General features: G+C 57.5%; 44 protein-coding genes (1 of these 44 only partly in view). 13 read left to right on the forward strand and 31 right to left on the reverse strand.

Features of this window, described 5'->3' with window-relative positions:
• The 4 genes from soxR to ACOTXL_RS20280 form a co-directional block, all read left to right on the forward strand.
• Positions 1-451 carry the 3' portion of a redox-sensitive transcriptional activator SoxR gene (soxR, locus tag ACOTXL_RS20265; RefSeq protein ID WP_003860275.1) on the forward strand. 8 nt of this gene lie to the left of the window's left edge, so the window shows 451 of its 459 coding nt (coding positions 9-459); its start codon lies off the left edge, out of view; it ends in the stop codon at positions 449-451.
• Positions 452-761: 310 nt separating this feature from the next.
• Entirely contained in the window at positions 762-1433 is a 672-nt protein-coding gene (locus ACOTXL_RS20270) for a glutathione S-transferase family protein (RefSeq protein ID WP_023324014.1), read from the forward strand.
• A 294-nt stretch (positions 1434-1727) separates the two neighbouring features.
• The gene (gene ghxP / locus ACOTXL_RS20275) at positions 1728-3077 is read left to right on the forward strand and encodes a guanine/hypoxanthine transporter GhxP (RefSeq protein ID WP_023315228.1); all 1350 of its coding nucleotides are present in this window, start codon (positions 1728-1730) and stop codon (positions 3075-3077) included.
• A gap of 152 nt (positions 3078-3229) precedes the next feature.
• Complete coding sequence (locus ACOTXL_RS20280) at positions 3230-4876, forward strand: Na+/H+ antiporter (RefSeq protein WP_045350755.1); 1647 nt, start codon at positions 3230-3232, stop codon at positions 4874-4876.
• A gap of 59 nt (positions 4877-4935) precedes the next feature.
• On the opposite strand, the gene ACOTXL_RS20285 is transcribed toward ACOTXL_RS20280, so the two are convergent.
• The gene (locus ACOTXL_RS20285; protein ID WP_023324015.1) at positions 4936-5817 is read right to left on the reverse strand and encodes a LysR family transcriptional regulator; all 882 of its coding nucleotides are present in this window, start codon (positions 5815-5817) and stop codon (positions 4936-4938) included.
• A gap of 102 nt (positions 5818-5919) precedes the next feature.
• Here ACOTXL_RS20285 and ACOTXL_RS20290 point away from each other — a divergent pair, with 102 nt between their 5' ends.
• Together ACOTXL_RS20290 and ACOTXL_RS20295 are read left to right on the forward strand one after the other, a co-directional pair.
• Entirely contained in the window at positions 5920-6330 is a 411-nt protein-coding gene (locus ACOTXL_RS20290) for a CidA/LrgA family protein (protein WP_022650231.1), read from the forward strand.
• A complete protein-coding gene (locus ACOTXL_RS20295; protein ID WP_022650232.1) occupies positions 6323-7012 on the forward strand; it encodes an LrgB family protein in 690 nt (229 codons plus the stop codon). Before ACOTXL_RS20290 ends, ACOTXL_RS20295 begins: the two co-directional genes overlap by 8 nt.
• Positions 7013-7044: 32 nt before the next feature.
• Here ACOTXL_RS20295 and actP read toward each other — a convergent pair whose 3' ends face one another.
• The 3 genes from actP to acs form a co-directional block, all read right to left on the reverse strand.
• On the reverse strand, positions 7045-8694 hold the full coding sequence (gene actP / locus ACOTXL_RS20300; protein ID WP_023324016.1) for a cation/acetate symporter ActP: 1650 nt from the start codon (positions 8692-8694) through the stop codon (positions 7045-7047).
• Complete coding sequence (locus tag ACOTXL_RS20305; protein ID WP_032608251.1) at positions 8691-9005, reverse strand: DUF485 domain-containing protein; 315 nt, start codon at positions 9003-9005, stop codon at positions 8691-8693. The genes actP and ACOTXL_RS20305 overlap by 4 nt, the downstream gene beginning before the upstream one ends.
• A gap of 89 nt (positions 9006-9094) precedes the next feature.
• The gene (gene acs / locus ACOTXL_RS20310) at positions 9095-11053 is read right to left on the reverse strand and encodes an acetate--CoA ligase (RefSeq protein ID WP_022650235.1); all 1959 of its coding nucleotides are present in this window, start codon (positions 11051-11053) and stop codon (positions 9095-9097) included.
• Between the two features lie 423 nt (positions 11054-11476).
• On the opposite strand from acs, the gene gltP reads away from it, so the two are divergent.
• A complete protein-coding gene (gene gltP / locus ACOTXL_RS20315; protein ID WP_003860256.1) occupies positions 11477-12790 on the forward strand; it encodes a glutamate/aspartate:proton symporter GltP in 1314 nt (437 codons plus the stop codon).
• Between the two features lie 83 nt (positions 12791-12873).
• On the opposite strand, the gene ACOTXL_RS20320 is transcribed toward gltP, so the two are convergent.
• The 3 genes from ACOTXL_RS20320 to fdhF all read right to left on the reverse strand — a co-directional run bounded on the left by ACOTXL_RS20320 (position 12874) and on the right by fdhF (position 16291).
• Complete coding sequence (locus ACOTXL_RS20320) at positions 12874-13548, reverse strand: tetratricopeptide repeat protein (protein ID WP_003860254.1); 675 nt, start codon at positions 13546-13548, stop codon at positions 12874-12876.
• Between the two features lie 121 nt (positions 13549-13669).
• Positions 13670-13822 (reverse strand): Hok/Gef family protein, encoded by a 153-nt coding sequence (locus ACOTXL_RS20325; protein ID WP_003860252.1) that lies wholly within the window; start codon positions 13820-13822, stop codon positions 13670-13672.
• 321 nt (positions 13823-14143) lie between these two features.
• The gene (gene fdhF / locus ACOTXL_RS20330) at positions 14144-16291 is read right to left on the reverse strand and encodes a formate dehydrogenase subunit alpha (protein ID WP_080338189.1); all 2148 of its coding nucleotides are present in this window, start codon (positions 16289-16291) and stop codon (positions 14144-14146) included.
• 256 nt (positions 16292-16547) lie between these two features.
• On the opposite strand from fdhF, the gene ACOTXL_RS20335 reads away from it, so the two are divergent.
• A complete protein-coding gene (locus ACOTXL_RS20335) occupies positions 16548-17279 on the forward strand; it encodes a response regulator (RefSeq protein WP_003860246.1) in 732 nt (243 codons plus the stop codon).
• On the opposite strand, the gene ACOTXL_RS20340 is transcribed toward ACOTXL_RS20335, so the two are convergent.
• Genes ACOTXL_RS20340 through ACOTXL_RS20365 form a run of 6 tightly spaced genes read right to left on the reverse strand, consistent with a single transcriptional unit; the run spans position 17261 to position 23369 of the window.
• A complete protein-coding gene (locus tag ACOTXL_RS20340) occupies positions 17261-18280 on the reverse strand; it encodes a carbohydrate kinase family protein (RefSeq protein WP_003860244.1) in 1020 nt (339 codons plus the stop codon). The genes ACOTXL_RS20335 and ACOTXL_RS20340 overlap by 19 nt on opposite strands.
• On the reverse strand, positions 18280-19140 hold the full coding sequence (locus ACOTXL_RS20345) for a ketose 1,6-bisphosphate aldolase (protein WP_003860242.1): 861 nt from the start codon (positions 19138-19140) through the stop codon (positions 18280-18282). The genes ACOTXL_RS20340 and ACOTXL_RS20345 overlap by 1 nt, the downstream gene beginning before the upstream one ends.
• Positions 19141-19150: 10 nt before the next feature.
• Positions 19151-19837: a D-lyxose/D-mannose family sugar isomerase gene (locus ACOTXL_RS20350; protein ID WP_023324019.1), complete on the reverse strand. Its 687-nt coding sequence runs from the start codon at positions 19835-19837 to the stop codon at positions 19151-19153.
• Between the two features lie 49 nt (positions 19838-19886).
• The gene (locus ACOTXL_RS20355) at positions 19887-20828 is read right to left on the reverse strand and encodes an ABC transporter substrate-binding protein (protein ID WP_003860240.1); all 942 of its coding nucleotides are present in this window, start codon (positions 20826-20828) and stop codon (positions 19887-19889) included.
• Between the two features lie 28 nt (positions 20829-20856).
• Positions 20857-21852 carry an ABC transporter permease subunit gene (locus ACOTXL_RS20360; RefSeq protein WP_003860239.1) on the reverse strand — a complete coding sequence of 332 codons (996 nt, stop codon included), beginning with the start codon at positions 21850-21852 and terminating at the stop codon, positions 20857-20859.
• A 2-nt stretch (positions 21853-21854) separates the two neighbouring features.
• A complete protein-coding gene (locus ACOTXL_RS20365; RefSeq protein WP_003860238.1) occupies positions 21855-23369 on the reverse strand; it encodes a sugar ABC transporter ATP-binding protein in 1515 nt (504 codons plus the stop codon).
• A gap of 182 nt (positions 23370-23551) precedes the next feature.
• On the opposite strand from ACOTXL_RS20365, the gene ACOTXL_RS20370 reads away from it, so the two are divergent.
• Together ACOTXL_RS20370 and yjdP are read left to right on the forward strand one after the other, a co-directional pair.
• A complete protein-coding gene (locus ACOTXL_RS20370; RefSeq protein ID WP_045350754.1) occupies positions 23552-25831 on the forward strand; it encodes a hybrid sensor histidine kinase/response regulator in 2280 nt (759 codons plus the stop codon).
• Positions 25832-25900: 69 nt separating this feature from the next.
• Positions 25901-26224 carry a DDRRRQL repeat protein YjdP gene (gene yjdP, locus ACOTXL_RS20375; RefSeq protein ID WP_003860236.1) on the forward strand — a complete coding sequence of 108 codons (324 nt, stop codon included), beginning with the start codon at positions 25901-25903 and terminating at the stop codon, positions 26222-26224.
• A gap of 52 nt (positions 26225-26276) precedes the next feature.
• Here yjdP and phnP read toward each other — a convergent pair whose 3' ends face one another.
• The 16 genes from phnP to ACOTXL_RS20455 form a co-directional block, all read right to left on the reverse strand.
• Entirely contained in the window at positions 26277-27035 is a 759-nt protein-coding gene (gene phnP, locus ACOTXL_RS20380; RefSeq protein ID WP_045350753.1) for a phosphonate metabolism protein PhnP, read from the reverse strand.
• A gap of 9 nt (positions 27036-27044) precedes the next feature.
• Positions 27045-27479 carry an aminoalkylphosphonate N-acetyltransferase gene (gene phnO / locus ACOTXL_RS20385; RefSeq protein ID WP_015570217.1) on the reverse strand — a complete coding sequence of 145 codons (435 nt, stop codon included), beginning with the start codon at positions 27477-27479 and terminating at the stop codon, positions 27045-27047.
• The gene (gene phnN / locus ACOTXL_RS20390) at positions 27472-28023 is read right to left on the reverse strand and encodes a ribose 1,5-bisphosphokinase (protein WP_086531977.1); all 552 of its coding nucleotides are present in this window, start codon (positions 28021-28023) and stop codon (positions 27472-27474) included. Before phnN ends, phnO begins: the two co-directional genes overlap by 8 nt.
• The gene (gene phnM / locus ACOTXL_RS20395) at positions 28020-29156 is read right to left on the reverse strand and encodes an alpha-D-ribose 1-methylphosphonate 5-triphosphate diphosphatase (RefSeq protein WP_045350752.1); all 1137 of its coding nucleotides are present in this window, start codon (positions 29154-29156) and stop codon (positions 28020-28022) included. The genes phnN and phnM overlap by 4 nt, the downstream gene beginning before the upstream one ends.
• Entirely contained in the window at positions 29153-29833 is a 681-nt protein-coding gene (gene phnL / locus ACOTXL_RS20400) for a phosphonate C-P lyase system protein PhnL (protein ID WP_003860227.1), read from the reverse strand. Before phnL ends, phnM begins: the two co-directional genes overlap by 4 nt.
• Before the next feature lie 9 nt (positions 29834-29842).
• Positions 29843-30598 carry a phosphonate C-P lyase system protein PhnK gene (phnK, locus tag ACOTXL_RS20405; RefSeq protein ID WP_003860225.1) on the reverse strand — a complete coding sequence of 252 codons (756 nt, stop codon included), beginning with the start codon at positions 30596-30598 and terminating at the stop codon, positions 29843-29845.
• Positions 30595-31440 carry an alpha-D-ribose 1-methylphosphonate 5-phosphate C-P-lyase PhnJ gene (phnJ, locus tag ACOTXL_RS20410; protein WP_006810438.1) on the reverse strand — a complete coding sequence of 282 codons (846 nt, stop codon included), beginning with the start codon at positions 31438-31440 and terminating at the stop codon, positions 30595-30597. The genes phnK and phnJ overlap by 4 nt, the downstream gene beginning before the upstream one ends.
• A complete protein-coding gene (locus tag ACOTXL_RS20415) occupies positions 31433-32497 on the reverse strand; it encodes a carbon-phosphorus lyase complex subunit PhnI (protein WP_045617655.1) in 1065 nt (354 codons plus the stop codon). The genes phnJ and ACOTXL_RS20415 overlap by 8 nt, the downstream gene beginning before the upstream one ends.
• The gene (gene phnH / locus ACOTXL_RS20420; protein WP_045350750.1) at positions 32497-33081 is read right to left on the reverse strand and encodes a phosphonate C-P lyase system protein PhnH; all 585 of its coding nucleotides are present in this window, start codon (positions 33079-33081) and stop codon (positions 32497-32499) included. The genes ACOTXL_RS20415 and phnH overlap by 1 nt, the downstream gene beginning before the upstream one ends.
• Positions 33078-33530: a phosphonate C-P lyase system protein PhnG gene (gene phnG / locus ACOTXL_RS20425; RefSeq protein ID WP_003860217.1), complete on the reverse strand. Its 453-nt coding sequence runs from the start codon at positions 33528-33530 to the stop codon at positions 33078-33080. The genes phnH and phnG overlap by 4 nt, the downstream gene beginning before the upstream one ends.
• A complete protein-coding gene (gene phnF, locus ACOTXL_RS20430; RefSeq protein WP_003860215.1) occupies positions 33531-34256 on the reverse strand; it encodes a phosphonate metabolism transcriptional regulator PhnF in 726 nt (241 codons plus the stop codon). It abuts the gene before it with no gap.
• Between the two features lie 20 nt (positions 34257-34276).
• The gene (gene phnE / locus ACOTXL_RS20435; RefSeq protein ID WP_023302942.1) at positions 34277-35056 is read right to left on the reverse strand and encodes a phosphonate ABC transporter, permease protein PhnE; all 780 of its coding nucleotides are present in this window, start codon (positions 35054-35056) and stop codon (positions 34277-34279) included.
• Positions 35057-35109: 53 nt separating this feature from the next.
• The gene (gene phnD, locus ACOTXL_RS20440; RefSeq protein WP_045350749.1) at positions 35110-36126 is read right to left on the reverse strand and encodes a phosphonate ABC transporter substrate-binding protein; all 1017 of its coding nucleotides are present in this window, start codon (positions 36124-36126) and stop codon (positions 35110-35112) included.
• Between the two features lie 22 nt (positions 36127-36148).
• Positions 36149-36937, reverse strand: a complete 789-nt coding sequence (gene phnC / locus ACOTXL_RS20445) for a phosphonate ABC transporter ATP-binding protein (protein WP_032608263.1) — start codon at positions 36935-36937, stop codon at positions 36149-36151.
• A gap of 173 nt (positions 36938-37110) precedes the next feature.
• Positions 37111-37542 (reverse strand): VOC family metalloprotein YjdN, encoded by a 432-nt coding sequence (gene yjdN, locus ACOTXL_RS20450; RefSeq protein ID WP_045350748.1) that lies wholly within the window; start codon positions 37540-37542, stop codon positions 37111-37113.
• Between the two features lie 80 nt (positions 37543-37622).
• Entirely contained in the window at positions 37623-37958 is a 336-nt protein-coding gene (locus ACOTXL_RS20455) for a zinc ribbon domain-containing protein YjdM (protein WP_003860206.1), read from the reverse strand.
• A 591-nt stretch (positions 37959-38549) separates the two neighbouring features.
• Here ACOTXL_RS20455 and crfC point away from each other — a divergent pair.
• On the forward strand, positions 38550-40904 hold the full coding sequence (gene crfC, locus ACOTXL_RS20460) for a clamp-binding protein CrfC (RefSeq protein WP_023324027.1): 2355 nt from the start codon (positions 38550-38552) through the stop codon (positions 40902-40904).
• Entirely contained in the window at positions 40901-41779 is an 879-nt protein-coding gene (locus tag ACOTXL_RS20465) for a diguanylate cyclase regulator RdcB family protein (protein ID WP_045350745.1), read from the forward strand. The genes crfC and ACOTXL_RS20465 overlap by 4 nt, the downstream gene beginning before the upstream one ends.
• Before the next feature lie 37 nt (positions 41780-41816).
• Here ACOTXL_RS20465 and kdgT read toward each other — a convergent pair whose 3' ends face one another.
• Positions 41817-42809, reverse strand: coding sequence for a 2-keto-3-deoxygluconate transporter (gene kdgT / locus ACOTXL_RS20470; protein ID WP_003860201.1), 993 nt, complete (start codon positions 42807-42809; stop codon positions 41817-41819).
• A 646-nt stretch (positions 42810-43455) separates the two neighbouring features.
• On the opposite strand from kdgT, the gene proP reads away from it, so the two are divergent.
• Positions 43456-44958, forward strand: coding sequence for a glycine betaine/L-proline transporter ProP (gene proP, locus ACOTXL_RS20475; protein ID WP_003860199.1), 1503 nt, complete (start codon positions 43456-43458; stop codon positions 44956-44958).
• Between the two features lie 33 nt (positions 44959-44991).
• On the opposite strand, the gene ACOTXL_RS20480 is transcribed toward proP, so the two are convergent.
• The gene (locus ACOTXL_RS20480) at positions 44992-45945 is read right to left on the reverse strand and encodes a nickel/cobalt transporter (RefSeq protein WP_045350744.1); all 954 of its coding nucleotides are present in this window, start codon (positions 45943-45945) and stop codon (positions 44992-44994) included.
• Between the last annotated feature and the right edge of the window lie 275 nt (positions 45946-46220).

A 46220-nucleotide genomic window follows, 5' to 3' on the forward strand; every position in this document is an offset into this window, starting at 1 on the left:
GAGATTACCGCGCATCAAAGCACTGTTAACCCCCGGTGAAGTGGCTAAGCGAAGCGGTGTGGCGGTGTCGGCGCTCCACTTCTATGAAAGCAAAGGGTTAATAAAAAGTATCCGTAACGCCGGAAACCAGCGGCGCTATACGCGCGATGTGCTCCGCTACGTGGCGATTATCAAAATTGCGCAACGTATCGGCATTCCTCTGGCCACCATTGGTGACGCGTTCGGCGTATTGCCGGAAGGGCACTCACTGAGCGCGAAAGAGTGGAAGCAGCTGTCGTCCCAGTGGCGAGAAGAACTGGATCGTCGTATTCACACGCTGGTGGCCCTGCGCGATGAACTGGATGGCTGCATTGGTTGCGGGTGTTTATCACGTAGCGATTGCCCGCTGCGTAACCCGGGCGACAGGCTGGGCGAGCAGGGAACAGGGGCACGGTTGCTGGAGGAGGATTGAGAGGTGTTTGCCGGGTAAGGCGCAGCCGCCACCCGGCAACAAACATAAAGAACTAAAGCGCCACTAAGGGCGCTTTAGTTTTTTCCGGTCTTTGTCTTTCTCTCTATCCCGCTGGCTCACGGGAGGGTTTCCCCCGACATCAGTACCCCTCGTGTCGAGCTTGTGAAGGAGGTTCCGGTTTGTACTGACACTTTAATTTTATGCCCGGCCGCCGTTTTTGCCACCGGAGACGGTGAGATTTTAGCCGAATTTTTTTCGTGAAGTTGTTCAGTTTTCTATAGTTAAAAAGTATGAATCATCGGAGAACATCATGCTAACGGTCCACCACCTTAATCAGTCTCGTTCACATCGTGTCCTCTGGGCGCTGGAAGAGCTGGATCTGACGTACGACATCGTGCGCTACCAGCGCGAAAAAACCATGCTCGCGCCAGACTCGCTCAAAAAAGTGCATCCGCTGGGAAAATCCCCGGTACTCGAAGATAACGGACTGGTTCTGGCCGAATCAGGTGCAATTCTGGAATATCTTCAGGAAACGTACGATTCGGCGTCACGATTCAAACCGTTAGATCCCGCCCATAAAGTGCAGTATCGCTTCTGGCTGCATTACGCCGAAGGGTCTTTGATGCCGCTACTGTTAATGAAGCTGGTGTTTAACAGCCTCGGCAAACCACCCGTCCCGTTTGGCCTGCGCACGCTGGGTAAGGCGCTGGGGCAGGGGGTGCAAAAAGCGTATCTCAACCGCCAGCTGGAAACGCATGCGCGCTTTATTAACGATCATCTTGCCGAAAACAGCTGGTTTGCCGGCGACACGCTGACCATGGCTGATATCCAGATGAGTTTTCCCCTCTTCGCCCTGCTGGCGAGAGGCGGCATCGACAATCTCGACCACATAGCGGCGTGGAAACAGAGAGTGGAGGCACGTCCGGGCTGGCAGACAACGCTTGCGAAAGGCGGCCCGCTGACGATCCCCGGCGAGGGATGAAATTTAACGAAATTGCGCATGGACGATAACGTTTGCGCATCCTCTGCTTAATTCTTCATCGTCATGAGGCAATTTTAGCGAAAAACGAGAAAGTTCAGTTGAAAAGGGCGGGTATTAGGCTAGATAATCGTTTGCCTTAATTTGACCACCCGTTTGTAAGCGCGGAGCTAAACGTTTGCTTTTTCTGTGACGCCCTTTCGTCGCAAACGCAACACAAGGATTTGACGTTTAGCTGGCAGTGGCGTCTCCACCTCGCTTACGGACTTCCTAAAAAACTCTCAGGGGATGTTTTCTATGTCTACGCCATCTGCGCGTACCGGCGGTTCACTTGACGCCATGTTTAAAATTTCTGCTCGCGGCAGCACCGTGCGCCAGGAAGTTGTTGCCGGTCTGACCACGTTTCTGGCGATGGTGTACTCCGTCATCGTGGTGCCGGGCATGCTCGGCAAAGCGGGCTTCCCGCCAGCGGCGGTCTTCGTTGCCACCTGCCTGGTTGCGGGTGTGGGTTCGATTGTGATGGGCCTGTGGGCGAACCTGCCTCTGGCGATCGGGTGCGCCATCTCCCTGACCGCGTTTACCGCCTTCAGCCTGGTGCTGGGCCAGCAGATCAGCGTCCCGGTAGCGCTCGGCGCCGTGTTCCTGATGGGCGTGCTGTTCACCGTAATTTCAGCAACCGGCATTCGTAGCTGGATTTTGCGCAACCTGCCGCAGGGCGTGGCGCACGGCACCGGCATCGGTATTGGTCTGTTCCTGCTGCTGATCGCTGCCAACGGCGTCGGCCTGGTCATCAAGAACCCGCTGGACGGCCTGCCGGTTGCGCTGGGTAACTTCGCGAGCTTCCCGGTGATCATGTCGCTGGTGGGTCTGGCGGTGATCATTGGCCTGGAAAAACTGAAAGTGCCGGGCGGCATTCTGCTGACCATTATCGGCGTGTCCATCGTCGGCCTGATCTTCGACCCGACCGTTCATTTCTCCGGGATTTTCGCCATGCCGTCGCTGAGCGATGACAAAGGCAACTCCCTGATTGGCAGCCTGGATATTGTGGGCGCGCTGAACCCAGTGATCCTGCCAAGCGTGCTGGCGCTGGTAATGACCGCGGTGTTTGACGCCACCGGCACCATCCGCGCGGTGGCCGGTCAGGCGAACCTGCTGGATAAAGACGGACAGATTATTGACGGCGGCAAAGCGCTGACCACCGACTCCCTGAGCAGCGTTTTCTCTGGCCTGGTGGGTGCGGCGCCTGCGGCGGTGTACATTGAGTCCGCAGCGGGTACGGCGGCAGGCGGCAAAACCGGCCTGACGGCCATCACCGTTGGCGTGCTGTTCCTGCTGATCCTGTTCCTCTCTCCGCTCTCTTATCTGGTGCCAGCTTACGCGACCGCACCTGCGCTGATGTACGTTGGCCTGCTGATGCTGAGCAACGTGGCGAAAATCGACTTCGCGGATTTTGTTGATGCCATGTCCGGCCTGATCACTGCGGTATTCATCGTGCTGACCTGTAACATCGTGACCGGCATTATGATCGGCTTCGCCTCGCTGGTGATTGGGCGTCTGGTCTCCGGTGAGTGGCGCAAGCTGAACATTGGGACCGTGGTCATCGCCGTTGCGCTGGTGGCGTTCTACGCGGGCGGCTGGGCCATCTGAATTGACTTTTTATGCGAAAACGGGTGGCTAAGGCCGCCCGTTTTTATTTTCAGGACTCATCCTGTTGCCTTTTACGTTACTCTGGAGAGGATAGAATAAGAGGCACGACGCCTCAGGTTTGGCTTATAAGAAACACAGCAAACAGGGAACGCATGGAAATTTTCTTCACAATACTCATCATGACCCTTGTGGTCTCATTATCCGGGGTGGTTACACGCGTACTGCCCTTCCAGGTCCCCCTGCCCTTAATGCAAATAGCTATCGGCGCGCTGCTGGCGTGGCCGACGTTCGGTCTGCACGTGGAGTTCGATCCGGAACTGTTTCTCGTGCTGTTTATCCCGCCGCTGCTGTTTGCCGATGGCTGGAAAACGCCGACGCGCGAATTTCTGGAGCACGGGCGAGAGATCTTCGGCCTGGCGCTGGCGCTGGTGGTCGTCACCGTGGTCGGGATTGGTTTCCTGATCTACTGGGCCGTACCAGGGATCCCGCTCATCCCCGCCTTTGCGCTGGCTGCCGTGCTGTCGCCTACCGACGCCGTGGCGCTGTCCGGCATTGTGGGTGAAGGGCGCATTCCAAAGAAAATCATGGGCATTTTGCAGGGCGAGGCGCTGATGAACGACGCCTCTGGCCTGGTCGCCCTGAAGTTTGCCGTGGCGGTTGCCATGGGCACCATGGTCTTTACCGTAGGCGGCGCGACCCTGGAATTCTTCAAGGTGGCGATTGGCGGTATCCTCGCGGGCTTCGTAGTGAGCTGGCTGTACGGACGCTCGCTGCGCTTCCTTAGCCGCTGGGGTGGTGATGAACCGGCGACGCAGATCGTCCTGCTGTTCCTGCTGCCGTTCGCCTCTTACCTGATTGCCGAACATATCGGCGTGTCGGGCATTCTGGCGGCGGTAGCTGCGGGGATGACCATCACCCGCTCCGGCGTGATGCGCCGCGCACCGCTGGCGATGCGCCTGCGTGCAAACAGTACCTGGGCGATGCTCGAGTTTGTCTTTAACGGCATGGTGTTCCTGCTGTTGGGCCTGCAACTGCCGGACATTATGGAATCCTCGCTGATTGCGGCCGAAGCGGATCCAAACGTTGAAGTCTGGATGCTGTTTACCGATATCGTGCTCATCTACCTTGCACTGATGCTGGTGCGTTTCGGCTGGCTGTGGACGATGAAGAAATTCAGCGTTCGCTTCCTGACCAAAAAGCCGATGGAGTTTGGCTCGTGGACTACGCGCGAGCTGCTGATTGCCTCATTCGCGGGCGTTCGCGGGGCGATCACCCTTGCTGGTGTCCTCTCCATTCCTCTGCTGCTGCCGACGGGTGACGTCTTCCCGGCGCGCTACGAGCTGGTGTTCCTGGCGGCGGGCGTGATCCTCTTCTCCCTGTTTGTCGGCGTGATTATGCTGCCGATTCTGCTGCAACATATTGACGCAGGGGACTCCTCGCAACAGCACAAAGAAGAGCGGATTGCCCGTGCGGCGACGGCGGAAGTGGCGATTGTCGCCATCGAGAAGATGGAGGAGCGTCTGGCCGCCGATGCCGAAGAGAACATTGATAACCAGCTGCTGAAGGAAGTCAGTTCACGCGTGATTGGTAATTTGCGTCGCCGTGCTGACGGACGTAACGACGTGGAAAGTTCGTTGCAGGAAGAGAACCTCGAACGCCGTTTCCGCCTGGCGGCGCTGCGCTCCGAGCGTGCCGAGCTGTATCACCTGCGCGCGACGCGGCAGATCAGTAACGAGACGCTGCAAAAGCTGCTGCACGATCTGGACCTGCTGGAAGCGTTGTTGATAGAGAATCAGTAGCGCGCTTTGCCCCCTCACCCTAGCCCTCGCCCTATGGGGAGAGGGGTTGGGGTGAGGGGTCAGGGCACCCAAAACCCCTCACAGCATTGCAACCACGCCTGCGCGCTGTGCGACAGATAGACCCCTTCACGCCAGATCATCCCCAGCTGCCAGTGCAGGTCGCTCTCCAGCGGGATCCAGCGCAGCGTGTTTTTATCCAGCCGCTCGCAGATCGGCTGCGGCAGAATGGCAATCCCCACGCCCGCCTGTACCATCGCCGCCAGAAAATCCCACTGGCCGCTGCGCACCGCAATGCGCGGCTTTACGTTGTGCTGGTTAAACAGTGCCATCAGCTGGCGGCTTAAGGCAAAATCTTCGTTGTAAATCAGCAGCGGGTGTTCGCCGAGCAGCTCGGGTTTTACTGCGTCTATCTTCAGCCAGTCGCCGGAGCGCGGCACCAGCACGCACAGCGGGTGGCTGAACAGCGGCAGCGTCGCCAGGCCGCTTTCCTCCTCTACGGGAAGGGCCGTCATGGCCACGTCCAGTTCACCGTTCATCACCGCCTGCTGCACGGTCAGGCCGCCAAATTCAGAAATTTTTAGCTCAACGCCGGGGTAGCGCTGGCGAAACAAGCTTATCGGCCCGGCCATCATCATGCCGACCATCGGCGGAATACCGAGCCGCAGCAGCCCTTTTGTCAGGTGGTTGATGTCCCCAAGCTCGGCCTCCAGCTGGCGGAACTCTGCCAGAATGGCCAGCCCGCGCTCGAACACTACGCGACCGGTATCGGTCAGCAGTAGCTTGCGCCCGTCGCGGATCAGCAGCGTACAGTTCAGCTCATCTTCGAGGTTTTTCAGCATCTTGCTGATGGTCGGCTGGGTTACGAATAACTTCTCCGCTGCGCGAGTAAAACTTTGCTGGCGAACCACCTCGACAAAATAGCGCAGCGTTCTTATGTCCATGATTATTCCTCGAAACTATACCTTCGATGATTTTAATTCATTTCAGTCGATACCGTACGCTCACTATACTGGCGCCTCGTCTCATTTCTGAGGAAAACCCCCATGGCCGTGGCGTTAAGCCGTGTTACGCCTGCCGTTGTGCAACGACTTCAGGTACCGGTTCAGGTACTGCTCTACGCGGGACTGTTTGTTTTCGCGGAATATCTTGTCGACTGGCTGCATCTGCCTTTACCCGCCAACCTGGTGGGGATGGTGCTGATGCTGACGCTGATCCTCTGTCGCGCGTTGCCCCTTAACTGGGTGCGCGCCGGGGCGCGCTGGCTGCTGGCGGAGATGCTATTGTTCTTTGTGCCGGCCGTGGTGGCGGTGGTGAATTATGCACAACTGCTGATGGTCGACGGCTGGCGCATCTTTGCGGTTATCGCCCTGAGCACGCTGATGGTGCTGGGCGCCACCGCCTGGGTGGTGGATAAGGTGTATCGCTTTGAAATCAGCAGGCAGAAGCATGACTAACTTTCAGATAAGCCTGCTGTGCCTGATTGCGACAGTTGTCATCTACTTTGCCAACAAGCGCCTGTATCGCCGCTTTCGCGCGCTGCCGCTGATGCCGTTGGTCTTTACGCCGATCCTGCTGGTGCTGATGCTGGTCTTCGGCCATATCTCCTGGCAGAACTACATTGGCGAATCCCACTGGCTGCTGTGGCTGCTCGGCCCGGCGACCATCGCCTTCGCCGTACCCGTTTATGACAACCTCGCTATTATCAGACGCCACTGGATGTCGCTCAGCGCGGGCGTCGTCACCGCGACGGTGGTGGCGGTGTGCAGCTCGGTCTGGCTGGCGCGCCTGTTTACCCTGTCGGATGAAATCCAGCGCAGCCTGGCGGTGCGTTCGGTGACCACGCCGTTTGCGCTGGCAGCCGCCAAACCGCTCGGTGGCCAGCCGGATCTGGTGGCGCTGTTTGTGGTGGTGACGGGCGTCTTTGGGATGGCGGTGGGCGATATGCTGTTTCTGCGGCTTTCTATTCGGGAAGGAATGGCCAAAGGCGCGGGATTTGGCGCGGCGTCGCACGGCGCGGGCACGGCACGTTCCTATGAGCTGGGACAGCAGGAGGGCGTTGTCGCGAGCCTGGTGATGATGCTTTCGGGCGTCACGATGGTGCTGATCGCACCGCTGGTGGCGTGGGTGATGTTTTAAGCTCCCCGGCCAGAATGGCCGGGGAGAAAGGTTTAGTGCGCGCGGCCCTGCTCAACGCCAAGACCGGTTTGTGAACGAATAAACTGGGCGCGGAATTTCTCGCGCTCCAGGTTACCTTCCGGCGAATTGTCGGTAGCCGAGAAGACCCAGATACCGACAAACGCCACGGCAATGGAGAACAGCGCCGGGTATTCATACGGGAAGATAGCGCTTTCGTGACCGAGGATCTGCACCCAAATCGTTGGGCCCAGAATCATCAGGATCACCGCCGTCAGCAGCCCCAGCCAGCCGCCAATCATCGCCCCACGGGTGGTCAGTTTTGACCAGTACATTGAGAGCAGAATGATCGGGAAGTTACAGCTTGCCGCAATCGAGAAGGCCAGCCCGACCATAAAGGCGATGTTCTGCTTCTCGAACAAAATCCCCAGCAGGATGGCGACGACGCCCAGCACCAGCACGGTGATTTTGGAGACTTTTAGCTCATCGCGCTCGCTCGCGCCTTTACGGAAAACGTTGGCGTAGAGGTCATGCGAGACCGCCGACGCGCCGGCCAGCGTCAGCCCTGCAACCACCGCGAGGATGGTGGCGAAGGCCACGGCAGAGATAAAGCCAAGGAACAGGTTGCCGCCCACCGCGTCGGCCAGATGCACCGCCGCCATGTTGTTACCGCCGATAAGCGCGCCCGCCGCGTCTTTAAACGCCGGGTTCGCCCCCACAAGCATGATCGCGCCAAAGCCGATAATAAAGGTCAGGATATAGAAGTAACCCATAAACCCGGTGGCGTAGAACACGCTCTTACGCGCTTCACGCGCATCTGACACCGTGAAGAAGCGCATCAGGATATGCGGCAGACCTGCGGTACCGAACATCAGGCCGAGACCGAGCGAGAGCGCGGATATCGGATCTTTCACCAGCCCACCCGGGCTCATGATCGCTTCCCCTTTCGGATGCACTGACATGGCTTCGGTAAACAGATTATTGAAGCTGAACCCAACGTGCTTCATCACCATAAAGGCCATAAAGCTGGCGCCGAACAGCAGCAGTACCGCTTTGATGATCTGTACCCAGGTGGTGGCCAGCATGCCGCCGAACAGGACATACATCACCATCAGCACGCCCACCAGCACCACCGCGATGTGGTAGTTCAGGCCGAACAGCAGCTCGATCAGCTTACCCGCACCCACCATCTGCGCAATCAGGTACAGCGCCACCACCACCAGCGAACCGCAGGCGGAGAGGGTACGAATCGGCCCCTGCTTTAGGCGATAGGAGGCGACGTCAGCAAAGGTATAGCGCCCCAGGTTACGCAGGCGCTCGGCAATCAGGAACAGAATGATCGGCCAGCCGACAAGGAAGCCGAGGGAGTAGATCAGGCCGTCATACCCTGAGGTATACACCAGCGCGGAGATCCCAAGGAACGAGGCGGCAGACATAAAGTCTCCCGCAATCGCCAGACCGTTCTGGAAGCCGGTGATGTTGCCGCCCGCGGTGTAGTAATCGTTACGGGAGCGCACGCGTTTCGACGCCCAGTAGGTGATATACAGCGTCAGCACCACGAAAATCAGGAACATGATAATCGCCTGCCAGTTGGTTGGCTGGCGCTGGACCTCGCCGGTAATGGCATCTGCTGCATGGGCAGCAAAGGGAAGTGTGGCGGCGAGCGCCGTCAGAATTCTCTTCATGATGCTTTTACCTCGCGCAGAACTTCTCTGTTAAGACGATCGAATTCACCGTTCGCACGCCAGACGTACACACCCGTGAGCACAAACGAAATGATGATAACGCCAATCCCAATCGGAATACCGCGCGTGACGCTGGTACCCTCATGCAGCGGGGTGCCCAGCCAGTGCGGCGCAAAGGCGATCAGCAGAATAAAGCCGACGTAGATAATTAGCATGATGATGGAAAGCAAGAAGGCAAACCGTTGCCGTTTTTCGACCAGCTCCCTGTAGTGCGCACTATTCTCTATCTGCTGACAAATATCGTTATTCATCACAGAAATCTCCAGAAGTAAGGTTGGTTTGTTTTATCCCCTCTCCCCTATGGGGAGAGGGTTAGGGTGAGGGGAGAGGGAGAAAAAAATTATGAAGGCATTGCGATGGCCTGCTTCTCTTCGAGCAGTTTGTCCACCACGCCAGGATCCGCGAGCGTTGAGGTATCACCGAGGTTGCTGGTGTCGCCTGCCGCGATTTTGCGCAGGATACGGCGCATAATCTTGCCGGAACGGGTTTTCGGCAGCGAGTCGGTCCAGTGCAGCACGTCCGGCGTGGCAAGCGGGCCGATCTCTTTACGCACCCAGTTGCGCACCTCGGTATACAGCTCTGGCGACGGCTCTTCGCCGTGGTTCAGGGTGACGTAGGCGTAGATCGCCTGGCCTTTGATGTTGTGCGGAATGCCGACAACCGCCGCTTCGGCAATCTTCGGATGCGACACCAGCGCAGACTCAATCTCCGCCGTGCCCAGACGGTGGCCAGAGACGTTCAGCACGTCGTCCACGCGTCCGGTGATCCAGTAATAACCGTCTTCATCCCGGCGCGCGCCGTCGCCGCTGAAGTACATGTTTTTGAAGGTCGAGAAGTAGGTCTGCTCGAAGCGCTCGTGGTCGCCGAACAGGGTACGCGCCTGGCCAGGCCAGGAATCGACGATCACCAGATTGCCCTCGGTGGCGCCTTCCTGCGGATTGCCTTCGTTATCCACCAGCGCAGGCTGTACGCCGAAGAACGGACGGGTGGCCGAACCGGCTTTCAGCTGCGTGGCGCCCGGCATCGGGGTGATCATAAAGCCGCCGGTTTCGGTCTGCCACCAGGTGTCCATCACCGGGCACTTCTCGTTGCCGATCTTCTTCCAGTACCACTCCCAGGCTTCCGGGTTGATCGGCTCGCCCACGGAGCCGAGGATGCGCAGGGAAGAGCGGTCCGTGCCTTCGATGGCTTTATCGCCTTCCGCCATTAATGCGCGGATCGCCGTTGGCGCGGTGTAGAGAATGTTGACCTGATGCTTATCAACCACCTGGCACATACGCGCCGGCGTTGGCCAGTTCGGTACGCCTTCAAACATCAGCGTCGTTGCGCCGCAGGCCAGCGGGCCGTACAGCAGGTAGCTGTGGCCGGTGACCCAGCCCACGTCGGCGGTACACCAGTAGATGTCGCCCGGATGGTAGTCGAAAACGTATTTAAAGGTGGTGGCCGCGTAAACCAGATAGCCGCCGGTGGTATGCAGCACGCCTTTCGGCTTACCGGTGGAGCCGGAGGTATAAAGAATAAACAGCGGATCTTCCGCGTTCATCTCTTCCGGCTGATGCTGGTCGCTCGCTTTTTCAATCAGATCGCTCCACCACAGGTCACGCCCCTCGTGCCAGTCGATTTTGCCGCCCGTGCGTTTGAAGACAATGACGTTACTGATGGATTTCACGTTCGGGTTTTTCAGCGCTTCATCAACGTTTTTCTTCAGCGGAATACCGCGCCCGGCGCGCACGCCCTCGTCAGCGGTGATCACCAGCTTCGAATTCGAGTCGACAATACGCCCGGCAACCGCCTCCGGCGAGAAGCCGCCGAAGATAACGGAGTGGATCGCGCCGATGCGCGCGCAGGCCAGCATAGCCACCGCCGCTTCCGGCACCATTGGCATATAGATCGCCACTACATCGCCTTTTTTAATGCCCTGGGCCAGCAGCACGTTGGCAAAGCGGCACACGTCGCGATGCAGTTCTTTATACGAGATGTGTTTACTCTGAGAGGCATCGTCGCCTTCCCAGATGATGGCCGTTTCGTTGCCGCGTTCGGCAAGATGGCGGTCCAGGCAGTTCGCCGCCAGGTTCAGCGTGCCGTCTTCATACCATTTAATGGAGACGTTGCCCGGCGCGAAAGAGGTGTTCTTTACCTTCTGATAAGGTTTGATCCAGTCGAGGATGTGACCCTGCTCACCCCAGAACGCGTCAGGGCTGGAAACGGACTGCTGGTATTTCTCCTGGTACTGCTCCGGACTTATCAGGCAACGGTCCGCAATGTTTGCGGGAATGTCGTGTTTGTGTATTTGGCTCATGGCTTTTTTTCTCCTTGTAAGATGTTAATAATATGTCGCAAAAACGTTAATAGTAGGGGCTTTACAAGCTTTGTTTAGTATTTGGGCGACAGATCACGCAATGTCTGAAGAGTATGAAAATTGAGCGAATGAAACTTTGAAGGGAAATAATTCATCTAAAGAATTATTCACTTTTTTGAAGCGAAAATATTTTGTATAACAAACGGTTATTTATGCGAATTGCTATAAATTACCGTCAATGACACTTTTTGCAGTGAAATGCCTTGTTCTTTAAGGCTTGCGCAGCATGCCGTGCAAATGATACTCATACGGCGCGTTAAAAAATCCCATAAACCAACGCAACACAATTCATACCCTTTCAGTATGTCTCCATAATCATGCAGTTTTGATGGTGCGGAGATTTCATTGAGGAAGTCAGTTTCTATGAAAAATTTGAAAGTCAGCCTGGCCTGGCAGATCCTGCTGGCCCTTGTGCTGGGCATCTTGCTGGGCAGTTACCTCCATTATCATAGCGACAGTCGCGAGTGGCTGATTGCGAACCTTCTCTCCCCTGCGGGCGATATCTTTATTCATCTGATCAAGATGATTGTTGTGCCGATTGTGATCTCGACGCTGGTGGTCGGTATCGCGGGTGTTGGTGATGCGAAACAGTTAGGCCGCATCGGCGTTAAAACCATTCTCTATTTCGAAGTGATCACCACGGTTGCCATCGTTCTTGGCATCACCCTGGCGAACGTGTTCCAGCCTGGTGCCGGGATCGATATGTCGCAGCTGGCGACGGTGGATATTTCGAAATACCAAAGCACAACCGCCGATGTGCAGAGCCATTCGCATGGGTTGATGGGGACTATTCTCTCGCTGGTACCGACCAACATTATCGCGTCCATGGCGAAGGGCGAGATGCTGCCGATCATCTTCTTCTCGGTACTCTTTGGCCTGGGGCTTTCTTCCCTGCCCGCGACGCACCGTGAACCGCTGGTGACCGTGTTCCGCTCTATCTCCGAAACCATGTTCAAAGTCACCCACATGGTGATGCGTTATGCGCCGGTCGGGGTGTTCGCGCTGATTGCGGTGACCGTAGCGAACTTCGGCTTTGCCTCCCTGTGGCCGCTGGCGAAGCTGGTGATTCTGGTGCACTTCGCGATTCTGTTCTTCGCGCTGGTGGTGCTGGGCATTGTGGCGCGCCTGTGCGGGCTCAGCATCTGGATCCTGATCCGCATCCTGAAGGATGAGCTGATTCTGGCGTACTCCACGGCAAGCTCCGAGAGCGTACTGCCGCGTATCATTGAGAAGATGGAGGCCTACGGTGCGCCGGCGTCCATTACCAGCTTCGTTGTACCGACCGGTTACTCCTTCAATCTGGATGGTTCAACGCTGTATCAGAGTATTGCAGCGATCTTTATCGCGCAGCTGTACGGCATTGACCTGTCGCTGTGGCAGGAAATCGTGCTGGTTCTGACGCTGATGGTGACTTCAAAAGGGATCGCAGGCGTGCCGGGCGTCTCCTTCGTGGTGCTGCTGGCGACGCTGGGCAGCGTCGGTATTCCGCTGGAAGGCCTGGCGTTTATTGCCGGTGTGGACCGTATCCTCGACATGGCGCGTACCGCGCTGAACGTGGTGGGTAATGCCCTGGCGGTACTGGTAATCGCTAAGTGGGAACACAAGTTCGACCGTAAAAAAGCGCTGGCGTATGAACGCGAGGTACTGGGTCGTTTTGATAAAACGGCTGACCAGTGATGTAAAAAGCCGGGTGGCGGCTTCGTCTTACCGGGCCTACATAAGCCGTAGGCCCGGTAAGCGCAGCGCCACCGGGCAACAATTTACTCCCCGCTCAATGCATCAAACTCTTCACACCCGGTATCAAACCCTTCGGTACAGCTCAGGTTTAACCAGTAAAGCGCTTTCTGCTTATTCGGTGTGATAAAGCCTTTCTCACCCTGCCTGAACAGCATTCCTGCCCAGTACTCCGCATAGCCCGTCCGGGACAGAGCCGAACTCCGCTTGAACCACGATGCGGCCTGCACGTCATCCTGAGGAACTTCAACGCCGTTGGCATAGATCAGCCCCAGCAGCTGTTGCGCGTCTACCGCCGAGTCGCTATCGATGTCTTCGGTCGCCGATTGCAGCAGTGCGATGGCCTGCGGGTAGTCGGTTTTGCCCGCCTGCGTGTTCACCAGCACACGCGCCAGCATGATCGCGCCGCGTTTGCTGCCCGCAATGTTTGCCTGTTGGGCCAGGGCTTTAGCCTGCGCATAGTCACCCTGCGAAAAGTGGATTTGCGACAGCAGCGCCATGGCGTCGACATCACCGCCTTTTGCCGCTTTTTCCGCCCACAGCGCCGCCTGCGCGCTGTCGCCGGAACTGAACCAGGTATCGGCGAGATAATACTGCGCGCGCGCATCGCCCGCTTCAGCCTGCTTTTTATACTGGCTGCCTATCTCATCGGCATGGGCAAACGCGGTTAAAAATAACAACATCAGAAAAAGGATTTTCATGGATTCTTATCATCTGGGTACACGCCGCGCAGTATAATCGCGGCGACAGAAGAAAAAAACGGGTGCGTTAAGACCTCAGCATCCCACAAGCCGGGCGGAACACGCGTTCCGCCCGAAGAGGTTAGCCTGCGTTACAGGCTAATTTCGCCGCCACCTCCTGATGTTCACTCTTTATTGAAAACTCGCAGAGCCTGCCGCGAGTAATAAAGGTAAAGATCACTATCGTCAGGCAAACAATAAAGACGATGCCTAACGCAGTTTTTAATGGCGTCATGCCTTTTACTCCTTGTCAAAAAAAGAATAAGAGGCTACTCTCAACTTGTTGGAGTTGAGGGAGTAGCCTCGGGTAAATGAAAATTTCCCGGGGCTTTCTACTTTCTGTCCCTCAACAATGCTCAAGACAGAAAGTCTTAAGCACCCGCCGCACATCTTATCCCTCTGAATTAAAATGCAAAGATGTAATTCTATTCTGCGTAAATTACATTATTTCTGCGAGCCGCTTTCCAGAATAATAATTTCTATTTCTTATGAATTAATCGGAAATAAAAAGGGAGTGAATATATCACTCCCTTTATTCAACGATAAATTAACGGCTTCAACCCATTGCGCTTTCGCGCAGTCGGGCTTTCAGCTTGTTATATTCGTCGATCACATACTGTTCCGCAGCGTGTTGATCCGCAATGGGCTCCACGTTTACGGCGCAGTATTTATACTCCGGCGTTTTGGTTATCGGGCTTAAGTTCTCGGTCACCAGCTCGTTGCAGGCGCCAATCCACCACTGGTAGGTCATATAGACTGCCCCTTTGTTCGGACGGTCGCTGACCTGCGCGCGGGTAATGATGCGGCCTTTACGCGAATTCACCCACACCAGCGCTTCATCTTCAATACCGAGCCGTTCGGCATCGGCGGTGTTGATCTGCGCGTAACCCGGTTCATCCGCCAGCGCCGCCAGCGCGGCGCAGTTGCCGGTCATGGAACGGCAGGAGTAGTGGCCCACTTCACGCACGGTGGAGAGCACCATCGGATACTCGTCGGTGAGCTTATCGATCGGCGCGACCCAGTCGCAGGTGAAGAACTGCGCCAGCCCGTTCGGGGTGTCGAACTTCTCTTTAAAGAGGTATGACGTCCCCTGATCGGATTCTGACTCATCCCGGCACGGCCACTGGATGTAGCCCAGCTCACCCATTTTTTCATAGGTTGCCCCATAAAAGTCCGGGCACAGATGCCGCAACTCGTCCCAGATCTCCTGGGTGTTGTTGTAGTGCATCGGGTAGCCCATGCGGGTGGCGATTTCGCTGATGATCTGCCAGTCCGTTTTCAGATCCCATTTCGGCTCGACGGCCTTGAAGAAGCGCTGGAAGCCGCGGTCTGCCGCCGTATAGACACCTTCATGCTCGCCCCAGGAGGTCGACGGCAAAATCACATCCGCCGCTGCCGCGGTTTTGGTCATAAAGATATCCTGAACAATCACCAGCTCCAGATCCTCAAAGCCTTTGCGCACTGCGGACAGTTCGGCGTCGGTCTGGAGCGGATCTTCACCCATGATGTAGGCCGCACGCACTTCACCGTGCGCCGCGCGGTGCGGCAGCTCGCTGATGCGATACCCGGTGTGTGCCGGCAGGCTCTCCACGCCCCAGGCCTTCGCAAACTTCTCGCGGTTTTCCGGGAATTTGACGTACTGGTAGCCCGGATAGGTGTCCGGCAGCGCGCCCATATCACACGCACCCTGCACGTTATTCTGACCACGCACCGGGTTCACGCCCACATGCGCTTTACCCAGATTGCCGGTCAGCATGGCGAGGCTGGTGAGCGAGCGCACGGTTTCCACGCCCTGGTAGAACTGGGTCACGCCCATGCCCCAGAGAATGGCGGCGGTTTTTGCCCCGGCATACATTCTGGCCGCCTGACGAATCTCCTGCGCGCTGACGCCGGTTATCGCTTCGACGGATTCAGGCGTATAGCCCTCGACTATTTTCTTATACTCTTCAAAGCCTTCTGTACGGGTCGCGACAAACGCCTGGTCGTACAGGTTCTCCTCAATAATGACGTGCCCCATTGCGTTCAACAGCGCGATGTTTGAACCGTTTTTCAATGCAATGTGCATATCCGCAATGCGCGCGGTTTCAATTTTGCGCGGATCGCAGACGATGATTTTCGCCCCATTCTGTTTAGCGCGAATAACGTGGTTCGCGACGATAGGGTGAGAATCCGCCGGGTTATAACCAAAGATGAAGACGAGATCGGTATTATCTATCTCGTTGATGGCATTACTCATTGCGCCGTTACCGACCGACTGGTGCAGACCTGCAACCGATGGGCCGTGTCAGACGCGAGCGCAGCAGTCGACGTTATTGGTACCAATAACGGCGCGCGCGAATTTTTGCATCACATAGTTGGTTTCATTCCCGGTTCCGCGTGAGGAGCCGGTGGTCTGAATCGCATCCGGGCCATACTTGGCCTTGATGGCGCTGAGGCCCGTGGCGACGTAATCCAGCGCTTCATTCCAGGAGACGGCTTCCAGCTTGCCGCCGCGCTCGCGGCGGATCATAGGGGTTTTCAGGCGCGGGGTGAGGATTTGGGTATCGTTAATAAAATCCCAGCCGTAATATCCTTTCAGGCACAGCGTGCCCTGATTGGTTTTACCCTGCGCCGCTTCCGCCCGGACGATTTTGCCGTTATTGACCACCAGGTGGATCTTGCAACCTGAGGCACAATAAGGGCAAACCGTGACGACTTTTTTCATCACTTTGCTCCAGTTAAACAGTTCTTACCTGCCCAATATGCAGCTTCTATGCCATGTTTTTATTATGGGTATTTCCTGACTTTACGACCCTTTGCGTGGCAAAACCCTGACGAAAAACAGCCAATCGTCAAAATTGACGTGTCGAAAGGGCAGGGGATGTGACATGGATTGAATTTCCGTCACGTAAAAAACAATTCGGCTGGAGCCGGCGGCAGAATGGTTCAGACTTAACATAATTCCCTGACGGAAGCATGCGATGAAACCGGCGATTCTGGTGGTTGACGATGATGTCGCAGTCTGCGAACTGCTACAGGATGTGCTCAGCGAGCACGTCTTTACCGTACTGACGTGTCACTCTGGGCAGGACGCGGTGAACCGTGTCCAGCAGGACTCCGGCATTGCGCTGGTTCTGCTGGACATGATGCTGCCGGATATCAACGGATTACAGGTTTTACTGCAACTGCAAAAGCAGCGACCATCGCTACCGGTGGTAATGCTGACGGGGCTGGGAAGTGAATCAGATGTGGTCGTCGGGCTGGAAATGGGCGCTGATGATTACATCGGAAAACCGTTCAATCCGCGCGTGGTGGTCGCCCGCGTTAAGGCGGTGCTGCGGCGTACCGGCGCGCTGGACGCGGAGCCTGCCGCGCCGCGCGTTGAAGGTATTGCCTTTAACGGCTGGACGCTGGACACCACCCGCTGCGAGCTGAGCGATCCGCAGCGTAATACCGTGCCGTTAACACAAGGCGAATATGGCCTGCTGCTGGCATTAACGCAAAACGCCCGCCGGGTACTGAGTCGTGAACAGCTGCTGAAGCTGACCCACAGCGAAAGCGCCGAGGTCTTTGACCGCACTATCGACGTGTTGATCATGCGGCTACGGCGAAAAATTGAGGTCAATCCGCACCAGCCTCTGCTGATCAAAACCATTCGCGGTCTGGGCTATGTTTTTGCCACGGACGTTTCCCATCATGAGAAAGCCGCCTGACCGTTCTCCTGAATAAACGCCTGAAGCTCGGCCAGCGTTTTCGCGCCGTCAATTGCATTAGCCGCCAGCAGGCTGGCCCGCGCGCAGGCGTGCGCCAGATAAATACTCTCCGTCAGCGGCAGGGATTCATGGCAGCCGTATAAAAAGCCCGCGCAAAACGCGTCGCCCGCGCCGACGCTGCCGATAATCTCGTCCTGCGTCAGCTTCCACGACGGAACCCATTGCCCTTTTTCACCCGGCGCTTCACCCCATGCCCCTTCCGGACAGTGGATCACCACCCGCTGTCGCACGCCTGCCGCCAGCAGTTGTGTGGCAGCGTCGGCGATATGGGCCATGTTCAGCGCATCATGGCCGTCACGGATCTCAAGCCCGCTAAACTCACCGGCTTCCAGCTCGTTAATCACCAGATAATCAAGATGGCGCAGGGCAGGGAGCACCAGCGGCTGATAGCGCGGATCGCCCTTGCGGGACACCAGATCGAGCGAGGTTTCATACCCCTGATCGCGCATCTGTGCCAGTAACCGCGCGCTGCGGGTGCCAAATTCCTCGTCCGGCATGTCCAGGCTGTCGAGCAGCAGCAGGTAGCCGAGATGGAAGATCTTCAGCGATCCGTCTAAACGATCGAAGGCGGGAAGATCCAACAGGCGGTTGGCGCCCGGCGAGTGGAAAAAAGTGCGCTGTCCGCTGGGGTCGGTCATCACCTGCGACATCGACGTTGGGGCGAACGTTGTACGCTGCACGCGCTGGCGATTGACGTGATACTGGTCGAGCATCGCCAGAATATAGTCTCCGTCGCTGTCTTCCCCAATCAGCCCCACCGCCTGTAACGGCAGGCCGACGTGCATTTTCGCCAGCGTCAGCAGAACGTTGAGCGGCGCACCGCCGGTTGAGCGCTCACTGTGGGTGATTTCCGCCAGCCAGCCGCGCTCCGGCCACTGTACGATCTGGTGGACGTGATCCACCAGCATGTTGCCTGCGGCGATAATCCCTTTGCGTTCCATTATGCCTGCCCCGCGCTGCCGAAGATGCGCATCTGTTCCGCAACCGTATCGGTAATGGCCTCTTCAATGCCCAGCAGCAGCTCTGCAAATTCATCGTACAGCGGCTGGCGGTTTGCCATGCGCTGCTCAACGGCGGCGAGCGCGGCCTGCGACATGCCGGTATAAAAGTTGATTTTATGAATGCCCAGCTCGATGGCGCGGCGGAAATCAGTATCGCTTATGCCAGAGCCGCCGTGTAAAACCAGCGGCAGGCCCGTCTGCTGTCGAATGGCGTCCAGACGCGGGAAATCAAGCTTCGGCTCGCCCTTGTATTTGCCGTGCGCGTTGCCAATGGCGACCGCCAGCGCGTCGATACCGGTTAAATCGACAAACTCGCGCGCCAGCTGCGGATCGGTGAAGAAGGCTTCATCCGCATGCCCGTAAAGCGCACCCCCTTCATCACCCCCGACCGCGCCCAGCTCCGCCTCTACCGAGACGCCCACCGCATGGCACATCTTCACCACTTCCCGCGTCTGGCGGATATTTTCCTCATAGCTCAGCGTCGAGCCGTCGAACATCACCGAGCTGAACCCTAAGCGCAGGGCGCGCACGACGGCCTCAAAATGCAGCCCGTGGTCGAGGTTAAGCACCACGGGAATATCGTGACGGGCGGCTTCGAACTTCACTGCTTCGACAAGCGACTCCAGAGACACGTACTTAAAATGCACTTCGGCGATGTTGATGATGAACGGCGAGCGTTCCTGTTTCGCGGCGGCAAACAGCGCGCGCAGGAAGTGGGAGTCGAGCACGTTGAACGCGCCCAGGGCGTAGCGGTGTTCCCTGGCGTGGGCCAGACCATCGGCAAGAGAAATCAATGGCATCATTCACTCCTTATATCCGAAACAGGTTGTACTCGTTGCACAGCACCAGCACCGCCGGTTCGTCTTCTTCAATGGTGTTGTAGCGGTCAATGGGCTGTAAAAAGTGGTTGTCGTGTTCATCGTCATTGACCGACGACACTTCGCCCACCAGCACGTCGCCAAAGCCGCGTTCACCCCATAAACTGTGGTACAGGCCGGGCGTCAGGCAGATGCTCTCCCCTGGTGTGAGGCGCAGCTGGCTGCCGGGCGTGTGCGTCTGCCGACAGCCGTCGACGGTAACGGTCACGTCGGTGTTTTCGGTCTCTTCATGCGCGCCCGCATTCCATAACTCAATAATCAGATTCCCGCCGCCGCGGTTAATGATGTCCTCCCGCTTGCGCCAGTGAAAATGCATCGGCGTCACCTGGCCGTCGCGGACGTGCATGATTTTTTCGGCATAGCACTTTTCATAGGGCACGCCGTTGGGGGAGCCGTTGCGCAGGGTGAACAGCGTTAACCCCTGTGCAGCGAAGTTGTTGCCACCAAATGCCGTCACGTCCCAGCCGAGCCTGAGGTCAAACACCTCCTGCCATGCGGCCTGGTCAAGCTGCTGCCATTTTGTCGGCGGAAAGCTGGCAAAAGGCGGGAGATGCACGTCGTGCATGGAGAAGAACTGCCGCGTATGGCCGAGGATTTCATTGATGTCGGAGCGTTTCATGGGGACTCCTTGAAAACAGTTCCCTCTCCCGGTGGGAGAGGGAAAAGGATCATTTAACCGTCCACCCCTTATACGTGCCGACGTTCTTTTTATCGATCATCGTCACCGGGATCAGCACAGGCTCTTTCGGCGCAGGTTTGCCCTGAAGAATGTCATAGCCGATCTCCACCGCCTTCGCCGCCATCACCTGCGGATCCTGCGCTGGCGTCGCCACAAACAGGGAGTTTTCGCGCTTCAGGGCTTCTTCACCGTCCGGGCTGCCATCCACACCAACGATAAAGAACTCGTTGCGCTGCGCCTGCTTCGCGGCCAGATCGGCGCCGATCGCGGTAGGATCGTTAATCGCGAATACGCCGTCTATCTTCGGATTAGCCGCCAGCAGGGAGGTCATGACCTCCAGCCCGCCTTCACGGCTGCCTTTGGCGTTCTGGTTATCCGAGAGCACTTTGATATCCGGGTGGCGCCTGAACTCGGTCTGGCAGCCCTCCACGCGGTTTTGTACCGCAGAAACCGGCGGCCCGTTGATGATCACCACGTTGCCTTTACCTTTCAGGCGGTCGGTAATGTACTTACAGGCCATCTCACCCGCCTGGGTGTTATCGGAGGTGATGGTCGCATCGGCTCCTTCCGCCGCCACGTCAACCGCCACGACCACGATCCCCGCCTCTTTGGCGCGTTTTACCGCCGGGCCGATCCCTTTGGAATCCGCGGCGTTGAGGATGATCATGTCCACTTTCGCCGCAATGAAGTTATCAATCTGCGACACCTGCTGGCCCAGATCGTACCCGCTGGAGACCAGCGTCACCTTGACGTTGTCCCCCGCCAGCTTGCGCGCTTCCAGCTCGGCACCTTTGGTGATCTGCACGAAGAACGGGTTAGCCAGGTCGCCCACCGTCACGCCGATGGATTTCAGATCTTTTGCCTGCGCAAACGGGGTTGCGGCCAGCAGCGCGCCAGCACAGAGCGCGGTCACTAAGGGCTTCAATCTCATGCTGTATTCCTCACGTAGGGTATTGTTGTTATGCACTTTGATGGTGTCGGGTACGGTATTTGTCGATCAGCACCGCAATGATGATCACCGCCCCTTTGATCACCAGCTGCCAGAAGTAGGAGACGCCCATCAGCGTCATGCCGTTGTTGAGGGTGGCGATGATCAAGGCACCGACCAGCGTGCCGGTGATCGTGCCGATCCCGCCGACGAAGCTGGTGCCGCCGAGGATCACCGCCGCAATTGCATCCAGCTCATACCCCGTGCCGAGGTTGCCATTGGCGCTGTAGAGACGTGAAGCGCTCATGACGCCGCCGAGACCGGAGAGCAGGCCGCTCATGCCGTAGACAAACAGCAGCACCAGCCAGACCTTAATGCCCGTTAAGCGCGCCGCCTGCATATTGCCGCCGACCGCATAGATGTGAACGCCGAGGGTTGTGCGACGCAGAATAAACCAGCACACCACAATCACCGCCAGGGCGATCACAACCAGCCAGGGGATCGGGCCGAGGTAGTTATTGCCGATCCACTCGAAGTTGATGTTGGAGTTAATGACCGTCGTGCCGTCCGCCAGCAGGTAGGCCGCGCCGCGCAGCGCCGTGTAGGTGCCGAGCGTGACGATAAATGGCGGAAGTCCGGCGAAGGCCACCAGCGCGCCGTTGAACAGCCCCAGTACCATACCGAGCATTAGCGCCGCCGGAATGGAGAGCATCGCAAATTCAGGGATAAGCGAGACCACCATCGCCGCCACCGCCGTGGTGCCCAGAATCGAGCCCACGGAGAGGTCAATCCCGCCGGTCAGGATGATGAAGGTCATCCCGGCCGCCAGAACAATGTTGATCGACGCCTGCCGGGTAATATTGAGCAGGTTACTTTCTGTGAAAAAGTTCGGAGCGATAAAGCCAAATACAGCCACAATCAGGATTAAAATCGGCAAAATGCCGATCGTTTGCATCAGATCGCTCATCAGCATTTTTTTGGCAGAGGCGGATTTCGCCACCTGCTGCGGATGGGTTGGAGTTGTCATAATTACACCGCCTGATGATGTGTGTCGTTCACGCCGGTTGCCAGCGTCATGATGTTTTCCTGAGAGATGTCGCGCCCGTGCAGTTCACCCGCAATGCTGCCTTCCCGCATCACGTACACCCGGTCGCTCATTCCTACTACTTCCGGCAGCTCGCTGGAGATCATCAGGATCGCCACCCCTTTGCGCGCCATCTGGTTCATGATGCGGTAGATCTCGCTTTTTGCCCCGACGTCCACGCCGCGCGTGGGTTCGTCCAGAATCAGAATGCGCGGGCCTATCGCCACCCAGCGGGAGATCAGCAGTTTTTGCTGGTTGCCGCCGGAGAGCCCGCCTGCGCGCACCTGAGAATGCGGCACGCGGATATTGAGCAGGGCGATGGCGTCATCGGAAATCGACTGCGCTTTTTTGCGGTTCAGCCAGCCGAAGGTGGCGTCGCGCTCCAGCGTCGCCATGGTGATGTTCTCCTGCGCCGCCAGCTCCAGAAATAGCCCCTGCTCCTTGCGGTTCTCGGTGAGAAAACCGATGCCGTTCTCAATGGCCGCGCGCGGGGAGTGGATCACCACCGGTTCGCCGTCCACTTCAATCATGCCGCCGGTGGCTTTGCGCACGCCGAAGATCAGCTGCGCCAGCTCAGAACGCCCGGCGCCGACCAGCCCTGCCAGCCCGACGATTTCACCGGAGCGCACCTGCAAACTGCACGGCTGCACTTTTTTGCCATCCGTGAGGTGATGCACGTTCAGACGCGGGCTGCCGAGCGGAATATCGCGCTCTTTGTTAAACAGGTCGCTTAACGGACGACCCACCATCATGCGCACCAGCTCGGAGGCGTTGAGCTTGTCGCGTGTCAGGCTGCCGACGTATTGCCCGTCGCGTAGCACGCTGACGCGGTCAGAGAGTTCATACACTTCCGCCATGCGGTGGCTGATGTAGATAATCGCCATCCCTTCATCGCGCAGGCGCAAAATCAGTTCGAACAGACGGTGGGTTTCGCGTGAGGAGAGGGCGGCGGTAGGTTCGTCCATCACCAGAATGCGGCTGTTGCGGTGCAGCGCGCGGGCGATCTCCACCTGCTGTTGCTCGGCGATGGTCAGCTTCATGACCAGGTCGGTGGCGCTGAACTGCGCGCCCAGACGGTCAATGACCGCCTGGGCCTGGGCAGCCATCTCTTTGCGCTGGACCAGCCCGCCGCGCGACAGCTCGCTACCGAGAAAAATGTTTTCCGCCACGGTCAGGTTAGGAGCAAGCTGCATCTCCTGATAAATCAGGGTAATTCCTGCGGCCAGCGCATCCTTCGGCCCTTTGATGTGAAACGGCTGACCGTCGATGAGGATGTCGCCGCTGCTGGCGGTATAGGCGCCTGCGAGGATCTTCATCAGCGTGCTCTTTCCGGCGCCGTTTTCCCCCATCAGCGCGTGGATCTCACCGGGGAAAACCGTCAAATCCACGCCCTTGAGCGCGTGGAAATTGCCAAAGGTTTTGGCAATGTGGCGCATCTCTAAAACCGGGGTTCTGCTCATGGCGGATCTCCTGTGAATGTCGATATCTGCACTTCATCACAGGCGCGTAAATGCAAAATGTCAGAAGCTGTTCATATTTGTCATAGTTATGAATAGCTAATCGCCATCACATTTTCCTTTTCCCTCTCCCTGTGGGAAGAGGGCCAGGGTGAGGGCACCAAACCGCAGAGGAGCCCAAACCCATGCCATCACGCCCCCCGTTCTTCACCAGCGCCCGCGGTCGCCTGCTGATATTTAACCTGCTGGTGGTGGCGGTAACGCTGATGGTCAGCGGCGTGGCGGTGCTCGGCTTTCGTCATGCCAGCCAGATCCAGGAGCAGGTGCAGCAGCAAACGCTGGATGACATGACCGGCAGCATGAACCTCGCGCGCGACACGGCCAATGTGGCAACGGCGGCGGTGCGGCTGTCGCAGGTGGTCGGTGCGCTGGAGTACAAAGGCGAAGCTGAGCGGCTTAAACAGACGCAAATGGCGCTGCGCCACTCGCTGGAGCAGCTTACCGATGCGCCGCTGGCGCAGCAGGAGCCGGCGCTGGTGACGCGTATTATTCGCAGGAGCAATGAGTTACAGCAGAGCGTGACGGGAATGCTGGAGCGCGGGCAAAAACGGCATCTGGAGCGTAACGCGCTGCTCAGCGCGCTGTATCAAAGCCAAAGCTACCTGCGTCATTTGCAGGATATCAACCGTCGTTACGCGAGCAATGTGCCAGACGCCCGGCAGCTTGCAGAGATGGACAGGCTGATCGTTGCCGCCATTGATACCCCTTCACCGCGCGCCACGGTGCAGCAGCTGGATGCAGTAACCGCGATGTTACCCGCGAGCGCCCTGCAACCGGTGGTCAACCTGGTGCTCCCGGATTTTAATGATGAGCTGCGCAAGCTCGCGCCACTGTCGAAGCAGCTGGAAGAGAGCGATCTGTCCATCAGCTGGTACATGTTCCACATCAAGGCGCTGGTAGCGATATTAAACCGCGACATCAATCAGTACGTTGAACAGGTGGCGCAGGCCTCCCGGCTGCGTACCGCCCAAAGTCACCAGGAGCTGCGCTCCATCAGCGTGTTTATCAGCGTTTTCGCGGTGCTGGCGCTGATCATCACCGGCTGCGCCTGCTGGTATATTTATCGCAATCTGGGCTCCAACCTGACGGCTATCTCAAGGGCAATGTCGCGTCTCGCTCACGGAGAGCAGAATGTGTCGGTGCCCGCACTACAGCGGCGTGATGAGCTGGGGGAACTGGCGCGCGCGTTTAACGTTTTTGCACGCAATACCGCTTCGCTGGAGCACACCACGCGGCTGCTTAAGGAGAAGACCTCGCAGATGGAGGTCGACCGCATCGAACGTCAGGGGCTGGAGGAGGCGCTGCTGCACAGCCAGAAAATGAAGGCGGTCGGGCAACTGACGGGCGGTCTGGCGCATGATTTTAATAACCTGCTGGCGGTGATTATCGGCAGTCTGGAGCTGACCGATTCAGCGTCACCGGACGCGCCGCGCATCACTCGTGCGCTCAAAGCCGCGGAACGCGGGGCCATGCTCACCCAGCGTCTGCTGGCCTTCTCGCGCAAGCAATCCCTGCAACCCCATGCGGTAGAGATGAAGCCGCTGCTGGAGAACCTGAGCGAGCTGATGCGGCACTCCCTTCCCGCCACGCTGACGCTGGATATTGAAGCGCAAACCCCGGCCTGGCCCGCATGGATTGACGTCAGCCAGCTGGAAAACGCCATTATCAACCTGGTGATGAACGCCCGTGATGCAATGGAGGGGCAAAACGGTGTGATTAAAATCCGCACCTGGAACCAGCGTGTGACCCGCAGCGACGGGCGCAGGCAGGATATGGTCGCGCTGGAGGTGATTGACCACGGCTGTGGGATGTCGCAGGAGGTGAAATCGCAGGTCTTTGAACCGTTCTTCACCACCAAACAGACCGGCAGCGGCAGCGGATTAGGGCTGTCGATGGTGTACGGCTTTGTGCGTCAGTCCGGGGGGCGCGTTGAGATCGAAAGCGCGCCGGGGCAGGGAACCACCGTGCGGCTCCAGCTGCCGCGCTCGACGCTGCCCGCGTTCTCCAATGATGCCGCGCTGGCGACCACGGCCCCGACAGAAAGTGAGCTGCTTGTGCTGGTCCTGGAAGATGAGGCGGGCGTGCGGCATACCCTGTGTGAGCAACTGCACCAGCTTGGCTACCTGACGCTCGAAGCCGAAAACGGCGAGCAGGCGCTGAACATGCTGGACGCATCACCGGATATCGGCATGTTTATCAGCGACCTGATGCTGCCGGGCGGCCTGAGCGGTGCGGAGGTGATCGGCCATGTACGCAGCCACTATCCGCAGTTGCCGGTGCTGCTGATCAGCGGGCAGGATTTGCGCCCGGCGCATAACCCGCAGCTGCCGGACGTTCCGTTACTGCGTAAGCCGTTTACCCGCCAGCAGCTGGCGCAGGCACTGCGGAAGGTGATGGTAATTTGAGATTCCTCCGCTACTCCCGTTAACAGCCAGTCATTACTTTAAGGCCAGTTCACCTGCGAGTCTGGCCTTATGAAACGTTACTCTACCGCTCTGTTATTGGGTCTGCTGACTTTAACCAGCCAACTGGCGCATGCCGATGTGATTGATGACGCCATTGGCAACATTCAGCAGGCGATCAACGATGCCTACAACCCCAGCAGCAGCCGTAATGACGATGACGACGATCGTTACGACCGCAGCCGTCAAATCGACAGCCGACAGTACGACGATCGTCGTCGGCAGCTCGAAGACAGACGCCGCCGTTTAGACGAGCGTCAGCGTCAGTTGGACGACGACAGGCGTCGGTTAGAAGAGGACGAGCGCAGGTTGGAAGACGATTACGATCGCGGCTAAGTGCGGCCTGTTGCCCTCACCCCAACCCTCTCCCACGGGAGAGGGAGAAAACCTAATCCAGCACCATCACCATCCCGTCATACCCCGCTTCAATGCCGGACGGCAGCGGGTTATCCATCATCCACACGTCAAACTGATGGCTGATATGCGTCAGGATCACCTGCGGACAGCCAATCACCTCGTTCAGCGCAATCACCGTATTCAAATCACAATGGTTGCGCGGCGTCTCCGGGCGCGGTTCATGGCTACAGTCGATAATCATCGCCTGCGGCTGATTGTTTAGCAGAAACGTCACCGTTTTATCCGGCAGTCCGGCGGTATCAGAAAGCCACGCCACGCGGCTGTGGGCGGACTCCAGCAGATAGCCAAACGTGAGTTTTGAATGGTTGAGCGGCAGCGGCGTGACCCGCAAGCCCTGAAGTTCAAACGTCACAAATGGCTCCACCGTGTGGCTGAAATCCAGGATGCCCGGATGTTTGAACAGATCGTCACAGCCTGCCTCGTCTGGCGGACCGTAGACGGGAATGGTGGCGCCTACGCCCCAGCGCAGAGGGAAAAGCCCCTGAACGTGATCCATATGATAATGGGTAAGCAAAAACTGCTGGAAGCTGCCCGCAGGCCAGTCGTCCATCAGGTGTGGAATACCCGCGTCCAGCAAGGTGACCGCATCGTTGAATTTCACCGCCGCGCTACAGGGGCGACGGCGATAATTTTCCTGTAAACGCGCCCGTCGGCACGCCGCGCAGTCGCAGCCAAACACCGGCACCAGCTGCGCCCCTCCGGTTCCTGTCAGCGTGATCGTCAGACTCATAACGCCCCTCTACAGCGGTTTGGTGAAGCGGAAATGGCTTTGCGTATACCCTTCACGAACATAAAAACGGTGCGCGTCCACGCGCTTCACGCTGGTGGAAAGCTCGGTCAGCTCGGCGCCTGCCTGCCGTGCGACGTCCTCTGCCCAGGCCAGCAGCTGGCTGCCCACTTTTAATCCACGCGCCTGCGGCATCACCACCAGTTCCTGGATCTCGCCGATCCAGCGGGCGTGATGCAGGTGAAACTGCATATGCAGGCCGATCATCCCGATGATCTGCCCGTCCAGCTCGGCCAGCTGGTAGCGCATATTGTGATCCTGCAAGTTGGCCAGATACCCGGCGTGAAACGCCTGATGATCGAACTCGGCCTGCTTAAGTTCGCAGATCAGCGCGTAAACGATCGGCGCATCGTCGGCGGTGGCGGGGCGAAGCTGGCAGTCAGGCATGCTGTTTCTCCTTCTGGCGGATAAGGGATAGAAAGGTCTCGACTGACTGTAGCAAACTTCCGTCGTTATTGAGGAGATGGCAACCCGACGGGGTGTAACGCGCCGCCCGTTCCAGCCGCTGGTCGATCTCGCGCGCGTTTTCGCGCCCCCGCTTTTGCAGCCGGCTACGCAGAACGTCCGGGGAAACCTGCAAACAGACCGGGAGCAGCGCCGCTTCGTACCGGGCGCGAGCCTGCGGGAGATGCGCCCGCGAGCCGTTGACCAGCACGTCAAAGCCCGCGTGCAGCCAGAGGTCGATCTCGATGCCGACGCCATAGTAGTAACCGTTGGCATGCCAGCTCAGCGCCAGCAGGTTTTGCCCGGCGCGGGTAAAAAACTCCTGCTCGCTCAGGGCGATATGGTTTTCACTCCCGGCGTTTGCCGCGCGGGTAATGTAGCGGTGCGCTACCAGCAGCTGTGAATGTTCCCGCTGCCGTAACGCCGACAGCAGGCTGTCCTTCCCGGAGCCGGACGGGCCCATTAACCAGATGAGTCTTCCCATCAGAACACCCTTTTTCCCTGACGCCAGACGTGGTCGATATGAACGTGCTCGCCCTTGCGGTGCGCCAGCACCAGGTCTGCCCGTTTGCCTTCGGCAATCTCACCGCGATCGTGAAGGTTGAGCGCGCTGGCCGGGTTTTTTGTCACCAGGCGAATCGCCTGTGGCAGCGTGAAGCTGTTGCCCTCATCGTCCGCCACCCGGAACGCCGCGTCCAGCAGGCTGGCGGGGTAATAGTCAGAGGAGAGGATATCCAGCAGGCCGAGCGAGGCGAGCTTGCTTGCCGCCACGTTGCCGGAGTGCGACCCGCCGCGTACGATGTTCGGCGCGCCCATCAGGACGTTCATGCCATGCTTACGTGATGCTTCTGCCGCCTCGAACGTGGTGGGAAATTCGGCGATCACGCTCCCAAGCTGGTGGGATTCGCGCACGTGATCGTGCGTGGCGTCATCATGGCTGGCCAGGGCAATATTACGGTCCCGGCACATAGCGGCAATGGAGAGGCGATTCGGCTGCGACCACTGGGCCGCCAGCGCCAGCTGCTCTTCTTCGTAACGGGCCATCTCCGCGTCGCTGAGAGAATATTTGCCCTGATAGTATTCGCGATACTTTTCAATGTTGGCGAACTGGCGCTGTCCCGGGGAGTGATCCATCAGGGAAACCAGCGAGACCGGCTCGCGGCCCACCAGCTTCTCAAACAGCGGCAGGGTGGTGTGGTGCGGCAGCTCGCAGCGCAGGTGCAGGCGGTGCTCGGCGCGGTTGAGGCCGCGCTTTTGCGTCTCCTCCACGGCGTTGATCATCTTCTCCAGGTTCTCCAGGCGATCGCCGCCGTCGCGCACGTCGCCGATCGCCACCGCGTCCAGCACCGTGGTGATGCCGCTGGCGACCATCAGCGCGTCGTGGCTGCTCATCGCTGAATGCGCAGGCCAGTCCACCTTCGGGCGCGGGGTGAAGAATTTATCGAGATTATCGGTATGCAGCTCAATCAGCCCCGGTAGCAGCCAGCCGCCTTCGCCGTCCATCGCGTCCGGTGAGCGGCTCTGGGTTTCGGCAAAGGCGCGGATGACACCGTCCCGCACCTCAACCGAGCCGTTCACGAACTCATTTTCCAGCACCAGCCTGACATTATTGATAATCATACGTTTGTCCCCATCGGGTGCAGTCTGTCCGCCACGCGATGGCGTACGGCGTCGTCGTGGAAGATCCCGACGATCGCCGCGCCGCGCGCTTTGGCCTGTTCGATCAGTTCTATCACCGCTGCGCTGTTTTTACTGTCGAGCGAGGCGGTGGGTTCATCCAGGAGTAAAATCGGGTAATCGACGATAAAGCCGCGGGCGATGTTGACGCGCTGCTGCTCGCCGCCGGAAAAGGTCGACGGGGCGAGGTGCCACAGACGCTCCGGTACGTTGAGACGCGTCAGCAGGCTGGCGGCTTTAGCGGCGCAGGTTTCGCGCGGCACGCCGAGATCCAGCAGAGGCTGCATGACCACGTCCAGGGCGGAGATCCGCGGGATCACCCGCAGGAACTGGCTGACCCAGCCGATCGTCGAGCGGCGTACTTCCAGCACTTTGCGCGCGGGAGCCTGGACCAGATCAACCCATTCATTGTTATGGCGGATATGGATATGGCCTTCGTCCGGCAGATAATTGGCGTACAGGGAGCGCAGCAGGGTGGATTTTCCGCTGCCGGAATGGCCATGCAGCACCACGCATTCGCCGTTGCTGACCTCTAATGAGGCATTTTGCAGTACCGGCAGGCGGACACCGTTTTGCTGGTGGAGCACAAAGGTTTTACTGACATTTTCAACGTGGATCATGTTGGCCTCTTAATTCTGTAATACCGAGGACACCAGCAGTTGGGTGTACGGATGATGGGGATCGTCGAGCACCCGATCGGTCAGCCCACTTTCCACCACCTGACCCTGCTTCATCACCAGCAGGCGGTCCGCCAGCAGGCGCGCAACGCCTAAATCGTGGGTGACAATCACTACCGCCAGGTTCAGCTCCACCACCAGGCCGCGCAGCAGATCCAGCAGGCGCGCCTGCACGGAGACGTCCAGCCCACCGGTCGGTTCATCCATAAACACCAGCTTCGGATGGGTGACGAGATTGCGGGCAATCTGTAAACGCTGCTGCATGCCGCCGGAGAAGGTTGTCGGCAGGTCGTCGATGCGCGAGGCGGGGATTTCAACCTCTTCCAGCCAGTGCTGCGCCGTGGCGCGGATGTTGCCGTAGTGGCGCGCGCCGGTGGCCATCAGCCGTTCGCCGATGTTGCCCCCCGCCGAGACCTGGCGGCGCAGGCCATCCATCGGGTGCTGGTGCACCACGCCCCACTCGGTGCGCAGCAGGCGGCGGCGCTCGGCTTCGCTCATGCCATACAGCGACACGCCCTCATACAAAATGTCGCCATTCTGCGGCGTCAGGCGCGCGGAGATGGACTTCAGCAGGGTGGTTTTACCGGAGCCGGACTCGCCGACAATGCCCAGCACTTCGCCCGGCCACAGCTCAAACGACACGTCGCTAAAGCCTTTGCCCGGCGCATAAAGGTGAGTCAGGTTATTAACCGAAAGCAGCGGTTTCATTGGCTGTTCGCCTCGCTCTGTTGGCGGCAGTAATCGGTGTCGGAGCAGACAAACATCCGTTTGCCCGTGTCGTCCAGCACCACTTCATCCAGATAGCTATGCTTCGAGCCGCAGATGGCGCACGGCTCGTCCCACTCCTGCACCGTAAACGGGTGATCGTCAAAATCCAGGCTCTCCACACGGGTGTACGGCGGTACGGCGTAGATGCGTTTTTCCCGTCCGGCACCAAAAAGTTGCAGGGCGGGCATCATGTCCATCTTCGGGTTATCGAATTTCGGGATCGGCGACGGGTCCATCACGTAGCGGCCGTTCACCTTCACCGGATAGGCGTAGGTGGTGGCGATATGGCCGAAGCGGGCGATGTCCTCATACAGTTTGACCTGCATGATCCCGTACTCTTCCAGGGCGTGCATGGTGCGGGTTTCGGTTTCCCGCGGCTCGATAAAACGCAGTGGCTCCGGGATCGGCACCTGGAAAATCAAAATCTGATCTTCAGTCAGCGGGGTCTCCGGAATGCGGTGACGGGTCTGGATCAGCGTCGCGTCTTCGGTTTTTTCAGTGGTGTTGACGCCCGTTACGCGCTTAAAGAAGTTGCGGATCGACACGGCGTTGGTGGTGTCGTCTGCCCCCTGGTCGATGACCTTCAGCACGTCCGCTTCGCCGATCACGCTGGCGGTGATCTGAATACCGCCGGTGCCCCAGCCGTAGGGCATCGGCATTTCGCGGCCGCCGAACGGCACCTGGTAGCCGGGGATCGCCACAGCCTTAAGGATGGCGCGGCGGATCATGCGTTTAGTTTGCTCGTCCAGATAGGCAAAGTTGTAGCCGCTTAAGTTAGCCATTGGCGCGCTCCCGTTGCAGGCGTTTCAGCAGTTCCAGTTCGGCCTGGAAATCGACGTAGTGCGGCAGCTTGAGGTGCGAGACAAAGCCGGCGGCCTCAACGTTATCCGCGTGGGCCAGCACGAACTCTTCGTCCTGTGCCGGGCCTGCAATATGCTCGCCGTAGTCCGGCGCCTGGAGCGCACGGTCAACCAGCGCCATCGCCATCGCCTTGCGCTCGCTCAGGCCATACACCAGCCCGTAGCCGCGGGTAAAATGCGGATCTTCATTCTCTGGCGCGACAAAACCGTTGACCATTTCGCACTCGGTCATTAGCAGTTCGCCGATGTTCACCGCAAAACCCAGCTCTTCCGGCACAATTTCGACATCGAGATAACCGCTGCGGATCTCTGCCGCGAACGGGTGGTTGCGCCCGTAGCCGCGCTGCGTGGAGTAGGCCAGCGCCAGCAGATACCCTTCATCGCCGCGCATCAGCTGTTGCAGGCGGGACGAGCGCGAACAGGGATAAACCGCCGGCGTGCGGGTGATGTCATCCGGTGTGCTGCCGGTGTCTTCTTCCGCCTTCGCCAGCCCCTGGTTTGCCAGCAGGCTAAAGACGTGCGGGGAGGCGTCTTGTTCAGCGTCAGAGACGCTGAGCTGCGGTGTTTCACCGTTCGCCAGCAGAGTGAAGTCCAGCAGGCGATGGGTGTAGTCGTAGGTCGGACCAAGCAGCTGGCCGCCAGGAATATCTTTGTACACCGCAGAAATACGGCGCTCTAAACGCATTTCCGCCGTTTTCACCGGCTCGCTTACCGCCAGCTTCGCAAGCGTAGTGCGGTAAGCGCGCAGCAGGAAAATGGCTTCCACGTTATCGCCGCTGGCCTGTTTCAGCGCCAGCGCCGCCAGCTCGCGGTCTGCGATGCCGCCTTCGGTCATCACGCGGTCGACGGCCAGGTTTAACTGCTGTTCAATCTGGGCGACGCTCAGCTCGGGTAAGGCGTCATCCCCCCGGCGTCTGTGCTCCTGCAAGGCATGGGCGGCGGCGATCGCCTTCTCGCCCCCTTTGACGGCAACGTACATCAGCACACCTCCACGTGAGTGGTTCTCGGGATCGCCAGCAGGCGCTCGCCGCAGGTCAGGATCAGGTCGATACCGAGCGGGAACGGATGCGGGCGCTCGGTCAGCTCATGAATGATGCACTCCGGCAACTGGGGGGCGACCATCCGCTCGTCGGCGATCCCTGCCCCCGTCAGGCGCAGCATGCGGCCACCGCTCAGGCTGGAGACCTGCAAAATCAGCGTAGCGCTGGTTTCCGGTGCGACGGCGCTGCCTTCGCTCAGGGCATTAAGTTGCTCATGGCTGATTTGCTCGTCGGCCACGGCGAAGACCGCCTGCTGGGGCTGCTCGACCAGCGGCGCGTTGGTGTGAAAGCGCAGGTTCTGGCTGGCGATATCGTTCAGCAATGCCCCTGACAGCCATACCGGGGTGTCGTTGTCCGCCAGCGTCAGCAGCACGCTGGTAGAGGCGAGGTTCAGCGGCAGCCAGCCCTGGGAGAGCTGGTGCAGCGAGACAATGACGCCCGGCTCGCTCATGGCTTTCAGCAGTCGACGGAAACTCTGTTGGGCATCCTGGACGGCCAGGGTAAAAGCAGGTCGAAGCGTCATGCGTTGTCTCCGCGAACGAGCGTAAAGAAGTCGACCCGGCTGGTATTTACTTCGGCCTGACGCGCGGCAAGGCGTGCGGCGCGGTCAGCTTCCAGCGGGGCAATAAGGGTTTCCATTAACGTCTGAAAATGCGGCTGTTCCTGTAAAAGCGCGTCGATCGCTGCGCAGCGCTCGGCGTGCGTTTTGTCGCGCCCAAGTACGTAGCCGTAGCCCAGCGTGCCGCTTTTCAGGCGGATCACCGCGCGGGTGAGGGTGGCATCGCCGGCGAAGAAGCGCTCGCCGGTGCCGCCCATGCGTGCCTGGATCTGCACCAGGCCGATCTCCGGCGCGCGGATCGTGTCGTAATCCGGCGTCAGGCCGAGCGCGTTCATGCGGGCAGCCAGCGCAGCAGGCTGGCTGTGGGCCAGCACGCGCATCCAGCGCTGACGAGTGGAGGTGTCGAAGTGCATTCAGTGCTCCATGGTAAATTCAATCATGTCGGCGCGGGTCAGGCTGACGGAGTATTCCGTTGCGTTGACGTCGCCGTCACGGTGGTTGAGGGTGCGCACGCAGAGCAGCGGGGCCATGTTGGGGATCTCCAGCACCTTGCTCTCTTTCGCCTGCGCGCGGCGGGCGCTGATGCGCGTCTGGGTGCGTTTGAGCACGATACCCGTCGCGTCCTGAAGAAAATCATGCAGGGAACCGCTGGCGAAATGTTGCAGAACGGGCCAGAGGGTGAGGTCCGCGAAGTAGTGGTCGATCTGACAGACCGCCACGCCGTTCACCCGGCGCAACGTGCGCAGGTGAACGACGTTGTCGCCCTCCTGAATCCCCAGCGCGTCCGCCACGTGGCGGGAGGCCGGGCGCAGGACAGACAGCAGCTTTTCGCTGGTGGGGTGGCTGCCCTGATCGAGAAGGTTCTGGCTAAAACGCGCCTGGGCATTAAGCGGGTAGTCAAACGGACGCATCAGCACCAGCACGCCGACGCCCTGACGACGCTGGACCCAGCCGCGCTCCACCAGTTGATCGATGGCACGACGCAGGGTGTGACGATTCACTTCGTAGCGGTCGGCAAGCTGCTGCTCGGCAGGCAGGTAGTCTCCGCAGCGATAGTGCGTGCGCAGCTCCACTTCGAGCTTTGCCGCAATCTCTTGCCAGCGGGTGGGGTAACTGGTCGGATGTCTGGATAAGTGCATACCAATCAAAGCCTCGCTTCTCAGATGAAGTGCTTACGCAAACGTTGAGAGAGGAAATCCAGCAGGCTGACGGTGACGATGATGAGCACCATCAGGGCGCAGGTTTGCTGGAACTGGAAACCACGAATCGCTTCCCACAGGGTGACGCCAATGCCGCCTGCGCCCACCATGCCGACCACGGTGGCGGAGCGAACGTTGGACTCGAAGCGGTACAGGGAATAGGAGATGAGCAACGGCATCACCTGCGGCAGGACGCCGTACAGGATCTCTTCGATTTTGTTCGCTCCGGTTGCCCGGATGCCTTCCACCGGGCCGGGCTCGATGGCTTCAACCGCTTCGGAGAGCAGCTTGGAGAGCACGCCGGTGGTGTGGATGAACAGCGCCATCACGCCCGCGAACGGACCCAGGCCGACGGCGACCACGAATAGCATCGCAAAGACCATTTCGTTGATGGCGCGACAGGCGTCCATCAGGCGGCGCATCGGCTGGTAAACCCACCATGGCACGATGTTTTCGGCGCTCATCAGGCCAAACGGAATGGAGAGGATCACGGCGAGGGCGGTGCCCCAGACGGCAATTTGCAGGGTGATCGCCATTTCACCGAGGTAGTCCTGCCACTGGCTGAAGTCCGGTGGGAAAAAGTCGGCGGCGAAGGTCGCCATGTTGCCTGAGTCCCTGAAGAGCAGCAGCGGATCCATCTCCGCGCCCTTCCAGGAGATAACGAGCACCGCCAGCAGAACAGCCCAGCTTATGAGCGAGAACCAGCTGCGTTTTGGCGGCGGGAGGGTGATGGTTTGCATGTTGGCTCCTTTGGGTTTAGTCCCCTCTCCCTTGAGGGAGAGGGAGAAAGGCGTTACTGCACCGCTTTATTCACGCTGGTCATGGCGCCGAGCGCGGCGGTCAGGCGGTCAAGATCGTCCAGCTGCGCCTGAATTTCCGACACTTTGCTGGTTTTCTCTTCGTCCTTCAGGCCTTTGTTGTCCTTCACGCCCTGCATCTGCTTGAACAGCGCCAGCTGGCGAATCGGCACCAGCTGCAAATCGCTGGACGCGCGGAACGGTGCCCAGCCCAGACGTGCCAGAACCGCTTTCTCTTCCGGCGTTTTGCCGTAGTTCATAAAGAAGTCGTAGACCTTGTCCTTGGTATTCTCGGAGAGGTTTTTGCGCCACACGATCGGGTCGCCCGGGATCAGCGGTGATTTCCAGATAACCTTGATTTCCTTCAGCTTTTCCGGCGCGGAGGTCTTCAGCTTGTCGAGGTTTTCAGTGTTGTTGGTAGCAACGTCAACCTGCTTATTCGCCACGGCCAGGGCATTGGTTTCGTGGCTGGCGTTAACCGTGCGCTTAAAGTCGCTGGCGGAGACGTTGTTTTTCGCGAAGACGTAGTAGCCAGGGACGAGGAAGCCGGAGGTAGAGTTCGGGTCGCCGTTACCAAAGGTCAGCTCTTTGCGTTTGGCGAGCATGTCGTTGAGGTTGTTGATCGGGCTGTCTTTGTTAACGATCAGCACGCTCCAGTAGCCCGGAGAGCCGTCTGCCGCAACGGTCTGGGCGAACACCTGGCCGTTCGCGCGATCTACCGCTTCCATAGCAGAGAGGTTGCCATACCAGGCGATGTCGACTTTGTTGAAGCGCATTCCCTGAATGATGCCCGCGTAATCCGGGGCGAAGAACGCGTTCACTTTGATCCCCAGTTTGGTTTCCATATCTTTCAGGAACGGTTCCCACTGGGGTTTCAGGTTCTGCTGTGATTCTGTCGAAATGATGCCAAAGTTCAGTGCTTTTTCCTGCTCCTCGGCGTGGGCCGGGCTTAACAGGGTGCTGATGCTGAACATGCTGGTGAAGGCCAGCGCGGCAACCGTTTTATAGCTCATTTCCATTCCTCGTTATGGGTCGTTATGCAGCCTGCGCGCGCTCTTCGACGCGGTTTACGCTGCGGTAGAGATGGTCAAAACGTTCGTTATCAAACTGGTGGCTTGCGCCATCAAAGAACACATGTCCCTGACGCAGGGCGACGATGCGCTCGCAGTAGCGCAGGGCGTAATCCACCTGATGCAGCGTCACCACCACGGTGATGCCGTCGTTCTGATTGATGTCGCGCAGGGTTTCCATCACGATGCGGGCGGACTCCGGATCCAGCGAGGCGATAGGTTCATCGGCCAGGATAATTTTGGCTTTCTGCATCAGGGCGCGGGCAATGGCGACGCGCTGCTGCTGTCCGCCGGAGAGCGTGGAGACGCGCTGGTGGGCGAAATGCGCCATGCCGACGCGGGTCAGCGCCTGTAAGGCTTCTTGCTTCTGGGATAGGGAGAACCAGCGCAGGCAGGTGCGCCAGAACGGGGTGCTGCCGAGCGCGCCAATCAGCACGTTCTCGAGCACGGTCAGGCGGTTCACCAGGTTGAACTGCTGAAAGATATAGCCCGTCTGAGCGCGGCTTTTGCGAATATCGCTCGCCAGACGCCCCGCATGTTGCACGGTGTTCCCCAGCAGTTCGACGCGGCTTTCCGGCGTTTTGTCACAGGTAATCAGGCCGCTCAAGTGACGAAGAAGGGTGGATTTACCTGAACCAGACGGCCCCAACAGCGCCACCATTTCGCCCTGCTGGACGGTCAGATCAACGGCATGCAGCGCCTTGTTGTGATGGAAGGTTTTGCTCAGTTTCTCGACGCGAATGACAGTTTGCATGTGCCCGGCCTCACGATAAATGTGGCCTCATGCTGGCGCATCAATATGACATTCAGGTTAAGTGTTGGTTGCGGGAGTTTGAAGAGTTGAGGGGAGTTTGATGACAATCACCCTAGGCCCGGCCAGCGCAGCGCGACCGGGCGCTGTTGCCGGATGCGCTGCGCTTATGCGGCCTATGATTTAACGACGTTAATCATCCACGGCACGCCGTATTTATCGGTGACTTTCCCGAATCCGTGCGCCCAGAAAGTCTCCTGCCAGGCCATTTCGACATTGCCGCCATCAGAGAGGTTGTCGAACCAGCGTTTGCCTTCATCCACGTCCTGCGTGTCGAGCACCAGCGTAAATCCGGCGTACTGCGTGCTGCTACCGGGTGGCAGACCATCGCTCATCATGATATCGCTGCCGGCAATGCGGACATTAGAGTGGGCGATGGCGGTATCCGGGAAGTTCATGCCTGACGGACAGCCTTCTTCGCTGTTTTCGTCTTTGGGCATTTCGCCGAAGGTGATTTTGTAGAGGAGTTCTGCGCCGACGGCCTGCTGATAGAAGGCCGTCGCCTCCGCACAGTCGCCGACGAAAGAGATGTAGGGACTTAACGGCATAATCTTTACCTCACGTAAGAAAAGCCCGTTAAGTGTAGTTCCCGAACGCCCGGTAAGCGAAGCGTCACCGGGCGGGACAATCAGTTCTTTTTCACGAACTCAGATTTCAGTTTCATCGGACCGAAGCCGTCAATTTTGCAGTCGATATTATGATCGCCTTCAACCAGACGGATATTTTTAACTTTAGTGCCGATCTTCAGCATGGAGGAGCTGCCTTTTACCTTAAGATCTTTCACAACGGTAACGCTGTCGCCGTCTGCCAGCAGGTTGCCATTCGCGTCTTTCACGATCAGCGCATCGCTGTCCTGCGCAGGCTCCGCATCGTTCCATTCATGGGCGCATTCCGGGCAAACGAACATGCCATTGTCTTCATAGGTGTATTCAGAATTGCATTTCGGGCAGTGTGGAAGTTGCATGTGGGTATCCTCAAAAGTGTTAACACGCTGGAAAACGCCAGCTAAATGACGGCAGTGTGCCGAAAAAGGCAGCGAGTATAACGCAAATCCCCACTTTTGTCGGTGATATTGTTTTATAAAAATAGCGCATAAATGCGCAAGCGATGACACGAACTGTCAGTGAATTAAGGGAAGCGTATGCCCTGAACGGCAGAGATCGTAATCATGCTAAATGTATCGAATATTTTATTACAGCAAATTGCTACGCTGTGCCATTTCGGATAAGGTGAAGCAACAAGCCGTTATTTATCTACCCTCCTCTGACGACATACATCTTTTGGCGTCAGGGAATACCTCTCTTTTTTGGTGGGTAAATAACGATGATATATCCTGATGTTTCCTGAAAATGCGTTTTGTCTATTCACTTTTGGCTTTCTGGCCAGGGGATGTTTTACACGTATTACGAGGGTGGGTTTTAAATTCTCATTATCTTCAGTTAGTTGTATTAAATGAACATGTTTTCCATACGTGATCATATAAGCCTGAAAAGTATAATTAAAACATCGTGGCTTAATAAAAGTAATAAATTTGCGTTAAGGGAAGGCTTTTATCATGCACACACAGACCATATTTGAATTAAGCCAGGAAGCTGAACGTTTGTTACAGCTCGCTCTGAACAATCTTGATTCATTAAAATCTATGCCGATTGCAAAGCTGGATAGCACAACCGCTGCCATGAGCGGCGTTAATAACAACGTTTTGCCATTGCATTTTAGCGCACGAGGTGTCGACGCTCAGCAGGCGATGCTGAATAATGAATTACGCAAAATAACCCGCCTCGAAATGGTACTGGCGATTGTGGGTACCATGAAAGCGGGAAAATCGACCACCATTAATGCGATTGTGGGCACGGAAGTGCTGCCGAACCGCAATCGTCCGATGACGGCGCTTCCCACGCTGATCCGCCATACGCCGGGCCAGAAGGAGCCGGTGCTGCATTTTTTGCACGTTTCGCCCATCGATACCCTGATTACCCAGTTGCAGAAAAAACTGTGCGATAAAGATCGCGGCAAGCTGGCGCGGCGTCTGGAAATCGACAAGGACATGAATACGCTGCTGGAGCGCATAGAAAGAGGTGAGGCGTTTGAAAAACATCACCTGGGCGCGGAGCCCATCTTTCATTGTCTGAAAAGCCTGAACGATCTGGTGCGGCTTTCTCAGGCGCTGGGCGTGGAGTTTCCGTTCTCTGAGTATGCCGCGATTGAACATATTCCGGTGATTGAGGTGGAGTTTGTGCATCTCGCCGGTCTGGATGCGCACCTGGGGCAACTGACGCTGCTCGACACGCCGGGGCCGAACGAGGCCGGTCAGCCGCACCTGCAAAAAATGCTCAATGAGCAGTTGGCGCGCGCCTCCGCCGTTCTGGCGGTGATGGACTACACCCAGCTTAAATCCATTTCTGATGCTGAGGTTCGTCAGGCAATTTCGGCTGCCGGGAAATCCGTGCCGCTTTACGCCCTGGTCAACAAATTCGATCAGAAAGATCGTAATAGCGACGATGAAGAGCAGGTGCGGGCGATGATTTCCGGCACGCTGATGAAAGGGAATATTTCTCCGGGGCAAATTTATCCGGTCTCTTCCATGTGGGCCTATCTGGCAAACCGCGCCCGCTATGAGATGAACGTCCATGGGCGCCTTCCCGATCATCAGGATCAGCGTTGGGTACAGGATTTTGCCGAGGCCGCGCTGGGCCGCCGCTGGCGAACGGCCGACCTGGACGATATTGGCCATATTCGCCATGCGGCGGATCTGCTGTGGGAGGATTCGCTGTTCGAACAGCCCATCCGCAAACTGATTTACGCGGCTTACGCCAACGCCTCACTGTTCGCTTTACGGTCGGCATCGCATAAGCTGCTGAACTATGCGCAAAATGCCAGAGAATACCTGGACTTTCGCCATCAGGGACTGACGGTCGCTTTTGATGAGCTGGAGCTGAATATTGCGCGCCTGGAAGAGGATATGACGATGCTGCGTCAGCGGCAGAGCGTGGTGAGCGATGAGGTCCAGCATGAAGTTGAAGAGGCGCTCAACGCAACGGATGCTTTTCTGCTTCGCCAGAAAGATGAACTTCACCAGGCGCTGGGCGACATTTTTAGCCGCCCGTCTATTCTTGACTTAGCAGGCCGCGAGCCATCCAGTTTGCGTGAAGACGACGCGGATGCGATCCAGCAGCTGGTGCTTGACGATGAAGGGCAGGCGCAGATTGTCCTGAGCAAGATCCGATCGTCATGCGAGCAGATTATGCTGAATGCGCAGAGCAGAATTGGCCGGGAGCTGGCGTTACGCTTCGATCAGCTGGAGTCTACGCTCGCCCGATCGTTGAATGAGGCGATGCGACCCATCGAGACGCGAATTAAGGAACAGCTCAGTCATGCCGGATTTCGGGCGCGGATTAGCTTCCCGGCGTTTCAGGCAAACCAGCTTAATTTCAATACGCGCGGGTTATTTAATGATGCCATTGTGCAGGACACCCCTCCCGCCAGTCAGCCAGCAGGGGCAGGCAGCGTACGTAATACCGTCTCGCGCTGGCTCAATAATCCCGGCTGGGGCTGGGAGGAGTATGTCGTGACGCGCACACGCTATGTCATCGACATCGCTCAGCTTCATGGCAAATTTACGCAACATACCGATCAGTTTTGCGATCAAATTCGTAAAGCTTTGGCCGCGCAGGTCGATGTCTCTGTTACGGCAGGTATGGCAACGTTCTTTGCAGAGTTTTCGTTGTGCCTGACCGGGTTACAGGAAAGCTTGCGTGATAGCCTTGCCGTTCGGCAGCAGAATGAGCATTCAACCCGGGCGCTTAGCCAGTTGTTGAAGCAAAGTATGACCACTGCGGCGTGGATTCAGGAAGATACCCGACTGTTACGCGATGATATTCAAACCTTATTCGCGGCAGAGCAACCATGACAACACAGCTACTGGACGGTCCCGGGCGGACGCTGGAGTGTATTCATCCAAAATTTATGGTCGATTTGGTCCAGGGGGCGGATGCTGCACGTCACGCCCTCCTGGGGCCACAGCAACTACAATTTCGTGAGCGTTTGACGCAGGAGATCATTACGCAGACCCGGCTGCGGCCGTGGGCAATGGCGGGAATGCTCAACGAAAATGCAGCACTGCGGCTGGGTCTGGCGGAGAAACTTGCCGGTATGCTCGACCCCGGACACCTTGCGCTGACCCGTATGTCCGACAGGCTGGTAGCCCTGCGCCAGCAGGTGAATCCACGCCTCCCTCAACCTCCCGGATTGTTGCAACAGTACGAGGAGCTCTCCGCACATTTCAACCAGCGTGCCGCCTATAAAGAGAAAGCGCTCGCGCAGCGCGGTCTTACGGTTCAGGCGGGTGAGCACAGCGAGCAAATTTTTACCCGCTGGCGAGCCGGGCAGTATGACGGCTGGTCGCTGGCTGGCCGCTGCTTTATCGTGCTGGAAGAGTTGCGCTGGGGGGCGTTTGGCGATGCCTGTCGTCTGGCGAATAGTGATGTGGCGGCCATGCTGAAAGATAACCTGCGCAGCATGGCCGCAAATTATCTGGCACAGGAGATTAATGCTTCTCCCACCACCCGGCATTTTTACCATCAGTGGCTGACGACGCCCGCTTCTCCCGGTCTGATTGATTATAAAGATATGCTGGGCTGGCTGGGGGACTGGTGTCAGGCGGAAAAACATCCGGTGAGCTGGTCAGTGACGCAGAGCTGGCAAACGGTCGCGCTGGGGATGACAAGACTCTGTTCGGCAAAACGGCTTGTGGATGGCATGGTGGAAGAGATATTTGGTACGTGATTGCCCCCCCTCTTTTTAAAGAGGGGGGGCGAAAGGGTTAGTGGTGCATTTCTACCGCTTCATGTTCTGTCCGGGACTCAGGCACATGCCCAAAGCGTCTGGCGTACAGTGCCGTGATGATAGGGACCAGAATTGCCGTCACAATCACGCTGGCGGCAACTAGAGCCGTGGCGGAAGCGGCTACGGGTTCAAAGGCCGGGTTAATCTGGGCGATAATCACCGGGTTGGCTACCGCAGCGCCTGCGGCCGAAGAGGCGGCCACACCCGCGGTTCCGTTGCCGCCCCCGATGACGCGGTCTGCAATAATCAGCGGAATACCCGTGATGACGATGACGGCAACACCCAGCACAATACCCAGCAGGCCGGTTTCCAGAATTACGTTCAGGTTGATGGTATTGCCCAACGCGAAGCCGAAGAACGGGATCAGTACCGGGGTGGCTTTGCTGAAGAAATCGCGCAGATCGTGATCGAGGTTACCCAGCGCAAAACCAATCAGGAACGGCAGGATCGCCCCGACAAAATGGTGTAGTTCAAAGGAGGCAAGGCCAGCAGAACCCAGAATCAACATCGTCATCAGTGGACCCGACTCCAGGGACATCAGCACGAACGCGCCCGATTCTTCTTTGGTGCCATATTGATTCATCAGGCTGGCATAGAGACCGCCGTTGGTCATATCCATTGCTGAGACAATGGCCAGAACGGATAATCCGGCGAAGAAGCCAGTCTGAATTCCATTCTCCGGAATGAACATCGCACAGATCATGGCAACAACCCAGGCGACCGCAATTTTAGTAATGACCAACGTCCCTGATTTACGTAATACCGTACCTGTTGCACGCAAGTTAATAGATGCGCCGATGCAAAAGAACCAGACTGCCAGAATCGGTACCGTTCCGGTGATCATACCTTTTGTAAAACCGCCAAAATAAGCACCGGTATTCGGGGCCAGCGTATTTAATATCGCGCCAAGTACCAGCGGGACCAGCATCATCCCGCCCGGGATGCGTTCTATAGTTGCTTTAATCTTCATCATTAACCCTCACATCTCGCCCGCGTGGCTGGCGGAAATCTCAAAAAATAGATCAACAAATTCAAATGATTGCCTTTTTAGAGGCCAATCGATTCGTTACTTATGCTGTAAAGTGAAATTAAGGCGTTCAGTATTCCTTCATTTGAAAGCCGCTGAGATATCGTGTTCGGATTTATCATGCGATCTTTGGAATTGCGATTCAATGAAAACGAAACGATGTTTTAGTTATCTCCGTCACATATTGAATGGAAACAGGATTGCCCACGATTAATAATTAAATTTTGTGTAAATTCGCTGTGAAGAAATGTGATTGTATTTTGTTTGGGAATGAATAATAACGGGCGTTAAGATCTGTTTGATAAGGGGGTTGAGAATGACCTTACTTATCGTGAATTGACAAAAGCTGAAGGCATCTTACGAACAGGAAAAATATATGTGAAGTTGATCACATATATAAACGCTGGTAGGGTAAAAAGGTCTTTAACTGCCCAGACAGGCGTCAACAGGTTCGGTTGTATTGAGGTAAAACGTCAATGTAAGTAAACCTGCTACGCTTGAATAAGGAGATTCGCATGGAGCGGATCTCTGGTTCACAGCTTGCAAAATGCGCTGTGAAACGGACGGGGCTGAGTCTACGAGGAAAGCTATGCTTAGAAGGAAAAAAGTAAAACCCATCACGCTGCGCGATGTCACCATTATTGATGACGCGAAACTGCGCAAAGCGATTACAGCGGCCTCGCTCGGTAATGCGATGGAGTGGTTCGATTTTGGTGTTTACGGCTTTGTGGCCTATGCACTTGGTAAAGTGTTCTTCCCCGGTGCCGATCCCAGCTTGCAGATGATTGCCGCGCTGGGTACGTTCTCCGTTCCCTTCCTGATTCGCCCTCTTGGTGGTCTTTTCTTCGGCATGCTGGGTGATAAATATGGTCGCCAGAAAATCCTGGCTATTACCATTGTCATCATGTCGATAAGTACATTCTGTATCGGCCTTATTCCGTCGTATGCGACTATTGGTATATGGGCGCCGATTCTGCTGTTGATCTGTAAGATGGCGCAGGGCTTCTCCGTTGGCGGCGAATATACCGGTGCATCGATTTTTGTCGCCGAATATTCTCCGGACCGTAAACGCGGCTTTATGGGCAGCTGGCTGGACTTTGGTTCGATTGCCGGATTCGTCATGGGCGCGGGGGTTGTCGTTCTGATCTCAACCGTAGTGGGTGAAGAGAACTTCCTTGACTGGGGCTGGCGTATTCCGTTCTTCCTGGCGCTGCCGCTGGGCATCATTGGGCTTTACCTGCGTCACGCCCTGGAAGAGACGCCTGCGTTCCAGCAGCACGTTGAAAAGCTGGAGCAGGGTGACCGTGAAGGGTTACAGGATGGCCCGAAAGTGTCGTTCAAGGAGATTGCGACCAAACACTGGCGCAGCCTGCTGACCTGTATTGGTCTGGTGATTTCCACCAACGTCACCTATTACATGCTGCTGACCTACATGCCGAGCTACCTGTCGCATAACCTGCACTACTCGGAAGACCACGGTGTGCTGATTATTATCGCCATCATGGTAGGTATGCTGTTTGTGCAGCCGATTATGGGTCTGTTGAGCGACCGCTTTGGCCGTAAGCCATTCATTATTCTCGGCAGCGTCGCCTTGTTCGCACTGGCAATTCCGGCCTTTATTCTGATTAACAGCAATGTGCTGGGGCTGATTTTCGCCGGTCTGCTGATGCTGGCGGTGATCCTCAACTGCTTCATCGGGGTTATGGCTTCTACGCTGCCGGCAATGTTCCCGACGCATATTCGCTACAGTGCGCTGGCGGCAGCCTTTAATATCTCCGTTCTGATTGCGGGCCTGACGCCGACACTTGCTGCTTCACTGGTGGAGAGCACGCAGAACCTGATGATGCCTGCTTACTATCTGATGGTCATTGCGGTGGTCGGCCTGATTACCGGTATTACCATGAAGGAGACGGCGAATCGTCCCCTGAAAGGGGCAACGCCTGCGGCGTCTGATATTCAGGAAGCGAAAGAGATCCTGCGTGAGCACTACGATAATGTAGAGCAGAAGATTGAAGATATTGACGCAGAGATCGAGGCGCTCCAGAAAAAACGTTCTCGCCTGGTTGACCAGCATCCGAGAATTAACGAGTGATAAAAAAACCCGCCGCTGGCGGGTTTTCTTTTATTAGCATCCTGCGGCGATGTAGTCGCCGCCAGCGCTGACAGGGATCACCGTCAGGAACAGGACCGTCGCGAACAGTATCAGAACAACCCCTCCGGCAATTTTGACCATCGGCATTATCCAGTCCAGGGACGTGCCGCCACCAAACCAGGCTACTGTGCGTTCACGTGCGTAACGTACTGCCAGCGACAGCCCCATAATCGACAGCGCCGTGCCCAGCGACATTGTCATCACAGCAGCAATCCCCCAGCTAATAATGCCGAGCGCATTCGAGAACATCAGGAGCATAATTGCCCCGCTGCACGGGCGTGCGCCTATGGCCAGCACCACGCCCAGACGGTTTTTCCAGTCGCTTTTAGCCAGATCCACCCCTACGCCGTGATGGCCGCAGCCACAATGTTCATTATGCTGGTGAAGCGGCTTGATGGCGCTAATCGCCATTTTGCGCGGACGCAGGCTGCTGAGCGCCTGATAAATGATAAATGCACCGAAGGCGGCAATCAGTAGGGCGCTGATTTTCTCGACGTACCAACGGCTGGTGCTGATATCCCCTGACGCGAGGTTCAATCCAACCGCCAGGATAAAGACAAAGGCGATTGCGCTGACGCCCTGCATCAGGCTACCGATAAACGGTACGACGCGCGCCGCGAGCTGGCTCTCTTTATTGGTGGTGAGATACGTGGTGACGATGAATTTGCCGTGTCCCGGTCCAACGGCATGGAGTACACCATAAAGAAACGCACCGGTTAACAACCACAGCCCACCGCTGTACTGATGATTATTAAGTTGCAGCAAATACATCACCAGATAACGGTGCAGGGTGATCTGGGTGGCGAGGCACCACTGAATAAAAGCATTCCAGTGCTCATGCAGTGCAAAACCTGCCATAAGTAACACCAGCACGGCGAGCCCGGCAGTTGGGAGACGCCAGTCACGTTGAAGTCGTTGTGTCGTCATGAGGTTGACCCGCGAGAGAAATATTTGCCGCTAGTATAGTGTTCAAATCGCTGGATCACACCGGGATCGTCAATGGATTGTGGATAAGTCTGTGCGTAAAAAGGTATAAGGCGGGGTTTTGCTGGGGAATACAGCAATCAGTCATTTTTTTGCAACTTTTCTGTTGCGGTCGCTCGGGAACTCCCTATAATGCGCCTCCATCGACACGGCGGATGTGAATCACTTCACAGATAACCCGGTCGGCTGAAGAGAAAAAATCCTGAAAATCAGGGTTG

Source organism: Enterobacter cloacae complex sp. IR5402 (genome assembly GCF_049238125.1).
GTDB lineage: Bacteria > Pseudomonadota > Gammaproteobacteria > Enterobacterales > Enterobacteriaceae > Enterobacter > Enterobacter hormaechei_C.

Excerpts from the sequence above, each read along its gene's own strand:
- crfC (WP_023324027.1), top strand. The coding sequence starts at position 38,550 with ATGCACACACAGACCATATTTGAATTAAGCCAGGAAGCTGAACGTTTG.
- phnK (WP_003860225.1), bottom strand. The coding sequence starts at position 30,598 with ATGAAACCGCTGCTTTCGGTTAATAACCTGACTCACCTTTATGCGCCG.
- phnC (WP_032608263.1), bottom strand. The coding sequence starts at position 36,937 with ATGCAAACTGTCATTCGCGTCGAGAAACTGAGCAAAACCTTCCATCAC.
- ACOTXL_RS20345 (WP_003860242.1), bottom strand. The coding sequence starts at position 19,140 with ATGCCATTGATTTCTCTTGCCGATGGTCTGGCCCACGCCAGGGAACAC.
- actP (WP_023324016.1), bottom strand. The coding sequence starts at position 8,694 with ATGAAGAGAATTCTGACGGCGCTCGCCGCCACACTTCCCTTTGCTGCC.
- ACOTXL_RS20370 (WP_045350754.1), top strand. The coding sequence starts at position 23,552 with ATGCCATCACGCCCCCCGTTCTTCACCAGCGCCCGCGGTCGCCTGCTG.
- yjdP (WP_003860236.1), top strand. The coding sequence starts at position 25,901 with ATGAAACGTTACTCTACCGCTCTGTTATTGGGTCTGCTGACTTTAACC.
- ACOTXL_RS20480 (WP_045350744.1), bottom strand. The coding sequence starts at position 45,945 with ATGACGACACAACGACTTCAACGTGACTGGCGTCTCCCAACTGCCGGG.
- kdgT (WP_003860201.1), bottom strand. The coding sequence starts at position 42,809 with ATGAAGATTAAAGCAACTATAGAACGCATCCCGGGCGGGATGATGCTG.
- ACOTXL_RS20355 (WP_003860240.1), bottom strand. The coding sequence starts at position 20,828 with ATGAGATTGAAGCCCTTAGTGACCGCGCTCTGTGCTGGCGCGCTGCTG.
- ACOTXL_RS20365 (WP_003860238.1), bottom strand. The coding sequence starts at position 23,369 with ATGAGCAGAACCCCGGTTTTAGAGATGCGCCACATTGCCAAAACCTTT.
- phnJ (WP_006810438.1), bottom strand. The coding sequence starts at position 31,440 with ATGGCTAACTTAAGCGGCTACAACTTTGCCTATCTGGACGAGCAAACT.
- phnO (WP_015570217.1), bottom strand. The coding sequence starts at position 27,479 with ATGCCTGACTGCCAGCTTCGCCCCGCCACCGCCGACGATGCGCCGATC.
- acs (WP_022650235.1), bottom strand. The coding sequence starts at position 11,053 with ATGAGCCAAATACACAAACACGACATTCCCGCAAACATTGCGGACCGT.
- phnD (WP_045350749.1), bottom strand. The coding sequence starts at position 36,126 with ATGAGCTATAAAACGGTTGCCGCGCTGGCCTTCACCAGCATGTTCAGC.
- ACOTXL_RS20335 (WP_003860246.1), top strand. The coding sequence starts at position 16,548 with ATGAAACCGGCGATTCTGGTGGTTGACGATGATGTCGCAGTCTGCGAA.
- phnE (WP_023302942.1), bottom strand. The coding sequence starts at position 35,056 with ATGCAAACCATCACCCTCCCGCCGCCAAAACGCAGCTGGTTCTCGCTC.
- ACOTXL_RS20455 (WP_003860206.1), bottom strand. The coding sequence starts at position 37,958 with ATGCAACTTCCACACTGCCCGAAATGCAATTCTGAATACACCTATGAA.
- phnG (WP_003860217.1), bottom strand. The coding sequence starts at position 33,530 with ATGCACTTCGACACCTCCACTCGTCAGCGCTGGATGCGCGTGCTGGCC.
- ACOTXL_RS20320 (WP_003860254.1), bottom strand. The coding sequence starts at position 13,548 with ATGAAAATCCTTTTTCTGATGTTGTTATTTTTAACCGCGTTTGCCCAT.
- ACOTXL_RS20285 (WP_023324015.1), bottom strand. The coding sequence starts at position 5,817 with ATGGACATAAGAACGCTGCGCTATTTTGTCGAGGTGGTTCGCCAGCAA.
- yjdN (WP_045350748.1), bottom strand. The coding sequence starts at position 37,542 with ATGCCGTTAAGTCCCTACATCTCTTTCGTCGGCGACTGTGCGGAGGCG.
- ACOTXL_RS20415 (WP_045617655.1), bottom strand. The coding sequence starts at position 32,497 with ATGTACGTTGCCGTCAAAGGGGGCGAGAAGGCGATCGCCGCCGCCCAT.
- phnF (WP_003860215.1), bottom strand. The coding sequence starts at position 34,256 with ATGCACTTATCCAGACATCCGACCAGTTACCCCACCCGCTGGCAAGAG.
- ACOTXL_RS20305 (WP_032608251.1), bottom strand. The coding sequence starts at position 9,005 with ATGAATAACGATATTTGTCAGCAGATAGAGAATAGTGCGCACTACAGG.
- ACOTXL_RS20270 (WP_023324014.1), top strand. The coding sequence starts at position 762 with ATGCTAACGGTCCACCACCTTAATCAGTCTCGTTCACATCGTGTCCTC.
- proP (WP_003860199.1), top strand. The coding sequence starts at position 43,456 with ATGCTTAGAAGGAAAAAAGTAAAACCCATCACGCTGCGCGATGTCACC.
- ACOTXL_RS20465 (WP_045350745.1), top strand. The coding sequence starts at position 40,901 with ATGACAACACAGCTACTGGACGGTCCCGGGCGGACGCTGGAGTGTATT.
- ACOTXL_RS20295 (WP_022650232.1), top strand. The coding sequence starts at position 6,323 with ATGACTAACTTTCAGATAAGCCTGCTGTGCCTGATTGCGACAGTTGTC.
- ghxP (WP_023315228.1), top strand. The coding sequence starts at position 1,728 with ATGTCTACGCCATCTGCGCGTACCGGCGGTTCACTTGACGCCATGTTT.
- phnL (WP_003860227.1), bottom strand. The coding sequence starts at position 29,833 with ATGATCCACGTTGAAAATGTCAGTAAAACCTTTGTGCTCCACCAGCAA.
- ACOTXL_RS20340 (WP_003860244.1), bottom strand. The coding sequence starts at position 18,280 with ATGGAACGCAAAGGGATTATCGCCGCAGGCAACATGCTGGTGGATCAC.
- phnP (WP_045350753.1), bottom strand. The coding sequence starts at position 27,035 with ATGAGTCTGACGATCACGCTGACAGGAACCGGAGGGGCGCAGCTGGTG.
- gltP (WP_003860256.1), top strand. The coding sequence starts at position 11,477 with ATGAAAAATTTGAAAGTCAGCCTGGCCTGGCAGATCCTGCTGGCCCTT.
- ACOTXL_RS20360 (WP_003860239.1), bottom strand. The coding sequence starts at position 21,852 with ATGACAACTCCAACCCATCCGCAGCAGGTGGCGAAATCCGCCTCTGCC.
- phnH (WP_045350750.1), bottom strand. The coding sequence starts at position 33,081 with ATGACGCTTCGACCTGCTTTTACCCTGGCCGTCCAGGATGCCCAACAG.
- ACOTXL_RS20325 (WP_003860252.1), bottom strand. The coding sequence starts at position 13,822 with ATGACGCCATTAAAAACTGCGTTAGGCATCGTCTTTATTGTTTGCCTG.
- phnM (WP_045350752.1), bottom strand. The coding sequence starts at position 29,156 with ATGATTATCAATAATGTCAGGCTGGTGCTGGAAAATGAGTTCGTGAAC.
- ACOTXL_RS20350 (WP_023324019.1), bottom strand. The coding sequence starts at position 19,837 with ATGAAACGCTCCGACATCAATGAAATCCTCGGCCATACGCGGCAGTTC.
- ACOTXL_RS20290 (WP_022650231.1), top strand. The coding sequence starts at position 5,920 with ATGGCCGTGGCGTTAAGCCGTGTTACGCCTGCCGTTGTGCAACGACTT.
- ACOTXL_RS20280 (WP_045350755.1), top strand. The coding sequence starts at position 3,230 with ATGGAAATTTTCTTCACAATACTCATCATGACCCTTGTGGTCTCATTA.